This is a genomic window from Spirosoma areae, from assembly GCF_054781775.1.
Genome location: NZ_BAAGTT010000034.1, coordinates 286,422 through 344,092 on the forward strand (window position 1 = coordinate 286,422; position 57,671 = coordinate 344,092).

A 57,671-nucleotide genomic window follows, 5' to 3' on the forward strand; every position below is an offset into this window, starting at 1 on the left:
GACTGAATATACGCCAGGGCTTCGGTCAGGTTTCCTGGCTGAAGCCTGACATACACGTTGTCTTTCTCAAAAGGAGCGGGCATCTGCAATACCAGCGGCTCGATTTTGTGCTGAAGCGAATAGGTGTGAAAATCCCCGACAACACCCACCACGCGGGCTTCGGCCGTATGCTTCTCGTTGTCAATGTAGTATTTCACCCGCTTGCCAACCGGCTCGGGGCCGAGTTGCCTGGCTAAGGTTTCGTTGATTAAAACAGCACCCAGCAAATCACTTTTGAATGATTCTGAGAAGTTGCGGCCACTCAGCAGGTTGATTTCCATTGTCCGCAGGTAATCGGAATCGACGGAGAACTTCTGAACAGACTGCGTGCTCGACGACAAGGCACCGTTTTGCTCGAAGAACATCCCGTTGCCACCAATATTATTGTTGCCAATGGGATTACTGGCCGCCGACACACCGGCAATCAATGGACTTCGCATCAGGGCTTCCTTGAGCGCATCAACGTGCTGGCGCACGCTATCGCTGTCGATGTGGAAGGTGAGCACCTGGTCTTTATTAAAGCCTAAATCCTTGTGCATCACAAAGCCCATCTGCCGGTACACAACGCCGGAGCAGGCAATCAGCGCGACCGTTGCAACAAACTGAAACACCACCAGCGACTGCCGGAACAAACGGTTGCCCGACTGATTGCCGACCTGCCCCCGCAGGGCCATCACAGGCCGGAAGCCCGACAGCATCAATGCAGGATACAGGCCGCTCAACGCACCAATCGACAGCGAGAATGCTGTGACGACCAGCAAAACAGTCGGCCAACTCCCTATCGAGAGCAACTTATCGGCCATCTGGTTGAAATAAGGCAATGCCAGACTGACCAGCCCCACGCTCACCAAACCCGCCAGTAGGGTCATGAGCATCGACTCGGTCAGGAACTGCCCCATGAGTTGCCACCGAAGCGAACCGATGGCCTTCCGAACGCCTACTTCACGGGTTCGTTTGAGGGTGCGGGCCGTGTATAAATTCACGTAGTTGATGCAGGCAATCAAGAGTATCAGAGCGGCTACCACCGAAAAAATGGATACGGTACGGGCATTGCCGTTGGGGCTGATTTCGTAGTCTACCTGCGAGTGCAAATGAATCGACGTAATGGGCTGGAGTTCCATTCGGTAAGCCACGTCACCCATCTCTTTCTTTACATATTTCTGGTAGAAACCCGGCAGTTTGGCTTCGAGCGCCTTGTAGCTACTTCCTTCCGTAAGCAGCAGGTACGTGTAGAGGTCAAAATCCTGCCAGCCACCAGTATAGCCGGATGGCAGCGACCGCAGTGCCCGGAACTGTAAATGCGAGTTGGCCGGTACATCGTTAATGACACCCGTAACGGTGTTGGGAAAATGATTGCTGAACTCAACAACCTGCCCAACGGCTTTTTGGGCATCGCCAAACAAGTTTTCAGCAACACTTTTCGTCAGAACAATACTTTGAGGCTTACTCAGGGCCGTGCCTGAATCCCCGTACAGCAGCGGGAACGTAAACACGTCGAAGACCGTCGGGTCGGTGAAGAAGATGTTGCTTACTTCTATTTTTTTGTCTTTGTACGTAAGCTCCCCACCCCCTTCTGTGCTGATTCGAACGGCTTTTTCAACGTCGGGATAATCGTTTTTCAGAGCTGGCCCATACGGAGCCGAGGTGGGCGCAAGTTTCAGGTTTCCGCCCGGCCACTGTGCATAATGAACGACCCGAACAATGCGGTCAGCGTTGGTATGAAAACGGTCGTAGCTCAACTCATCGGCTACATACAGCGCCATGAGCCACACGGCTGCCATACCAATGCCCAGACCAGCCACATTGAGACCACTGAAAAGTTTGTTTTTCCAGAATGTCCGAAGCGTAATTTTCAGGTAGTTGCGTAGCATACTCAGCGTAGGTTTGAAACGAGATGGAAGCATGAGTAACCAGCAAACCGTTTTGGCCGCTGCTAATCACTTGTTCATTCTTGTGCCAAATGTCGTACCAAATACGATACAAGCTGACTATCAGCCACTTATTTAACCTGATTATGGTAGTATGTCCGTAAATGGACGCCCACCGTACAGTTGTGGACATGTTTCTATGGGTGTACCTCCAGCCGATACCCGACGCCATGCACCGCCACAAGTTTCACGGTTGGGTCGGGCTGGAGGAGTTTACGAAGGCGCGACACGAACACGTCGACGCTGCGCCCAACAATAATGCCTTCGTCTTCCCAAACGGATTTGAGGATAAAATCGCGCTCTAAGAGTTGGTTGGGATGACGCAGGAAAAGGTGCAGCAACTTGGCTTCCCGGTAAGTGAGCGGGTAGGTATTTCCTCCGATGTTGACCGATTGATTTGCCGGGCGAAACGACACGTTTCCTACATAAAGCAATGGCTCCGACTCGCTGGCTGGAGTTTCCAGGCTTTTTGTCCATTTTTCCTCATGCCCCGCCCCGTGGGCCATGCTCTGTGCCAAAGTGCCAGCCGTCTCCCGCCAGACAACATAGGCCCCGCCCAGCAGCACAAAACCAATTGCCCACGGCCACCATAGCAGGGCCGATTGACGGGTAGCCGCGGTCGCAGCAAAGGTAAGCTGAAGGGTGTAACAGCCTTGCTTCTGGTTGCGCCCTCCACACGGAACGTCATAATCTCCCGTCACATCCCGGAAATTATACCCCAATTGCAATTCGCCGGTCGTGCAGTCCAGCACGGCAACATCGTAGCTGTCGTTAATCTCGTGAACGGCCAGCGATTGCTGTAGCAACGCTGGCAACCTGCCGTAGTCGAACGGATGCTCCAGGCGAACAACAAACGTTGTGGCGTTGAGTTGGCTAACCGGAGCAATGCGGGTCGTGGAATCCCCATTTTCGATTAACAGATGATGCGCTGTTCGGCGCAGCGCCAAATTAACTTTTTGCCCAAACCGACGATTATCAGCCGGGCGCGCAGCGGGGGCTAACCAGATAAACTGCGTAAACAGCAGACCGGCGACCAGCAGCGCAGCGATAACGGCTAATTTCCTCATGATTTCAGGACCTGTCAACACCCATCGTTCTTCCTGAGAAACGAAAATAAATTAAAATCAAAAAAGTAGTCTTTCAATTTAATGTTTCGCCTGGCTTTTTCATCGCTTTTGCGGGTGGGTTCAATAATCAGATAATCACCCGATTTGGCGATGGCCAGCACAGAGGCTACGTTAACCGTAAGCAATGACCGGGTGGAATCCGATGCACCATTAGTAATGGTTTTTCCGTTTCGGCGCAGATAAATCCGGAACGGAATTGTCTCCATTTCACTCGTTTCCGGATTTCCGGTAACAACCGTTAACAGGCCCTGGCTGATAATGGAAAAATCGGCGTAGTTAACTGGTTTATTGTCGAGCAGCAAGGGGTTGCTGTAGAAAATTGTTTTACGATTTTGTGCCGTTTGCGAACCTGTATTCGTCTGCGCGACGAATGTAGCAAACATGCTTTGAGCAACTGCATCACCGACTGACAGAATCAGGGTTGCCAGAAGGACCATTCGGGGGGTCAATATTGTCAGTTTCATACGTGCATGAAGGTAGCCTGTTTATGGATAATTCGACCAATTACTGTACCAGAATTTCGTTGTGCGGCATGGCATATTGGTTGCTCACGGTCAGCAGCACAATGTGGTCGCCTTTCCTGCATTTTGCCAATACGTTCTGCACGTCAATTTGCTTCACATCGTCTCTGGAAAACATGAGCAGTGCCTGGGTGTTTTTGTCCCGGATGGCAATCCTGAACGGCAGTTTATCAACGATTTTACTCTCCGTCGGCGACAGGTTGACCGTGCAAACGGTTAGCTTGCCGGTGGCCGTTGACGGAAGAATGCACCTGCCTTTCGTCGTGTATTCATCCACAACCATTTTGTTGTCTAAAAATGCGGCCGTGCAACTGCTGAATGAGGACTGGCTGAAGCAAATCGTTGAGACAAGGCTGCACAACAGTGCGAACGTGAATTTAGCTGCGGTTTTCATAGTTCCTGTTTTAGTACTGTGAACGATAGGCCAAAAGTATGGGCGCATCTGGCATGAGTTGGAAAACCGCTGTAAAACATTGTAAAGGAATTGTAAAAGTAGGTAGCGGAGCGCGCGGATCATGGCACACGGTTTTACTCCCTGCTCCGCGCTCCCTGCGCCACGCTATTCAGAACGAAGGGATTTCACCGGATTCTTCAGCGCGGCCCTGATACTCTGGAAGCTTACCGTCAGCAGGGCAATACTCACCGCCAATAGTCCCGCCAGAACGAACACCCACCAGCCAATATCAATTTTGTAAGCAAAGTCGTTCAGCCACTGGTTCATGGCCCACCACGCCAGGGGCGAGGCAAGAACGATAGCGACCAGAACCAGGTTGAGAAAGTCTTTCGAGAGCAAGGTCACAATGCCCGCAACCGACGCCCCCAGCACTTTGCGGATGCCAATTTCTTTGGTCCGCTGCACAACAACAAACGAGACTAAGCCATACAAACCAAGACAGCAAATCAGCATGGCGATGCCCGTGAAGGTATAGACCAGCCGGAACACGACGCGTTCGGTTTCGTAGAACTTCGCCAACTGGTCATCTAAATACGCGTACTCAAAGACTTCGTCAGGGTATAATTTCTCCCAGGTTTGCCGGATTCGCTGAAGCGTTTGCCCTGGGTTCCGGCCTGATATCCGAATGCCCGCCTGGGCAAAAAGCAAGGCATAACTGGCAATGAAACAGGGTTTAATTTCTTCATGAAGCGAACGCATGTGAAAATCCTTTACTACGCCCACAATGGGTAATGGAACAGCAGAGAGGTAGTATTGAAATTTCCGTCCCAGAATATGCTGGGGATCACGAACGTTTATTTTCTTCAAAAACGCTTCGTTAACCAGATATTCACGAATGGTGTCGCTCGAAACGATATTACGTCCGGCAACGAGTTGCAAACTATATGTTTTTAGAAAATCGGCGTCAGCTATCCGGCTGGTAATCGTATACGCTTCCCACTCAACCTTCCCATCCAGTTTGAACGAACCTCCGTTTAAAAGCTGAGCCGAAGGTGGGCGATCACTGACACTGACGGATTTGATTTCAGGATACTGCAGCAACTCATTTCGAAACGTTTTCCGAACGGCCATCTGCTTGTTGGGTAAGGTTACCAGCACGATATTGTCTTTGGTGAAGCCCAGATCAGCATGTTGCATGTATCGCACCTGCGTAGCCACAACCAACGCCCCGATAATTAACGCCTGACAAATCACAAATTGCACGATAATCAGGGCTTTCCGCAACGAATAATTTCCGCCTGAACGCAGCGGCAGCGTGCCTGTCAGGGCCGCCCACGGGCTGAAACCCGACAAGACCGCAGCCGGATACCCACCCGCCAGCACAACGACCAGGCCCAAAAGCAGCAATACAAAGCCGAGCGTCGGCACGTTCAGCCGTAGCGACAGGTGGCTATTGAGCCATTGATTAACGAGCGGCAAGGTCACGATTGTTAGCAGCAAAGCAAGCCCGGCTGCGGCCAGGACGATGAGGGTCGTTTCAAGCAAAAACTGCCGAATTAATTGCCCCCGCGTGCTACCGAGCGTTTTGCGAATGCCCACTTCCCGGCGCCGGCGTAATGCCTGTGCCGTAGCCAGATTAACGAAATTGATGCAGGCCGTCAGCACCAGAAACAGCCCCACGAACCCCAGCGCCCAAAGCAGCGACGGCCGAATGACCCCACCAACCATTCGTTTGACATCGAAGTGTACATTGGCAAGTGGCTGAAAATGAAATTGGTAAAAACGGGCATCCGGCCCAAAATGCTTCGTTAGCAAAGCAGGCATGGCCGCTTCCAGACTGGCTGCCGACTGCGGATTTTTAAGGGTTGCGTAGACACGGTCGGTTGTATTCATATTTCCCCAGTCGTCCGGGTTGTTATCTGGCTTCAGGTTGGCTAACGTTGCCATCGAGATAAACAGATTGATGTCGGTATCAGACGTGTTGGGTGGGTCAGCCAGGATACCCGTCACGAGGGCATCGAGCCGGTGATTCAGGTTCAGTTGCTGGCCCATCGGGTCGACGTCGCCAAAATATTTCCTCGCCCACGATTCGGTAAGCACAACGCTGTTCGGTTCGTGAAGGGCCATTTTTGGATTGCCCCGAAGCCATTGATAATCCAGAATGTCGAACAGTTCCGGCTCAACGAGCGCTGTGCTTTTGTGTTCCAAAAAACGGGTCGCTGTCGATTGGCCGGGGCGGTGAAGGCTAACGGTCAACTCCCGGTTCATTTTCAGAAAGGCCGCCTGTTCCACCTGAGGGTAATCGGTACGCAGCGCCTTCGCCATTGGGAGCGGAGCTTCCGGCATGTATTCGACCGAGCCATCATCGAACCGTAAATCCGTTACGACGCGAACGATCCGGTCGAACTTAGCGTGGTGTCGGTCGGTGCTGAGATGATAGTTGATGAACAGGAAAATGAGCAGCCCACCCGCCATGCCGATGGTCAGCCCCGTTATGTTCAGCAACGTGTAGGCGCGTTGCGAACGCAGGGTTCGGAGGGCGATTTTGAGGTATGGTCGAAGCATATTTTTGTTAAATTTGTTAAAAACCATGGACTATGTACTTTCCTGCCGCTACGGAACCATCCTTGTTTAACGAAGACTTTGGCGTCTGGGCACCCATTGAACATCAGCGGGTTATCTCGTTGCTGACAATGGGTTTAGGTGTTCTGTATCACCGCGAAAAATCCATTCCATTAGAACCTCTGCCCGAAACGATGCTCGACGAGGGCAAGGCCAGCCAGGTGCCGGATGTGTCGTTGCGGGATAACCAGGCGGCTCAAACCCCGGTCATTATTGAAGTATGCCATACGAATGGGTTGAAAGGTGACCTTCGTAAAGTGATTCAACTAATTGAGGAGGATGTTTACGGCATTCTTGAGGGTTTCGTCTACGATTACCGAACCGGCAAGTGGCTTCGGTATCGGTTTGGCGATGGTGGCCTACCAACCGAATCGTCATTTTCCGAAGTCCTGCACTTAGACTTGAATCAGTTTTTGTGAGTAGCGTGGGGCAGGGAGCGGGGTTTTACGCCCTGCCCCGCGCACCCTGCCCCACGCTACTCGCTCCGTAAACTTGTTACCGGATTCGCCAGTGCCGCCCGGATGGCCTGCGTACTCACCACCAAGCCCGTTAGCAAAGCCAGCACCACCGCCACCAGCACAAACGGCGACCACGACGGGTCCGTCCGATAGGCGAAGTGCGTCAGCCAGTCGCGCAGCAGGTAATAAGCTAACGGCCAGGCAATTGCGTTGGCAATGAGCAAAATCACGACAAATTCCTGCATGAACAGGCTAACAATACCCACCGTCGATGCGCCCAGCACTTTGCGGATGCCGATTTCTTTAGTTCGTCGGGTCACGTTCAACGAAACCAGCCCCAAAACGCCCAATAAAACAATCACTAAGGCCAGCGTAGTGGCCAGCCGCGAGGCCTTTTGCAGTTGCCGTTCGGTCTGGTAAAGTTTCTGGAGGGTGTCGTCCATGAACGAATACTCAAAGGGCGAATCGGGAAAGAGTCGCGCCCATTCGCGCCCAATGGCTTCTACAGTTTGGGGCAGATTGCCCCGGCTGGATGGCCCGGAAGCAAGTTTGAACGAGAAATACCGATAAATGGTGTTCGCCCGAACGGGCAGCATAATGATTGGATGGATGGTTTCGCGCAGAGAGCCAAAGTGAAAATCGGTCAGCACACCACCCACCCGATACACTCGGTTGCTGCCCTGAAACCGAACAAGCTGCGCCAGTGCCATCGCTGGATTGGGCCAGCCCAGCGCCCGCACCGCCGATTCGTTCAGGACAACCCGCGTGGAATCGTAACCGCCCCCATTGGCGTGGAAAAACTGCCCTTCCTGCAAACGCAGTCCGTAGGTTTGGGCAAAGCGTTCGTCGGTTGTCATGACCGTAACTACAGCCGCGCCGGTGCTGTCGCGTCCCTGCCGAAACAGCCGCCCACTACCACTGCTTTTGCCGTCGGGAATTTCAAACGAAAAACTCACCTCGCTCACGCCCGGAACGCGTGCCAGTTGACTCCTCACGCCTTCCATGCGCTGCACCCCATCGCGCGACCAGTCGCGGGGCACCGATGCCACCGACAGCACGGCCTCTTTCTGATAGCCTAAATCTTTGCTGAAAAAATACGACACCTGCCGACCGATGACCATGGCCCCAACAAACACGCAGATGGCTACCGTAAACTGAAACACAATCAAGGCCCGGCGCAGGCCAATGCCTTTCCGCACCGACGCCGTCAGTTTTCCCTTCAGCGATTCAACCGAAGGCAGACCCGACAGAACGAAGGCGGGATAACTTCCTGCCAGCACACCAATGAACAACACCAGACCCGCCAGGCCAGCAAACGCTACGGGTGCCCAATTGACCAACGACGGGATGGAGCGGCCTAAGATACTGGCAAACACCGGTCGGAAGAGTTCGTGGCACCCCAGGGCCAGCAGGGTAGCTGCAATTGTGAGCAACAGAGCCTCGGCCAGAAACTGCCCAATGAGTTGTTTCTTCACTCCGCCCAACACTTTGCGAACCCCAATCTCCCGCAGGCGCGTTGCCGACATACCGATGGTGATATTGACGAAGTTGACCACGGCCATCAGCAGAATAAACAGGGCAATGAGACTCAGCGTAAGCACCATTTTTCCGACCAAGCCATTCTGCGCGTTCAGGTAATAGGTATCCAGCGGGCTCAGGTACGTCTGCAAATTCCCCCGGAACGCCGGGGGGGCGTAGGTAGCCAGCACCTGGGCAATGGGGCTGGTAAGTTGGCTCGGCGTTACGCCCGGTTGTAGTTCCAGATAAGTCGGAATGTACTGGTTTTGCCAGGAGCGCATCCCGGCCTCCGGCGCAAAATAACCAACGTTCCGCATCGGAATAAACACCTCATCGGCAACCGGAAGCAGGTTGGTAACACTGTTTTTGGGGAGATTCTGCAACACCCCCGTCACGGTGAATACCTGTTTGCCACTGATTGGGGTGTGTATCGTTAGCTGCTGGCGAAGCACGTTGGTTTTGCCGAAGTATTTCTGAGCTACCGCTTCCGTAATGACAATCGAATTAGGGGCAAGAAGGGCCGTTTTCGGGTCACCGAACGTCAGCGGAAAACCAACCATCGACAGCAGGGTAGAATCGCCAATCTGAATCGACTCCCGAAACCGGTTTTGCCCATTCGATACGTTAGCCGACACGCCATAGAACCGGTAATAATTAGCCACTAAGGTCGGGTACAACTGCTTAAGGGTCGGACCGATGGGCGCCAGCGTTGTGATGTCGAGCCCCATGTTCTGCTCTTTCCAGCGGCTCTGCACTACGAACTGCTGGCGGACATTTCGAAGGGTTTGGTTAACGGCCAGTTCACCCTGAATGTAGTTGCCGATGAGCAGCAGAAATGTCATCCCGACCGTCAGGCCAAGCAGGGTTACGAGCGCATAGAACCGACGCCGGGCGAGGTTGCGAAGCGCGATTTTCAGATAGTTCCGAAACATGTTATACGTACCTTATTGTGTGGCAACAAGGTACGTATAAAGCTCTTTCTCAGCCTGTTAAAAAACGTTAAGCTATGTTGCAGCGAGCGCGGGGCAAGGCGTAAAAGTGCGCCCCTGCGCCATGCTCCTGACTCCCTGCTCTGCCCTATTCGCTTCGTAAACTTTTCACCGGGTTCATCAGGGCCGTTTTCACACTCTGGAAACTCACCGTTAGCAGCGCAATAGCCACGGCGGCCACCCCGGCCACTATGAATGCCCACCAGGGTACGGCAATGTGGTAGGCAAAATCCTGTAGCCAACGGCTCATGACATACCAGGCAATTGGAGTAGCAATCACAATGGCCACAACAACCAGTTTCAGGAAGTCCTTGGCCAGCAGCCCGCTCAGGCTTAGAACGCTGGCGCCCAATACTTTGCGAATACCAATTTCTTTCGTCCGTTGCTTGGCCATGAAGGTAGCCAACGCGAACAGGCCCAAACAGGCAATGAAGATAGCTAAGCCAGCAAAGAGCGTACAGACACGACCAAACTGCTGCTCGGCTTTATACTGCTCGTTGAAAAATGAATCCAGGAAAAAATAATCGAATGGATTACCAGGGAAAAACTGAGCGTATTTAGCCTTGATGCCTGCCAACTGATTATCCAGTTCTGCATCTGAGCGAAGTTGCAGCGAGAAGAAGTTGGCATTGTCGGGCTGGAGTCGAATTAGCATTGGCCAGTGACCTTTCTGCAAACCCTGCTGGTGGTAATCTTTCACCACACCCGCCACCGTCAGGGTGTCCCAGGTTCGGATTCGCTTGCCAATGGCTTCGGCAGGGCTGTCGAAGCCGAGCAGTTTGGCCGCCGTTTCGTTCAGCAATACACCCTTTCGGTCTTCGCCGAACGAGCGGGAGAAATTCCGGCCAGCCACTAACTTGATTCCGTAGGCGTCCACAAACTCGTAATCGTAGGCCGTGAAATAAAAACTATTGCTGGGCGCGTCGGGACGGTCCATCCGCCGGGCATTGTTGGTCCAGAGGATTTCGATACCCGGAACATAGGCCGACGCGGTCGCTTTCTCGACCAGGTTGGCGCGGACCAGTTCCTGCTTGAAAGCGTTTGCTTTGGCTTCGTAGGTCGAATCGCGAACGCCGGCACCGCGCACGATCAGCTTCTGGGCAATGCTAAAGCCTAAATCCTGCGCCTGCATGTAGCGCAACTGCCGGTAAACCGTTACCGTACCGATAATCAGAATTACCGACGCAGCGAACTGAAACACGATCAGACTTTGCCGTAGCGAAAGTCCACCCGCCACACTGGCCACCTTTCCCTTCAGCACGGCGATTGGCTGGAACCCTGATAACAAAAACGCGGGATACAAGCCCGACAACAGCGTACCGGCGGAGAAAACAGCGATGGCCGGTAACCACAGGTCGGGCTGGAACCATTGCCGTAAGGAGAGCGGACGGCCCGTCAGTTCGTTGAAGTAGGGCGCACTAATCAGGACGATAAACAGCGCCAACACCGCAGCTACCAAATTCAGCAGAAACGATTCCAGCAGAAACTGCCGGATCAACTGCGTCCGTTCGGCACCAACAACCTTTCGGACGCCAACTTCTTTGGCGCGATCCATAGCGCGGGCCGTGGCCAGATTGATGTAGTTGATCCAGGCAATCAGCAGAATGAACAGCGCGATAATGGACAACACAGTTACCGCCTTACCGTTGCCGTTGGGTTCGGCTTCCTGGTTTAGCTGCGAGGTGAGGTGAATATCGCGCAGGGGCTGGAGCAGAAGTTCATCCCGATTTCCGGAGACTTTGAACCGATTCGGGTTATATTTTTTAACTAAGTCGATGATTTTAGCCTGAAACTGAGCCACATTGGTGCCCGGTCGCAGTTTGACATACGTGAAAAAATCATACCAGCCCCAACTGGTTTGGGCGTCGGGTTCGGTCCGGTATGAGAACAGCAGGTCGAGGTCGAGGTGGGCGTTCTTTGCATAATCGGCAAATACGCCCCTCACCAGATACGGCTCACGGCCCAGCTTAAGGGTTTTGCCGAGTGGGTTTTGGGTACCGAAATATTTGTGGGCGATTGTCTCCGACAGCACCACGGTGTTCTTGTCCGTCAGTGCCGTTCTGGGATCGCCACTCAGGAAATCGAGCTTGAAGACGCTAAAAACAGAATTGTCGGCGAAGTAGAAATTGTCCTCGCGGAAGTGGACATTGTTATACGTGACCACATCGCTGTTGGCATCGTAGAGCCGGGCCGTTTCAACCACTTCGGGAAAATCTTTTTTCAGCGTGGGTGCAATGGCCGGATACGACGTGGCCGACCGAAACGCCAGCTTGCCGTTCTGATAACTGTCCAACTCGATTCGATAGATATTTTCGGCATCGGGGTGGAAATTGTCGTAACTACGCTCGAAGGTGACATACTGCAAGATGAGCAGACAAGCCGCGATGCCCACCGCTAAGCCAAGCGTATTGATGAAAAAGAACGGCTTGTTGCGGACCAGATTCCGCAGAGCGATTTTGAGGTAGTTCCGTAGCATACTTGTAGGGTTGTTAGATTGTGGGTGGAGCGGGGAGCGGGGTTTTTACGCCCTACACCCCGCTCCCCGGTTCCACGCTATTCACTTCGCAAACTCTTGACCGGATTCATCAACGCAGCCTTCACACTCTGGAAACTCACCGTTAGCAGGGCAATGCCAATGGCCAGCCCACCCGCCCCGGCGAACATCCACCAGGCAATGTCAATCCGGTAGGCGAAATCCTGCAGCCATTGGTTCATGGCATACCAGGCCAGGGGAGTTGCCAGGGCAATCGCGATTAAAACGAGTTTCAAAAAATCGATAGACAACAGGGCCACGATGCTGGCTACACTCGCGCCCAGCACTTTGCGAACCCCAATTTCTTTGGTGCGTCGCGAGGTGATAAACAACGACATACCAAACAAACCCAGACACGCCAGCGCCAAGGCCAATACACTGAAATACAGCAGAATCTGCCGAATTTGCTCCTGCTGTTTGTAGAGTTTGCTGAAGTGCTCATCCTGGAAGAAATAAGCCATCGGAAAATCCGGGTTCTGGCGTTTCCAAACGCCCTGCACTACGTTGACCGCTTCGCGAATCTGCCCGCCTTTGACTTTTACAAACGCGTAGTGGTACGACGAGGTAGTATCCAGATTGAGAACTAAGGCATCAATCCGGGTCGTTAGTGCGGCAAAATGAAAGTCTTTGACAACGCCGACAATCCGCCCCGACGAATCGCCCGCATTTCTGAACCGGGCGGTCAACGGGTTTTTCAGGTTGAATTTTTTAACAGCGGCTTCATTGACAATGTAACTTGTACCAGCGTCTGATTGCCCCACCTGAAAAGCACGTCCTTCCATAACCGGAATATCCATCAAGGCCAGAAAATCCGGGTCGATGCTCATCGTTTTGGCAAAATTCCGGGGTGTTTCATAAGGCATATCCGGGGTCAGAAAAACCTGCGAACCGGGTTCTGAGCCGATGGGACCAGAAGCTCCTGCCACCTTGAGGATTTCGGAATGCCCCAGCAAATCGTTTTTGAACCGGTCGAATTTTTGATGACTCGGCTCCTGAAACCGCATCACCATCACCTGCTCTCTGTTGAACCCCAGGTTGGCCTCCTGCATGAATTGCATCTGTTGCCGCACAATGAACACGCCACTCAGCAGGGCAATCGTAATCACGAATTGAAAGACAACTAAGGCCCCACGTAGCCGCCGGTGGCCGGGTGATGCCGTAAATGTTCGTTTGACAACATCAGTTGGCCTGAACCGAGTCAGGATGAACGCCGGATATAACCCGGCGGCTATCCCGACCAGCGTGAGCAGTAAAGCGTAGCCGAACAACAGCCCGGCGTTTAGCTGACCGGCAAATTGAATGCTTGTCTGAGCAATCTGGTTGAAATACGGTATCAGCAGGCTCATCAGGCCGACACTGACGATGCCGGCGATAAAGCTAATGAGAATGGCCTCGCTCACGTATTGCCCGATAAGTTGGCCCGATTTGGCCCCCAGAATTTTATTCATCCCTACCTCTTTCACCCGTTCCGACGAACGGGCCGTTGACAGGTTGACGAAGTTGACAATGGCCAGCAGTAAAATAAAAACCGCCAGTAAACCAACGACCCAAAGCTGCGTAGTCGATACGGCGGTTATAATATCCCAGTTTAGCACGGTCGTGTGTACGTCGTGCAGGGGTTGCAGCCGGTGCCGGTAGTTCGCCAAAAACGCAATCTGGTGGCTGCGCGAATTTCGCTGGACGATCTGGTACAACTGCCGCTCGATGGCTGGAACAGACTGCGGGTCATTCACCAGCAGATAGGTAAACGCGACGGTGTGCTCCCAGACGTAGCCCAGCGTTGGGTCGTGATGCGTAGGGCGCAGAAAGTCAAAATTCAGATGGGTATTGTCCGGTACGTCGACCACGGCTGTTACGACCAGCGGTTGGCCGTGGTTAATTCGGAGTAATTGATTGAGGGCCGGTTTGGTACCGAAGTATTTTTCGGCGGTTCGCTGGCTTAGCACAATCGCATCCGGGCGCAGCAGGGCCGTTTTCGTATTGCCCTCAACCGCCCGAAAATCAAACAGTTGAAAGAAGGTCGAATCGGCAACGAGTAGATTGTCCTCATAAAAGCGGGTATCAGGATTGCGCTCAATCAGGGCTGAGGTGCCAAACATGCGGTATGGAAAGAAGAGCCGCGTCATCTGGCTCACCTGCGGAATCTCCTGCCGGGCGTGAAAACCCAGGGCCGACGAGGTACCCGAGTACCGGTTGCCGCTACCATCTTCCACATGGTTGATCCGGTAAATACGGTCGGCATTGGTGAAGAACCGGTCGTAGCTCAACTCGTTTTGCAGGTAAAGCGCCACCAACCCAAAGCAGGTGATGCCCAAAACCAAACCCGTTACTTCAATGGTTGCGTAGACCCGGCGTTTTTTCAAACTTCGCCAGGCAATCTTAACATAATTCCGAATCATAATTTTTTAGTTAGGGGATTGAGCGGACCGCACGGGGCAAGAAAAAACCGTGCTCTTCGCGCCCGGTTCCACGCTATTCACTTCGCAAACTCTTGACTGGATTCATCAACGCAGCCTTCACACTCTGGAAACTCACCGTCAGCAGGGCAATGCCAATGGCCAGCCCACCCGCCCCGGCGAACATCCACCAGGCCATGTCAATCCGGTAGGCGAAATCCTGCAGCCACCGATTCATGATCCACCACGCTACGGGCGACGCCAGGACGATAGCGGCCACGACTAATTTGAGAAAATCTTTCGACAGCAGGCCGACGATGCTGGCTACACTCGCGCCCAGCACTTTGCGAACCCCAATTTCTTTGGTGCGCTGCTCAGCCGTGAACGTAGCCAGCCCGAACAGACCTAAGCAGGCAACGAAAATGGTCAGACCGGCGAAAAAGCCCAGAATCTGACCGGTTTTCTGCTCTGCCTTATAGGTATCCGCAAACCGGTCATCTAAAAACGAGTAGGTAAAGGGCGCATCGGCGGCAAGCTGATTCCATTTCGTTCTTAGCGTGGCAATTAACCCGGCGATGTCTTTGGTTGTTGCTTTCACAATCACAGTGCCGTTCGTATGGCCCAGCGTCATGACCAATGGGGAAATCCGCTCGTGCAGCGATTTGAAATGAAAATCCTTTACCACACCGATGACCCGGTAGGTTGTCTTATTGCCTCCATTATCCGAGTTGGTAATGGTATGGCCCAGGGCATTATTGCTCCAGCCTAAGGTTTTGGCGGCTGTTTCGTTCAGAATCACCCCGGATGAGTCGGTGCCATAGGCCTTAGAAAAATTTCGGCCAGCCGCCAGTTGCATGCCCAGGACCGGCAGGTAATTATAATCGACATCGTAGCGGAGGGTCTTAACGAGCTGGGTAGAATTCGCTTCGGGATAAACAAAGAAATTGTTGTTATTGGAAGGGCCAGCGGGCAAATAACCCGATGTGCTGACATTCACGACCCGAGTGTCCTGCATGATCTGGTTACGGAATACGTCTTCTTTTTTATCCAGCAGCCACGTTTGCGGTAACACCAGCACCTGGTCTTTGTTGTATCCTAACTTCTTATTCTGAATGTAGTTCAGTTGCCGATACACCACAGTAGTGCCCACCGTCAGCGTGATTGAAATAAAAAACTGAACAACGACCAGACCACTCCGCAGACTAATACGGTTGCTCCCACCCGTAAATTTAATGCCTTTCAGCACGGTCACTGGTTTGAACGAAGACAGGAAAAAAGCGGGATAACTCCCTGCCAGAATACCCACCGTCAGGCCAAGCCCCAACAGGCCCGGCAATAGCCAGGGAGTAGTCCTAAAATCCATAACCAATTCTTTCCCTGCCAGGTCGTTGAAGAGGGGCAGCGCCAGATACACCAGCCCAATTGCCAGCAGCAGCGCAATGGCCGTAAGTAAGAGCGATTCGATCAGGAATTGATTGGTCAGGCTTTGCCGCACCGAACCCAGCACTTTCCGAATGCCCACTTCTTTGGCTCGCTTAGAGGCTCCGGCAGTCGACAGGTTCATGAAATTGATGCAGGCGATCACTAACATAAACAGCGCGATGGCCCCGAACATGTAGACGTACTGAACATCGCCGTTCGTACCCAGATCATGGGCGAATGTAGAGTGCAGGTGAATATCCGTCAGGGGTTGCAGAAACAGGCCAATATCGTTGCCTTTTTTACGGAATTGGGCCAGGCTCATGCCCATGCCCTGCTGCAATTGCGGAGCCATGTATTTTTCAACCACCTGCGGCAGTTTAGCCTCTAATTGTTTATAATCATATCCTTTGGGCAGCACGACATACGTAAAGAATTCGGAACTCATCCAGGAAGGCGATTTAGCATCCGGGAAACTGGCCATCGAGACAAAGAGATCGAACTGAAAATGCGAGTTGGGCGGTACCTGATCAATCACGCCGGTAATTTTATAAACCGCATTCCCGTTTTTACTGGTTAGCACCTTCCCCACCGGGTCTTCATTGCCGAAATACTTCCGGGCCATCATCTGCGTAATAACAGCCGTATTCGGCTGAATCAAAGCCGTTTTTGGATCGCCTTGAAGAAACGGCAGCGTGAACACCTGGAAGAAATTGGAGTCAGCATAAACAATGGACGCATCGTTAAAGGTTTTGTTCCCATACGTAATGAGGGGCGAGCCACCCATACGCAGCCGGGTGGCTTCCTGCACTTCGGCATAGTCTGCTTTAAGGGTTTGGGCGGTGGGAGGCATCACGTGCGCTTCGTTCATTTTGCCCCCTGCCGATGACCCCCGAAAGACGACGCGCACAATGCGGTCGGCCTTTTCGTTGTAGCGATCATAACTCAGTTCATCCAGCACATACAGGCTAATAATTAGGCATGTGGCCAGCCCAAGTGCCAGCCCAACGATGTTGATGGCCGAGAAGGCTTTGTTGCGGACCAGGTTCCGCCAGGCGATTTTGAGGTAGTTGCGTAGCATAGAGGTAATGGGTTAGGCAGGGTGCAGTACGCCCTGCGCTACACTCCCGGCTCCCTGCTACCCTGTCCAAATGCCGTACCAGAAGATTATATTCTTATTAATCAGCACGTTAGCTTCAATAAATATAAAAAAATGTCCGCAAACGGACGCATGACGTACATTTGCGGACAGCCTTATTGGGTCTGTCTTGTCGTGGAGCCGGGTTCTCAAACCCGACGCAATTGCTGACGCGAAAGGTCGGGTTTGAGAACCCGACTCCACGACAAGGGCGCACAGTTTCCCCTGCTCCGCGCTCCCTGCTCCACGCCACCAGTGTTTACTATCAATTGGGAATCATCCCGTGCGGGTCGATCACGAATTTCTTGGCCGCCCCCTTATCGAAATCCTGGTAGCCTTTGGGGGCTTTGGCCAGGCTGATCACTTCGACATTGACGGCTTTGGCAATCTGAATTTTGTCGTACAGAATAGCATTCATCAGTTGCCGATGGTATTTCATGACCGGGCATTGACCGGTATAAAAGGCGTGCGATTTTGCCCAGCCTAAGCCAATACGGATGTTTAGGTTTCCTACTTTGGCGGCCTCCGTCGAAGCGCCCGGATCGCCCGTTACGTACAGGCCCGGAATGCCAATGGCTCCGCCCGCACGGGTTACGGTCATGGCCGCATTCAGCACGGTAGCCGGCTGTTCGGTACCCGCATCGGCACCGTGGCCACGGGCTTCAAAGCCAACGCAGTCGACGGCCGAGTCGACTTCGGGGGTGCCAATGATTTCGGCGATTTGATCGGCTAAAGGCATTTCTTTGCGTAAGTCAACAACCTCACAGCCAAAGCTTTTGGCTTGCTCCAGCCGCTCTGGAATCATATCGCCCACGATAACGACGGCGGCTCCGAGCAAATGACACGAAGCGGCACAGGCCAGCCCCACCGGCCCGGCACCCGCTACATACACAATTGAACCCGGCCCCACACCTGCTGAAACGGCCCCGTGATAGCCCGTCGGGAAAATATCCGAGAGCAGTGTCAGGTCGCGGATTTTGGCCATTGCCTGGTCTTTATCGGGGAACCTGAGCAAATTGAAATCGGCATAAGGCACCATCACGTATTCGGCCTGCCCGCCAACCCAGCCGCCCATATCGACGTAGCCATAGGCCGCGCCCGGCCTCGCCGGATTAACATTCAGGCAGATACCCGTTTGACCGGCTTTGCAGTTCCGGCAGCGTCCGCAGGCAATATTGAAAGGAACCGACACCAGATCGCCTTCTTTAATAAACTCAACATCGCGCCCGGCTTCAATGACCAGGCCCGTTATTTCGTGACCCAGCACCAAACCTGCCGGAGCGGTTGTCCGCCCCCGAACCATGTGCTGATCGCTGCCGCAGATGTTGGTTGAAACGATTTGCAGAATGACGCCGTGATGACACTGGCGATCACCAATTGCCAGCTTCGGGTAGTCGATAGTCTGGACTTCGACCACACCGGGTTCTATGTAAGCGACACCATGATTTTGGCACATATCGAAGAGGTTTAGAGGTTATCAGCAGAAGGCAGGAAGCTGCTTAATTTACTTTCGATGCATTTAGGCTTAATGCCCCGTGGACTACGGACACCGACCGTTAGCGGAGGGCATCGACGCCCGCCTGCGCCACCGTGTGGTCATTGTCAACGCTGCTACCCGACACGCCGATAGCACCGATAATTTCTCCCTCACGATTCTTAATTGGAATGCCGCCCGGAAACGTAATTAACCCGCCATTGGAATGTTCGATGTTGTAGAGTGGCCCACCGGGTTGCGACAGTTTGCCAATTTCGCCGGTTGGCATATCGAAATAGCGGGCGGTTCGGGCTTTCTTCTGCGAAATATCGAGCGAGCCGAGCCAGGCGCCGTCCATCCGAACAAAGGCGGTGAGGTTTGCGCCTGCATCGACGACGGCAATGTTCATCAATGTACCAATTTCTTTGGCTTTTGCTTTGGCTGCCTGAACGGCAGTTTCGGCTTGTTCTAAGGTTATACCCATGATACAGACGGTTTAGTTTAAGATGGATTGAGTGAATTCATGCAGGAACATCTGCCGCAAAGCTATGCGTTTGCGTGAAGATACTGAAAGGGATAACACCAACCTCATACCGACAGCAGAGCATAGGGCATGGGGCCTAAAGCCCGGAGCGTGGCGCAGGGCTACTAAACCCTGCGCCACGCTCCGGGCTATTCACTCCGTAAACTTTTCACCGGGTTCATCAGGGCCGCTTTCACACTCTGAAAACTCACCGTCAGCAGGGCAATGCCGATGGCCAGCCCACCCGCCCCGGCAAACATCCACCACTCGATGTCGATTTTGTAGGCGAAGTCCTGCAACCACTTACTCATGGCCCACCAGGCCAGGGGCGAGGCCAGCACAATGGCAATCAGCACTAATTTCAAAAAGTCTTTGGAGAGCAGGGCCACCAGGCTGCTCACCGAGGCCCCCAGCACTTTGCGAACCCCAATTTCTTTGGTGCGCTGCTCGGCCGTGAAGGTGGCCAGCCCGAACAGACCCAGACAGGCAATCAGTATAGCCAGAGCCGCGAAGACCAGCACCACCTGAGCCGTTCGTTGCTCGGAGCGATAGAGTGTGTTAAGGTGTTCGTCGAGGAAGGTGTATTCAAACGCCGAATCAGGCAGGTCTTTTCGAAAGGTGGCTTCCAACTGCCGCATGGTTTCGGGCAGGTTGGCCGTCCGGATTTTCACCAGCAGATACGGTTGCCATTCCGAATTGTTGTTGTGAAAACCATAGGCTCCAATTGGCGTATGCAGCGACTGAAAATGAAAATCCTTTACCACGCCGACAATCACCGCCCGGTCCCAGCCGAAGAGGTTATGCGCCTTTTTACCGATCGCTTTTTCGGGCGTATAGCCTAAGTAATCAACGGCTGTTTTGTTCAGCACAACCTGCACCGTGGTATCTTTTGGGTCTTTCACCGCTGGCAGGGACGTACCGGCCAGCAAGGTCAATCCCAGTGTCTGGATAACCTGCTTATCAACACGGTTGGTAGAGATCACCATTCCCGCCGTCGGATTGGCAGCGTTCCGGCTATCGGGTTTCGAGAGGGTTCGTCCACTCCCTCCACTGCCGGGAAACGCCTGAACCTGGCTAACCTGCTCCACGCTGCTCAACGCCCGGTAGTCGTTCATCAACCCGTCGATTTGGGTTGACTTGCGGGCGCCAGAGGTTGTAACGGCCACGACCTGCGTTGGTTCGTAGCCCAGTTTCCGGCTCTGAATGAACTGTAGCTGCTGGTAAAAAATAAACGTGCTGACGATCAGCACGACCGACGCGGTAAACTGAATCACAACCAGCGAGCGTCGGAACAAACCCGCTCCCGAATCGGTTCGGAAGGCCGTATTCAGCAGATTTTTTGGGGAAAAAGACGAGAGGTAAAACGCGGGGTACGAACCGGCAATGAGTGTGATCAGCAGGCCGATGGTCAGGAAACCGGCAGCCACCTGGGGCGTGAGGATGGCGGCAAAAACCAATTGTTTTTCTGTCAACTGATTGATAAACGGTAAACCCAGCGCCACCAGTCCTATCGAAAGCAACAGGGCAATGCCTACCATCAAACCGGTCTCGATATAAAACCGATTAACCAGCTGGCGCATGGTGGCACCAACCGTTTTGATGACGCCCACCTCCCGGAAGCGCATCTGCGCGCGGGCCGTGGCGAGGTTCATGTAGTTAATGCCCGCGATCAAAAGCACGACAATTGCCAGCACGAACAGAATCTGCACCTGCTGAAAATCGCCAATGCGGGTGGTATTCGAGTTAGTCATCCCCGCTGAATGCAGGTGAATGTCGGTGAGGGGTTGTAGCCAGAGTGAAAACCATTGCCCGGCTTTTGGTATATTCTTGTCGACTACGCGCGCCATCTGGTTTTCAATACGACCGGTTTGGGCCTGCGGAGCCAGCAGCAGATAGGTTTCAAAACTGGCGTTGTCCCAGGTTGGTTTCCGGGCCCACCGAACGCTGCTGAACGACCCGATCAGGTCAGCGTCCAGTGTCGACGTGCCCGGAAAAGTTTCATAAACTCCCGTTACCTCCAGCGTATCGCTGTTGTCTACCAGAAGCACCTTCCCGATGGGATTTTCAGGCCCAAAATAGCGGGTCGCTGTCTCCTGACTCAACACTACTTTACCAGGCGCTGCCAGAGCTGACGCCGGATTTCCCCGAAGCAGCCGAATATCGAATAGGTCGAACAGGTTTTTATCGGCCCAATAGAACCGCTTCTCGGCAAATTTCGCATCGCCGGACTTAATAAAAGCGGTTTGACCGTAATTATGGCGAAGGAGACGCATGGCCTGTTCTACGCCAGGAATATCGGCTTTCAGAGCCGGGCCGACTGCGTTGGGTGAGTTGGCCCACTTCATGCTCTTCCCGTCAAACGTTGCGGTCAGGCCGACGCGATAAATCCGGTCAGCTTTGCTGTGGTATTGATCGAACTGGAGTTCGTCGTTGACATAAACCATCAGCAGCAAAGCCACAGCTAAACCCGTTGCCAGCCCGAGCAGATTGAGGAACGTGAACAGGCGGTTTTTAATCATTCCCCGCCAGGCGATTTTGAGATAGTTTTGTAGCATGATTTTAAGGTTTGGGGGTAACGCGCGGGGCACGGAGCAGGGCTACTAAACCGTGCTCCGCGCGCCCGGCTCCGGGCTATTCGCTCCGTAAACTTTTCACCGGATTCATCAGGGCGGCTTTCACACTCTGAAAACTCACCGTCAGTAAGGCAATCAACAGGACCAGCGCAAACGGCGCCATGAACAGCCACCAGTGAATGTCGGCCCGGAAGGCATAGCCCTGAAGCCATTGATGAACGGCATACCAGGCTACTGGTGTCGCTATGACAAAGGCGATTAGAATCAACATTGCAAATTCGCGGTATAGCATCTGCACAATCTCGCCGACCGACGCGCCCAACGCTTTCCGAATCCCAATTTCTTTCGTCCGTTGGGCCGTTGTAAACGACGCCAGGCCAAAAAGCCCTAAACAGGCAACCAGAATGGCCAGCCCCGTAAATAAACCGAACACCTGACCAAACCGCTGGTCGGCGCGGTACTGGTCGTTGAATCGTTCATCCAGAAACGAATACTCAAATGGATTACCGGGGAAGAAATGATTCCACTCGCTCCGCACCGTTTCGATGGCCCCATCGAGTTGGGCAGAGGCCAGCTTAATCGAGAAATAGCCCCGAACATCGGGAATCAGACGAAGGATAAGCGGCTCGTAGGCATCCCGCAGCGACTGCTGGTGGTAGTTGTCGGTAACACCCACGATTGAATAGGTTTCACCCCAGAACTCAATCTGCTTACCAATGGCCTGTTCCGGCCGATCGAAGCCTAACTGCTTAATGGCCATCTTATTGAATACAACAGCCTTGGGGTCGGTGCCAAACTCCTTCGCGAAATTGCGCCCGGCCAGTAATTTCAGGTCAAATGTTTTCAGAAAATCGTAGTCGACCCCAATAATGCGGTATTGTTTGCTTTTACTTTCATCGGTGCCCTTCAGCCGAATGCCGCCCGCGTTCCAGTCAGATGCCTGACCCGGCACAACCGTAGATGCGGCAATCGAACGAATGCCCGGCTGGCGCAGCAGCTCATCCTTGAAAGCCGCCATCTGACGCATAAATGTTGAGTCGGTTTTGATGATCGGCGGATTGATGACCAGCGTCTGCTCGATGTTGATACCCAGGCTCTGCGCCCGCATGAACTGAATCTGATGGAACACCGCCAGCGTACCAACCAGCAGAAACAGCGAAGCGGCAAACTGGAACACCACCAGCGACTTACGCAGGGTAATACCCTGCCGCGACGTGCTTACTTTGCCTTTCAGGACGGCCACCGGTTTAAACCCCGACAGAACGAAGGCGGGATACAGTCCCGAAAAGAAAGCGCCAACAATGAATAGCCCCGCCAGCGGCAACCAGAACAAACGACTGTTCAGTAACGAGAACGTTACTTGCTGACCCGACAACTGATTGAAGGTTGGCAACGTACTAACAACTAAGAGCAGAGCCAGGACTACGGCCAGCCCGTTGAGCAGTACGGATTCGGTCATGAACTGCCCGATGAGCTGCCCCCGCATCGAGCCGACGGCTTTTCGCACGCCTACTTCCTTAGCCCGGTTAATGGCCCGTGCGGTGGCAAGGTTGATGTAGTTGACCCAGGCAATCACGACAATAAAAAAAGCAATACCCAGCAGAAGATAGACCGTACTGCCATCGCCGTTAGGCTCGGCTTCCTCCATGAAATGCGAATACAGGTGAATGTCCTTCAGGGGTTGAAGCGTATAGACGGCATCGGCATCGAATTTTTTCAGTTCAGCGCCGATTGTTTTCTGGATATAAGGCAAAAACTTGGCTTCGAGGGCTTTCGGATTGGCCGGTTCGCCGTTGCGATCGGAACGGAGCAACAGGTAGGACAGCGCGCCATCCCACATCCAGGCATTATCGGGGTTATTGTCGGCCCCCATCTCCTTGATGAATGTCACATGCGGAATCAGCAGATCGGCATGTAGGTGCGTGTTGGCGGGCATATCCTGGTAAACGCCCGTTACTTTAACCGCCTTGTCCTGATTGATCCGGATGGTTTTACCCATTGGGTTTTGGCTCCCAAACAGCCGATGGGCCACCGATTCGGATAGGACAACCGTATTCGGTTCGGCCAGTACCGTCTTCGGATCGCCCGCCACCAATGGATAGGAAAAAACGGTGAAGAACGATTCACTGGCCGTAAATACCCGCTCAACCTTCACACTTTTTTCGCCGTAATCGGCAATGAGCGCCCGGCGTTTGAGCACTTTTACGTAGTCCTCTACTTCGCCAAACGCAGCTTTAAACGAATTGCCTGCCGCCTGTGCGCCCCCCGCCCATTGGGTGCTGAGTTTGCCTTTATCGTATCGGTCCTGCTTAACGCGGTAGATGCGGTCGCTTTTTGTGTGGAAGTTGTCGTAACTCAACTCAAAGGCAACATATTGCAGGATGAGCACACAGGCGGCAATGCCAATGGCCAAACCCAGAATATTTATGGCTGCGAACGCTTTGTTGCGAATGATAGTCCGCCAGGCAATTTTAAGATAGTTCGTGAGCATGATTGTCGGGGTTGAAGGTAGCACGCGGGGCAGGGAGCGCGGAGCAGGAGTAAACGGTGCGCCAGGCTCCCGGCTCTGCGCTATTCACTTCGTAAGGACTTGACTGGATTCATCAGGGCCGCTTTCACACTCTGAAAACTCACCGTCAGTAAGGCAATGCCGATGGCCAGCCCACCCGCCCCGGCAAACATCCACCACTCGATGTCGATTTTGTAGGCGAAGTCCTGCAACCACTTACTCATGGCCCACCAGGACAGGGGCGAGGCCAGGACAATGGCAATCAGCACTAATTTCAAAAAGTCTTTGGAGAGCAGGGCCACCAGGCTGCTCACCGAGGCCCCCAGCACTTTGCGAACCCCAATTTCTTTGGTGCGCTGCTCAGCCATGAACGTAGCCAGCCCGAACAAGCCGAGGCAGGCAATCAGTACCGCCAGCAGCGCGAACGTGAGCGCAATGGTGCCGATACGCTGCTCTGCCCGGTACATGTTATCAAAACTCTCGTCCATGAACTGGTAGCTAAAGGGTTGGCCCGGAGCCAGTTGCTTCCATGTTGCTTCGATTTGCTTTATCAGTGCGGGCATGTCTGTACTGCTCAGCCGAAACGACGCAGCGCCTGAATTGGCACTCAGCACGAAGGACAATGCGCCGATGTTTCGCCGGAGCGACTCGAAATGAAAGTTTTTGACAACACCCACCACCGTGTACGCTTTCATGGTTTTGGTTTGCGAATCGGTGAACTGAGCGATTCGCTTGCCAACGATGGTTGCGCCCCCAAACAGTTTGGCGGCTGTTTCATTGAGAATAATGCCCGACGAATCGGAACCGAATTCACGGGAGAAATTCCGGCCCTCGACGATCTGCATTCCGAGCGTATTTACGTAGTCATGGTCGACACCCCAGGCCTGCATATTCACGGCTTTTTTCTGGTCAATATCGCCCTCCGGGAAGAACGGACTGTCACTTCGGTTGGAGGGCGTGGGCAGATAGCCCGACACGCTTCCGCTCACCACGCCCGGCAATCGAAGCACCTCCTGCTTAAAGGTTTCGGCCTGTTTATCAAGAGCATACACATCATTGACGGTTACTACCTGCTCACGATTGAAGCCCAGGCTTTTGGTTTGGATGTAGGTAATTTGTCGATAGACGACAATGGTGCCGACAATCAGCACCACCGACATCATAAACTGAAACACGACCAAGCCGCTCCGCAGACCAGCACTTCGGAAACTGACATTGATCGTGCCTTTCAGCACGGTGATGGGCCGGAAGGACGAGAGGAACAAGGCCGGATAACTCCCCGCCAGTAAACCAACCACAAGCGGCAACCCTACCAGTAAGGGCAGCCTATACGGCGACACTAATTGGCGTATGCTCAACTCTTTGGCGGCAATGACATTAAAACCGGGCAACGCTATCGCCACGATCACCAGCGCCAGCAGCATGGCCAGCACCGCTGTCAGTATCGACTCGGTCATGAACTGCCCGATGAGCTGCCCCCGCTCCGACCCAAGTACTTTCCGCACGCCCACTTCCCGCGCCCGATTGGCCGAGCGGGCGGTGGCTAAATTCATGAAGTTAATGCAGGCAATCAAGAGAATAAACAAGGCTACCGCCGAGAAAATATACACGTACTGAATGTCGCCGTTGGGTGCCATCTCGACCTGCTGTTTAGAGTGCAGATGAATGTCGGTGAGGGGAATCAGCCAGTATTCCATCCGGTTGCCTGCCTTCCGAAACTGGTCCATCGTGATGCCAATCATCTGCATTGCCTGTGGTCCCACGTATTTCGCAATCACGTCATCGAAGTTTTTGGCAAAAACGGCGGGATCACCCGGAGCGCCGGACCGGTCTGGTTTCAGCACAATGTATGTATGGTGGTTGTTGCTGAGCCACTGCCCCCACTGGTAATCGTCGTTGAGCATGGTCAGGAAAAAATTGCTGTGGAAATGCGCGTTTTTGGGCATGTCGCGCATCACCCCCGACACGGTGTAGGTTTTATTATTATCGAACACCATCGTCTTCCCCATTGGGTTCTGACTGCCAAAGTGCCGTTTAGCCGCCGACTCGCTGATAACGACTGTGTTCGGCTCGGCCAGCGCTCGTTTGGGGTCGCCCGCCACTAAGGGCAGCGTAAATACATCGAATAGGGTCGAGTCGGCAAAGGTGATGTTGTCTTCGCGGAGGTTGGTGGGGTCTCCGGTTTTCCTGACGAGCCACGTACCCCGCTGGTGGAGTCGAACAAACTGCTCGACCTGCGGATAGTCTTTTTTGAGCGTTGGGCCAATGGGGTCGGGCGAAACGGCGAAGTGCATGTCGTTGCCACCGAACTTAATGTCAGCCTGCACGCGATAGATTCGATCAGCTTTCTCGTTGTAGCGGTCGTAGCTCAGTTCGTCCAGCACATACAGCAGGATGAGCATACAGCAGGCCAGCCCAACGGCCAGCCCGACGATGTTGATGAACGTAAGCCCGCGTTGTTTGCGAAGTGTGCGCCAGGCGATTTTGAGGTAGTTGGTCAGCATACGTTTTGAGATTTTTCGAGACGCTGTGCGTTATGTCTCATTTTTCGGGTGGTTGCTAAACCGAACGGTTTTGTTAAGGATGCACCGGAGACGCAGGAGGTTGCATCTTCGTATGAATCAATTGATTACGGGCTTTCCGTCCGAAATAGCTTTTAGCATCGCTTCCACATTTGCTTTATTGAGCGGGTTGGGGGCTTGCGGCAAGGCGGCCTGCAAATAGGGAAGCGCGTCTTTTGGTTTCCCAATAGCCACCAGGGCCCGGCTCATACCCATATTTGTGGTAAACTGATTCGGGTTTTTGTTGTAGTTGACTTTAAAAACGGCGAAAGCCTCCTGATTCCGTTTTTGGGCGAGCAAACTGCGGCCATACTGATGCAACTCGTTGAGGTTACCCATGGGCATGGCTTCGGCCATTAACGCAGTGGCTTCGTCAGGCTTTTTAAGGGCGGTCAGGATGGCGGCTTTCGTGCTGAGGGTTTGAAAATTTTTCTGCCCAACATACCGGGCATTGATGGCCTGATCGGCCCAAATCAGGCCTTGGTTTACGTCATGGCTGGTTTCTAAACAGTAGGTGGCTGCCTGCACTAATGACTGCCATGTGAAGCCCGGTTTGGCCAGTAATTCGCGCCGGAACGACGCCATCTGCTGACCAACTACATCCACGCTAATGACGAACGGAATCCGGCGTTTCTCCCACGTTAGGGCTACTGCCGCTGAACTATCCGTCTGATTAATAAAGGAATATGTCAGCAACTCTTCAACTCTGTCGAGCGTTTGATTTTTTACCGTCACGCGAAGCACATCCATCGCCGGGTCGTAGTAGAAGCTACCCCAGGAAACCACTATTTTCGAGAAGATAACGGTCGTTTCCTGTTCGCCAAGGTTCATGAACAGGCCATAGGTTCCGGCGGCTAACGGCCGCCCCTCGACGCGTACATTATCGGAAAAGGTAATCGTGGTGGTTTCATTGGCCCCGGCTCGCCAGGGAGCCGGTTGCCCCGGCCCGAAACCCAGGTCCTGAAAGCCATAATGCGCGATGGGCGTTCCCCAGATTTTCCCTTCGCGCCCTTTCACGCCGGGTCGGTCGTAGTGAATCGTGACAGTCGTCAGGCCAATCTGTTCGGAGACCGACGCTTTTTTGTTACCACCAATGGGGGCGGTCGTCAGTTGGGCCTCACAGACAAGCGTGCTGATAAACAGCATAAGAGCAAGAATAGAAATACGCATAGGGCATAGGGTTTTGGACGCGGAGCCGGGCGCACGGTTTCTCCCTGCCCCGCGCTCCCCGCTCCATGCTATTCAGAACGCAAACTCTTCACCGGGTTCATCAGCGCGGCCCGGATCGCCTGAAAAACGACCGCCCCCAACGCAATACCCACCGCCAGTAGCCCCGCTATGGCGAAGTACCACCACTGTATCTGGATGTGATAGGCAAAGTAGTTCAGCAGTCGCTGGCCAAGTAACCACCCCACGGGCACGGCAATACCGATGGCCAGGCCAACCAATTTCAGGAAGTCGGCCGAGAGCAGGGATGTGATGCTGGCCACCGAGGCCCCCAGTACTTTGCGAACCCCAATTTCTTTCGTGCGCTGTTTGGCCACGAGGGTAATCAACCCAAAAATACCCGCACAAGCCGTCAGAAGGGCAACAAGGGTGACGAAGCTAATCATCCGCCAGATGTTATCGAGCGACCGGTACGCCCGCGCTATGTCGTCGGACAGGTAGGTATACGTGAGTGCCCGACGGGCGGGTATTTGGTTAAATTCCCGCTCCAGCCCGGCAATCAGAACCGGAGCTTTGGCGGGATCCGTGATCCTGACCATCAGATATCGACTCAGACTTTCGCGGCCATTATATGCCTGTAACATCGGCTCTACCCGGTCGGTCAGGTCGCGGTAATGGTAATCTTTTGTCACCCCAATGACAGTATACACCGACGAGCTGTTCAGTTGACGAAGTTTTCGGCCCACAGCCGTTTTCCAGCCAAACGCCCGCATCGCCGACTCGTTGATAAGTACGGCGTTGCTGACCGAATCGCCGAGGGTGGCGTCGGAGAAGTTGCGTCCTTCCAGCATTGGAATTTTCAGCGTTTCGGTGTAGTTGACCGCTCCGCCCATGTGCCGCAGGTGTACCTGCTGGTTTTGGTTACCGTCGGGATAGTACTGGTTGAAGTTGTTCTGGTAGGCAACCGGGGTATAATACGTACTGGTGAACGAGACGACACTGGGATTCTGCCGAAGCCGGTCAAAAATGGCTCTTCCGCGCGACAAAGCCCGTTTTTCATCCCGGTAGGCGAGGTCGGTTTTGAACACCAGCACATTGGCTTTGTCATAGCCCAGAGGAGCCTCTTTCATGTACTGAAGTTGCTCACGCATACCAATGGTGCCCAGAATTAACACAATGGCCAGTGCAAACTGCAGCACAATCAGGCCGTTCTGCCGGAACCGCCCCTGCTTCGGGCTGGCCGAAAGTTTGCCTTTCACGGCCTCGGTCGTTTTCAGCCCCAGCAAATACAGAGCAGGATACGTTCCGGCAACCAGCGCCACCGTTAGCGCAATACCCAGCACGGTCAGAATAGTGGGGTAATCCGTAGCCAGGTCAAGACTCAACTGCATGCTCCCGCTTCGCAGTTGGTTGACATTTGGAATTAAATACAACAAAGCGAACAACACCGACAAGGCCAGCGAGATGACCACCACTACCCCCGATTCCGTCCAGAACTGTCCCAGTACTAACCGGCGCGTGGCACCCACCACCTGCCGCATGGCCACTTCTTTAGCACGGGGCAGAGCAGAGGCTGTGTTTAAGTTGATAAGATTAACGCTGATGATAAACAGCAGGAACAGGGCGATGGTGATGGAACCGTAAATCAGGCCCGAAAACGACGGATTTTCGGTATAAATGAAGTTTTTAAAGGGAGCCAGCCGCAGGATTGAGTTTTTAGCATGAGCCTTGTAATGCGCTTTCACCAACCGGGGCAGTTTGGCCTCCAAGCGGGCAGGGTCAGCCGGTGCGCCGGACCGTCCTTTTCTGAGCAGAATGAACGTTGACGCGAAGGTGTTCGACCAGTCGGCGTTGTCCCGAAATTCCGGATTGTCGAGCAGGTTGGCGGCTGGCATCAGCACCTCGAACTGCTGCGATGAATTAGCCGGCAGCTTCTCCAGCACACCTGTAACGGCATATTGCAGCGTGTCGCTCACCGTCACGTACTTACCCACAGGATTGGTTTCGCCAAACAGATTCTGTGCTACCGGTTCGCTGAGCACCACCGACCGTTTATTGATTAAGGCTGTCGCTGGATTGCCGTATTTGAACGGAAATGTAAACACCCGAAAATACGTCGAATCGACAAAGCTGGTTGGCTCCTGAATACTCTTGCCGCCGTATTCAATCCAGGGGTAGTTCCAGCTTTGGGTGTGCGTACCGGCTTCAATTTCGGGATAATCCCTCAGCATCTGGTCGAGTAGCGGATAAACCGTCTGGTTATACGGTTCGCCCCCAGTTTGGGTTCTGACGTGATAAATCCGGTCGAGGTTGGCGTGGGACGTATCCCAGGTCAGGCATTTCTGAGCAAATAACACAAGCACTACCACACAGGCCAGCCCAACAGATAGCCCCAGCACATTGATGCTGGTAAGCAGCCCGTTGCGCCACAGGGTTCGGAGGGCGATTTTGAGGTAGTTGCGGAACATGAGAAGTGGTTTGATTTTTGTAGTTTTGGTACAACAAAACGACGAGTACAGACTCAGATGACGAACTACCCCGACCTTCAACCGCTAAAGTTTATGGTGCATGATGATGGCACCAATGCACCCATCATGCACCAACATATTATTGCCCGGTTAACAGCGAAATTGTACCCTTTCTATGAAGCGGGCACCATCGCTTACGAACCACTCCCCGAGATGATGGTGGGCGAATATAACAGCCCGGTACCCGACATTATTCTTTATGATTACACCACCGAACAGGCGCAGGTTATTATTGAAGTAGCACACATAAAAGGCTATAAATCAGACTTAAAAAAGGTAGTCAATCTCATTGACGAAGAGTTGTATGGCATTCGCGAAGATTTTGTTTACAACTACAAAACCAACCAATGGCTACGCTACCGGAAAGGCGATGGCGGACAAGCCACTGAATCATCCTTCTCCGATGTATTAAATCTCGACCTCGGGCAGTTTGTCGTTTAAACCGCTCCGGGCGGCCCGTTTGTCTAAACGTGAAAATTCTCCGTTACCACTTTGCCATCGAACAGGTTCACGATGCGATGAGCGAAACCGGCATCGTAGGGCGAGTGCGTCACCATGATGATGGTCGTGCCTTCGTCGTTCAGTTCACCCAGTAGCTTCATCACTTCCTCGCCGTTTTTCGAGTCGAGGTTACCGGTCGGTTCATCGGCCAGAATTAGCTTGGGTTTTGCTACCACCGCCCGTGCAATGGCTGTCCGTTGCTGCTGACCGCCCGACAGTTGCTGCGGGAAGTGATTGCGCCGGTGCATGATCGCCATCCGCTCCAGGGATTCTTCCACCCGTTTCTTACGCTCATCGGCGGGTGTTTTCAGGTAAAGCAGGGGCAATTCAACGTTTTCATAAACTGTCAGTTCATCGATCAGGTTAAAACTCTGAAACACGAACCCGATGGAGCCTTTCCGCAGTTGCGCCCGCTGGCGTTCGGTCATTCTGGCCACTTCGGTGCCATAGAAGTTGTACTGGCCGTCGCTGGGATTATCGAGCAGCCCGAGGATGTTGAGCAGCGTGGATTTTCCACAGCCGGACGGCCCCATGATGGCAACGAATTCGCCATCTTTCACGTCCATGTTAATGCCGTTAAGGGCGGTTGTCTCAACTTCTTCGGTGGCGAAGAGTTTCTGAAGGTCAATCGTTTGTATCATCGTTGTCTGAGTCCGAGGGCTACACCCCCGGTTGTTGATTAAACCCTTTCAGGGTTGATTGATAAATTGATAAACGCTATGAATCTTTGTGTGCCTGTTTATTAGTCAGTTTGCAACGCTTTTACGGGATTAGCCGTAGCAATTCGATAAACCTGGGAGCTGATTATAAGCAACGCCAGCAACAGCATCATCATCAGTGTACCGACGAAGGCCCAGGCTGTAATGGGAATGTGATAGGGGTACTCGCTTTCCAGCAGGCCTTTCAGGGCGAAAAAAGCCAGTGGCAAAAAGATAGCCCCCGCTATGGTGATCAGCATCAGAAACTCCCGGTTCAGCAGGTTAGCGATGCTATAGGCCGATGCTCCCAGCACTTTTCGGATGCCAATTTCCTTCGTCTTTTTGGCAATATTGAGCGAGACAAGTGCGAACAGGCCCATTGCTGAAATCAGCAGTGTTAGAAAGGCAACGTAGGTGAAAACGTCCTTAACCCGGCGTGTAGCATCGTAGCTGCTGGCATACACATCGGTTTGCTGGCCTATCTCGAAGGGCGTATCGGGCATGGCGCGTTGCCAGACCGGCTTGAGTTGAGCCGATAACAGCGCCATATCGTCCGTATTTACTTTTAGGGTCAACACCCGGTTGTCGGCAGGCAGGTTTAACCGGAGAACACAGGGCGCGATTTTAACGAAGAAGAAATGGTAATTGAAATCGTCGACCACGCCCACGATATGGCAGATTTTGTCTTTTAGCCGCACCTGCTTGCCCACCGCCGATGTCCAGCCCATTGCTTTTACTAAGGCTTGATTGACAATGATCGAATTATCGGCTTCGGCTGTTGAATTTGGTAAAAAATTACGCCCCTGTGCCAGTCGAAGACCTACTGTTTGCACATAATCGGAAGTAACGCGTAACACTTCAGCCGTCGATTTGGTAGCATCGAATTCCAGTGTGGTTACATTATCTCCCGTTTGACCAAGCTGATCCTGCGAACCGGCCACTTGCAAAACACCCGGCAAGCGGGTAGCCGCATCGCGCAATTGCTCAAAACTCTGCCCCCCGTCGGTTCGCAGCACCATCAGTTTCGACGGCTCATAGCCAACATCCATGTACCGGAGAAACTGCGCGTTTTGCGTCGTCAGGATGGCGGCAGCCACCGTAAACATGGCTATACCAAACTGCACGACCAGCAGCGTCCGTACCAGACCATTGGTGCCTTTCAGGCGTTGTTGACCTTTCAGAATGGTTACTGGGTTAAAGCCACTGACGTACAGGGATGGATAGAGACCGGACACCAGGCTGATGCCCAGTATCAAAACAAGCAGAAACAGCACCAACTGCCAGTTGTCGAGCAGACTAAAGCGGAGTTGTGGGAAGTCGATAAGCAGGCGGAACGTAGGCAGGAAGAGTGTTCCGGCTAACAGCAGCCCCAGCCCTAACGCGATACTACCAACGAGCAGATTTTCGCCGATGAATTGCCGAATAAGTTGTTTACGGGTACTGCCAAGCACTTTCCTGACGCCAATCTCCTTAAACCGCCTGACCGACGTTGCTATGGTGTAATTCATGAAATTGAAGCACGCCATAAACAGTACCAGAGCGGCCAGAATGCCAAGCACAATCATACCGACGGGCGACGTGCCACCGGCAAAGGCATGCCGGGTTTGGTATCCATTTTGCGAAATGTCGAGCAAATTATCCACGTAAAACGCCTTCACCGGCGACTGGCTGTTTACCTCGTTGTGGCGTTTTACATACTTAGTAAGGGCTGCAGTTACTTTTGCTATATCGGCCGGTTTCCCGACCTGGATAAACGTAGCCTGCACCGACCGGGTCCAGTCGTTGTCGCGCCAGCCCAGCGTTTTGCCAACGCTATAATTCACCAGGATGTCGAAGCTAAAACTGGCCGTGTTCGGGAAGGGAGCCGCTACCGCCTTCACGGTAAAACTGTGTCTCGTTTTACCGTCAAACAAAATGGTGAGCGGTTGACCAACAGCGGGCTTCCCGCCGAAATATTTGCGGGCTGTTGCGTCCGAGAGAACAATACCGTTGGGGTCACTAAGCGGATTGGCACTGCCAGCTTGCAGCGGGAAACTGAATAGCTCGAAAAAGTTGGGGTCGGCAAAGCGGACGTATTCGTGAAACACGTTGCTACCCTGTTTCACCACGGCACTGTTGTCCTGGAATCGTACAAACTGCTTTACCTCAGCCACATCGGTTTGCAGAGCCTGGCCAATGGCATCGGGTGAGGTAATCCACCGCTCCGGCTGTCCGTTTGTAGTGCGTATGTGGTTGACAATGAACGTAGTTGGCGCGTTGGCATGGAAAGCATCCTGGCTAAACTGGTGCTGAATGAGCAGATAAACGACAACACTACAGGCGATGCCTATGGCTATGCCCAGGATGTTAAAGCCTGCAAAAAGCTTCTGCTTCAACAGGTTCCGCAGCGCGATTTTAAGGTAGTTGCCAATCATGCGAGGTCAGTAGTTAACGTCAGAATTCCAATACTTCGTTATCGCCAAAATTCTCATAACTACTCGTAATGACCTGTTCGCCGGGCTGTAAACCTTCCAGCACCTCGTAGAACTCCGGGTTTTTGCGGCCTAAGGTAATCTGACGTTTCACGGCCCGTTTGCCCGACTTATCGACTACGTATACCCAGTTGCCACCCGTGTCGGAGAAGAAGCCGCCAACGGGCAGCAGCGTCGCTTTAGCGGCTTTGCCCAACTCCAACTGAATCGGCGACGACTGCCCGCGTTTGATGCCTTCGGGGGCGCCTTTGGGAAAAATCATGTCGACCTCAAACCGGCCGGCCCGTACTTCCGGATACACGCGTTTGATTTCCAGCTCGTGCATTTTTCCACTGAACTCAAATGACCCTTTCAACCCTGGAAACACCCGGCTAATGTAGTGCTCATCGACGCCAACGCGCATTTTGAAGCCGTTCAGGTCGTCAATCTGGCCAATGTTCTGCCCCCGGTTGATGTTCGAGCCAACCTCCACGTCGATACTCGACAGTTGGCCTGATACGGGCGCTTTCACCACTAAATTATCGAGCGTTTGTTGCCAAAGCGCCACATTCCGTTGTGTACGTTGCAGCGTGCCCTCAAGTTGCTGAATCTGGAGCTTCGAGTTGTCTTCCTGATACTTCTGCGACTCGACTTCAATTTTGCGCTGCTCAATCAGTTTGTTGTAATCGAGTTTAGCTTTCAGATAATCCTGCTCCGAAATAACCTTGTCTTTAAACAGTTTCTCCTGCCGCTCATAGGTATCCTTAGCCTGCTCAGTTTGGTAGTCCAAATCCGATAAGTTTTTGCGGAGTGTGTACCGCTCCACACGCAGGCGCTGGCGGGTATTCTGGAGGTCGTTGACGAGCCGGTTGGCTTCTGTTTCTGATTGTAGAAAGCTCAGTTTGAGGTTCTGATTTTCGAGCTTGAGCAGCACGTCGCCCTGCTTCACCGTGTTGCCGCCTTCAACGAGTTTCTGGGTTACGTAACCCCCTTCGATGGCATCGAGCCGAATGGTCTTCAGGGGCTGCACCACGCCCGTTACGGCAATGAAATCCTCGAACGGGCCCGTCGATACATCGGAGACGGTTATTTTATCTTTCTCAACGTTGAGCTTCGACCGTCGGTCGGCAAAGAAAAATGTGTAAGCTACTAAACTCACAATCACGGCACCGCCCCCGATGAGGGCCATGCGCTGGGGTGTCCAAAATCGTTTAGGTAAGACGCGATCCATTAGTTTAATGAACGAAAGAGTGAAACCGGGCCGCCGGAGCGGAGTGAATGAGTGAAAACAGCCTGCTGTTATGGTAAGCGTTTCGTCTGAACCCATTCGCTATGGTGCTTTATGCCAATAGTCATGCCAGTTGGGAATAAGTCTTGATAGTCAATAAATTAGCTTCAAAATAGGGAGGTTAATATGTCCGCTTTCGGACGAAACGTGTCCGCTTTTGGCGTTGCTTCATGCTGGCGCGCCGATGCACTCGTTCACTCCGGTTCGGCGCTCCGATGCACTCGTTCGCTCTTTATCTCCGCCAGCACATACGGCAGGAGTGTTTTAGCGCGTGTTGCCGGATTCAGAAAATCGTAGGTTAACTGACTGACGTGGAAATAGGGAAACACAGCCAGCCGCCGAACCTGAAAGCCCCGCTGGGTCAGAGAGTCCGCCAACTCGGCTGTCGTGAACACCTGCTTCGGAGCCTTCTGTACTTGGACCCGGAGGGCCGAATCGCTGCGGGCGTAGAGTGTGGGGGCGTTGGCATACAATTCATATGTCCAGAAACTGCCTCCCCCCACCCCCGTGCCGGGTTCATACAACACGGTTGGACGTTGGGCCAGGTTGGGTTGCCCGTTCACATATTGAGCCGTTGCCATGCCGGCCTGATACTGCAAAAAAGTCGGGTACAGGAACAGATTTAAGCTGCCCATCAGCACCAGCATCATTCCCACCATCCGGCCCATCAGCGAGCGTACACTCAGTTGCCGGAAAAGCGTAAATGTGGCAAACGTAATGACCACAACCCAGCCGATTCCCGCACCAATTCGATCGGGCTGAACAAGCAGCAACAGCCCGATAACGAGCACAATTACCAGAATGCCAATGATGGTTTGCGCTACGGCCCATCGGCGCAGGTTAGCAGGTTTCAGACGAACCAAAAACTGCGCTGTCAGAATAGCATAAAAGGGAAAGACGATATTCAGATAGTGTGGCAATTGAAACCCCGACAGCGAGAATAGTAAAAAAGTGGACAGTCCAGCGCCGAGAGAAACATATTCTGGCAGGAACTCCCGTCGTCGGGGTAAATTAATCAAGGCTTTATAAACCGCCATATACAACGGCAGCGACCAGGGCAAAAACGCCCATAGTAAGGTATGAACAAAAAAAAGTTTGTCGCCTTCGCCTTTAATTGGCCCCGTGTTAAAAAACCGCCCGAACTGGCTGTCCCAAAAGAAAAACCGCACACCCGACACGCCGGTTTTACCAAAAATAACTTTTTCGGGGTGCACATCGAACTGTTGATAGAGACAATAGATTTCGGGCAGCGTGAACGCAAACGATAAGGCAACGGCCACGTACCAGCGCAGTTTTAGCAGCTCACGCCAGTGGCCGGTCAGGAGCCAGTGCAGCCCCAGCCCCGCACCAATGGGAATCAGTACAAAGCAACCTTTGGTCATCAGGGCGCATCCTGTCAGAAACGAGCCCGCCATCAGGTGTAGGTTGTTTGCAGAAACGCCATATCTTCGGAAGATGGCGTTTCTGCCACCCAAAAACACGCGATAGAAATGATAAACGGCCCCAATAATAAGCGGCATCAGGTAGGGTTCGGCCCGGACATCACTGTTCGACAAAACGCCATGAAAAGCCGTTAGGAGCACCAAAACAGCCACCTGGGCAACTAGTTTCGAGTATGTCAGCCGGGCAAACTGATACGTATAAACGACACTGCCCAGAAAAAACAGGAGTGCGGGAAACTTGTAGGCAAACGTGTTGATACCAAAAATTCGATAACTAACGGCCACTACCCAGAATGGAAAATGGGGCTTATCGAGCCAGTCGGTGCCAACGGCGTAAAAATTTACGAAGTCGCCGGTTTGGGCCATTTGTTTGGCAATGCAGGCATAGAGCGCCCCGTCGAGTTCCATCACCGGCGGAAACAGGCCGGTGGCATTTAAAAACACGCCAATAGCGGTTAGTGCATAAAACCAGCGGTCGTCAATTTCTGACCACTCATGACCGTCCCTGACCATTTATGACAATTTACGTGTCAAAGTACGGAAGAAAACCTTAATTCGTTGTTGAATCAGTACCTGTGTGCAACAAATAGCCCAGCCTCTTATCTTTACCCTATGCAGGATGCCAAACTCTTACTCGTCGACGATGACCCCGATGTGCTGCTGGCTGCCCGATTGCTGCTAAAACGACACGTCAGCGCGGTAGATATTGAAAAAAATCCCGAAAAACTGCCGTTCCTGCTCAATACCAATCGCTATGATGCCATTGTGCTGGACATGAATTTCCAGCGGGACGTGAGTAGTGGCCGGGAAGGCTTTGCCTGGCTCGACCGCATCCTGGACATTGACCCGAACGCACGCGTAGTCTTGTTTACTGCTTACGGCGATGTTGAAATGGCTGTTCGGGCCATTAAAGCGGGCGCGGTTGATTTTGTGCTGAAACCCTGGCAGAACGATAAGTTTTTAGACACCATTCGGGGGGCTGTTGAAGGCGGAAAGCAACGGGCCGCCAGTGTAGAAGGCGGGTCGGAAAAGGCCGGGAAAGAGTCAGCAGGCAAGAAACTACCCAAACAAACCAGCATCATTGGCTCAGCGATGCGCTCTGTGCTGGATACGGTTGAGCAGGTAGCTCCTACGGATGCTAACGTCTTGATTCTGGGCGAAAACGGAACGGGTAAAGACCTGATTGCCCGGGCCATTCACGACCAATCGCTCCGGCACGACAAGCCGTTCGTCACGGTGGATGTTGGCGCCCTGACCGAGAGCCTGTTTGAGAGTGAGCTTTTCGGACATGTCAAAGGTGCCTTTACAGATGCCCGCGATGACCGCGCCGGGCGGTTTGAAGAAGCGAATGGCGGCACGATTTTCCTGGACGAAATTGGTAACCTAAGCCCGGCTCAGCAAGCCCGGCTGCTGACGGTTCTGCAACAGCGTCAGGTTACGCGGGTCGGCTCAAACAAGGCCCGCCCACTTGATGTACGACTTATTTGCGCGACCAACGCCGACCTCAACGAACGCGTAGCCGAACGGCACTTCCGCCAGGATTTACTGTATCGCATCAATACCATCGAACTCCACCTGCCCCCTCTGCGGGAACGTCCGGGTGATATTGGCCCATTGGCTGAGTTTTTTTTGAAAAAATACACCAAACAGTACAACCGGTCGGTTGCGGGCCTAAGCCCGGCGTTACTGGCCGAGATGAAGCAATACCGCTGGCCTGGTAATGTTCGGGAGTTGCAGCATGCCGTTGAGCGGGCTATAATTCTGGCTCGGCCCGAACTCATGCAGGGTACGCTGCTGGAGCCAGCAAATTTCGTCTTCAAGAATGGAGCATCTTCCACATCAGCGATTAGTGAAACGCTGCAATTAGAAGATATGGAGCGGCAATTGATTCAGCAGGCCATGCAGAAGCACCGGGGCAGCATCACCGACGTAGCCCGCGAACTGGGCCTGTCGCGGCAGGCATTGTACAGAAGGCTGGAGAAGTTTGGCTTATAAGTAACTGCGTTAGTCGCTAATTCATGCTTATCGAAGGCGTTCCCGCAGGATAGTAAGAATTTCCTGCTGGGTTTGCTCCACTTTCTCAAACTTTTGATTGACCTGCAAAAAACCTTCTCTCATTTCTTCCCGTAATTCATCAAGTTGATTTTGCTGCTGGTCGAACCGCTGGTCAACCTGAACAAACCGATGATCGACCTGGTCGAATCGCTGGTCAACCTGAACAAACCGATGATCGACCTGGTCAAATCGCTGGTCGACCTGAACAAACCGATGATCGACCTGGTCAAATCGCTGGTCGACCTGAACAAACCGATGATCGACCTGGTCAAATCGCTGGTCGACCTGGTCAAATCGTTGGTCAACCTGAACAAACCGATGATCGACCTGAACAAACCGATGATCGACCTGGTCAAATCGTTGGTCAACCTGAACAAACCGATGATCGACCTGGTCAAATCGTTGGTCAACCTGAACAAACCGATGACGCATCTCAATGGTTAAATCAGCAACTCCTCGGGCTGCGATTTTGGCATTCGCATCGGCGCGGATAGCTACTTCCAAAATCTGCCCGTTTGATTCAATCAAGCGGTCGGTTTTTTGAGCTACATCGGCTAATACGGGTTCAATCTGATCAAGTAGTTTATCAGGTGTCATATGGGCAGCAAATTTCGGTAAATATATGTGGTATTCTTGAAAAGTTACAAACTCTCCACCCAGATTACGATAAAATTCCCGGACGCTATATAACTTGCCCCAACTCCCCGGCAATGGCTTCCTGCGACAGCCGAACTACTTCGTCGGGCGGGCGTCCGGCGGGTTCGATGCCCGGCAGTACGGTCCACGACATTCGGGAAAACGAGGTCAGTGGAAACAAGCCTTTTGGATTAAATTTTCCCGTTCCGCGGATGGCAATTGGCACCACAAGCGCATTTGGTGCCCGCTTCAACAGTGTAGCCACGCCCCCCGTTACAAAAGGCTTCATTTGCCCCGAAGCCGAGCGCGACCGGGTGCCTTCGGGAAAAATCACTGCCGACAGGTTCTGCTGCTGAATAAGTTTACCCAATCGCGCAATTTCGACAATGGCTTGTTTGGGATCGTTGCGGTCGATGAGGGCGGCTCCACTTTTCCGCAGGTTATAGGAAACCCCCGGTATGCCGTGCGCCAGTTCAACTTTAGATACAAATGTGGGGGTGTGTGGGCGCAAAAACCAGATAATGGGCGAAATGTCGAACATGCTCTGGTGATTGGCTACAAAAATAATGGGCCGGTCGATGGGTAACTTTGTGTGTTGCTGAAAGCCAATGCGGCTGCCGGTCAGGTACCAGCCGTAGGCAATAGCGGCATTCATCCAATCGACGGTTACTTTGTGGGCCGGTCGGCCAAACAGGTTAAAGGCAATAGCCTGGGCAACATGAAACAGGCACAATACCAACCCGAAATAGAGCAGATACAGGCTGCTCAACACATAATCCAATAGTTTCTTCATACATGCCAGCCGGCCGTCAGTGGGGTTACCATTTTGGCTCAAAATTAACAATCAGTCGCTTTTAATCGGGAAGAAAATAGAAACGGGCTAAATGTATCACTAATTTTAACCGAACTTTACCCACTCGTTCGGGTTAATTGGTTAGTTTCCTCGTTAATTACTCCTATGACTTTATCTGGCACACGTTTGGATGTTATGCGATTCGTCGGCGAAAAAGTCGACGGTTCCATCGATGAATTTCTCAAACCGATTGAGACGTACTGGCAACCGGCTGACCTGTTGCCTGATACGACGAAGGAGTCCTTTTTAGAGGAGGTCAAACTGCTTCGCGAGAGCACGCGTGAGTTGTCATACGACTACGTGGCCGTGCTCGTGGGCGATACGATAACCGAAGAAGCCCTGCCTACCTACGAGTCGTGGCTGATGGATATGGAAGGCGTTGAACAGCGATCCCCCACGAGCTGGACCCGCTGGATTCGGAGCTGGACCGCCGAGGAAAACCGACATGGCGATTTGCTCAACAAATTTCTGTACCTGTCGGGGCGGGTAAACATGCGGGCCATGGAAGTATCGACGCAGTATTTAATTGCCGACGGCTTCGACATTGGCACGGGCCGCGACCCCTACCGGAATTTCGTCTACACGTCGTTCCAGGAACTGGCCACCAACGTGTCGCACCGCCGAACGGCCACGCTGGCCAAGCAGGCGGGCTGTAATCAGCTATCGAAAATTTGCGGAGTAATCGCGTCCGACGAGATGCGCCACGCTAAAGCCTATAAATCATTTGTGAGTCAGATTTTTGAGGTCGACCCATCGGAGATGATGCTGGCGTTCGAGGATATGATGCGGAAGAAAATTGTGATGCCCGCCCACTTCCTGCGCGAAACCGGGGTTAAACTCGGCGAAACGTTCAGCCACTTTTCAGATGCCGCCCAACGGTTAGGCGTCTATACGACCCAGGATTACATCGACATTGCCGAGTCGTTGCTGATTGACTGGAATATTGGGGCCGTCAACGACCTTAACGATGCCGGTCAGCGTGCCCGCGATTACCTGATGGCCCTGCCCGCCCGGCTGCGCCGGGTGGCAGAGCGAACGAAGATTCCGGCCCTTGAGTATCCGTTTAGCTGGATTGCCGCGTAGTATGAACCGGTTCGCTCTCGGCATCGGCTGGCGCATTGTCGGCATCGTCATTCTGACCAGTGCGATAACCTACTTCTTTCTTCAGGACGGAAACGGCCTGCTGCTGTTTCCGCTTCTCGTTCTTCATCTTATTGTATCGGCGAATCTTTACCGCTATGTTACCAGCCTGAACCGCAAACTGACCCGGTTTCTGGAGTCGATTCGGTATTCTGATTTTGCTGTGGCTTTCCGGGCCGACAGCAACCTCGGCCCATCGTTCTATAATCTGAACGACCAGTTCAACGAAGTGCTGGATGCGTTCCGGCAGGCGCGGGCCGAAAAAGAAGCCAACCTGCATTACGTGAACACAATTGTTCAGCACGTTAATGTTGGCCTGCTGACCTTCGATGCCGCCGGGCAGGTCGAGTTGGTGAACCAAACAGCCCTGCGCTTACTGGGAATTTACCGGCTCCGCACCATCAAAGACCTTAACGCGTCGCATCCCGAACTGAGCGAGTTATTGCGGTCATCAACAACATCGCCCACCCCGGTATCGTACCAGACCGGAGCCGATGGGGAATTGTCAGTACGCTGCACGGCAGTTCGGTTGCGGGGGCGGTTGGTAACGGTGGTGTCCATGCAGAACATCCGCCCGGAATTGCAGCAGCGCGAACTCGAAGCCTGGCAAAACCTGACAAAGGTGCTGCGGCACGAAATCATGAATTCCATTACGCCTATTGTGTCATTGGCGGGCACCATGCGCGACATTGTCGAAACCGATTTGGTGCCGCTGACCGTGTTCGAAGGTGGCACTGACCTGGCCAGGCCCTCCTTCGTTAGCGAATCGGTAAACGACCTGCGCGATGCGCTAACGACGATTGAGCAGCGCGGGGCGGGCATTATGCAGTTTGTGGACGCCTACCGCCATTTCACGACGATTCCCCAACCGATTTTTACCGATGTGCCGGTGGAGCCGCTGGTACGAAATGTACTGCAATTGGTGCAGGCCGACGCGCATAAATTCCAGATTAGCAGTATCGTATCGTCGCCGAACCTGGCCATCCGGGCTGACGCGGCCCAGGTTGAAATGGTGCTGCTGAATTTAATCAAAAATGCGGTAGAAAGTGTTGGCAAATCGACTACGCCCATCATTCGGATTGAAGCCGAGCCGGTAGGGTCCCGCGTGGTTATCCGCGTTGTTGACAACGGGCCGGGGATTGAACCCGAAGCCCTGGAGCAGATTTTTATTCCGTTTTATACGACCAAGAAAACCGGCTCCGGCATTGGGCTGAGTTTGTCGCGCCAGATTATGCAGCTCCACAGTGGCCAGCTCACCGCCGAATCGACGCCGGGCGCGGGCAGCACCTTTAGCCTCACGTTCTGAAAATTTGCTTATACTTACAGCAAAACAGCATCAACATGATTAATGCACTCTTAGTGAACGAACTGCCAGCGGTTACCCGAATTCTGCGGGAGAACGGCGTGAAGCGGGCGTATGCGTTTGGCTCCGTTTGTACCGAGTATTTTACTGAAGCAAGCGATATTGATTTACTAATTGCGTTCGATGACACACTAGACCCGATACAATACGGCGAAAATTACTTTGCTATTGCCAATGCCCTTGAGTCGCTGCTAAAACGGCCGGTCGATTTGGTGACGGAACGATCTTTACAAAACCCGCACTTCATTGCCGTGCTTAACCAAACCAAAACGACTATTTATGAGTGAGGAAGTCCGCAAGTGGCTGGATGATATAGTCGGTGCTATTCAGAACATAGACATTCACCTCGCAGGCAAACGCGATTTTGTGGCCTATCAGGCCAATATAACTGTTCGACGGGCCGTTGAACGTGAATTGGAAATTATAGGAGAAGCGACGAATCGGATTTTGAAACTAAATAGCGCCATTGCAATTTCTAACGCCCGCCGTATTGTCGATTTGCGGAATCGTGTTATACATGCGTATGATGCCGTCGATGATGCGATTGTCTGGAGTGTTGTTATCAAGAGTCTTCCCGCGCTGAAACAGGAAATTGATCATATGCTTTCGGAAGGTACCAATTAGCGTTTGAGTAGATTTTCAGTCCGTTTAAGCCGTTCCACAGTGGCCAGCTCACCGCCGAATCGACGCCGGGCGCGGGCAGTACCTTTAGCCTCACGTTCTGAAAATTTGCTTATACTTACAGAAACTTTAAACGCCGGAGTGCAATGGAAGCGGTAACGGAACAGTCGGCATACGAACAGGAACGAGGAAAACCTATGCCCAGTAAAGTACATGCTTACGTTCAGAGCAATATTATTTTTGAACTCAAATCCCGTTACAGAGACCGATTTACATTTATGTCGGAACTCAGCCTTGATTTAGACGGCTGGTGGTCGGTTCCTGATCTGGTCGTTTACCCAAAAATGGAGATTGACGTTCGGCAGGACGAAATTCGGGTAACAACGCCCCCACTTTGCGCCATTGAAATTATATCGCCCATGCAGAGCCTTCAGGAACTGATTGATAAATCGAAAGCCTATTTTGAACACGGCGTTCAATCCTGCTGGTTGGTGCTGCCCGGCCTGCGGTCCATCTACGTATTCAGTTCGTTCGATGAATTCAAGACATTCACGCATACGGATACGCTGGTAGATGACTTACTGAAAATTAGTATTCCGCTGGCAGAGGTGTTTGCGTAGATCAGCCTAAACGGTGCAGCTATTATGGGCTTCCTTCCAGGAAGCCTGTCTGTTTTTAAGAAGCTGTTTATCTGAAAAAATTACAGACAAATAAATGTTTCCTTCTTTGTAGCTTATTCCATCTGGAGTGCCCTTACCCTCCTTTTATAAGTATTTTCTAATTTTTTACAAAAAAAGTCTTAAATAATAGGTTAGATTTTCCGGGAAACGGTATCATTCTATAAAGCCCCGTAGAATGATGAGCAGAGGTTTACCTTCGGAAGCAGCGCAGCAACTTTGGCAGGATTACCGGGCAGGCGACATGTACGCCCTCGCTACACTCATGCAGAGTTATTACGCCGACCTCTTTCACTGGGGGATGCGCCTGCACGCCGACCGGGAGTTTGTGAAAGACTGCATTCAGGAAATGTTTGTCAATCTCTGGAAGATTCAGGAGTCCATCGCTTCGGTTGAGAATGTCCGGTCGTATCTGCTCGTGGTGCTTAAAAGCCGTATTCTGCGCGAACGGGCGAAAAAACAGACTACCTACCAGTTTACCCTTCCCGATGATTATTCGTTTTCCGTTGAATTCTCAGCAGACATTCATTTGATTGAGGAAGAGCACGAAGTTTACCAAATCCGAAAGCTGGAGCAAGTGCTCAATCACCTGCCCGAACGCCAGAAAGAGCTTATTTACCTGCGCTTTTACCAGAATCTGAGTTTCGAGCAAATAGCCGATGTGATGCATCTGGGCCGCCAATCGGTGTATAATCTGCTCCAGAAATCCCTGACTAATCTGCGTAAAAACTGGGTCGTGGGCATCCTGCTGCTCCTGTTTTCACTAACGGCAACGCTCAACGGTATCGACGCCTAACCAGAACACCACAACCTACAGCCATGAAAAAGTACGGCTCCTATACGGTAGACGATTTTATCCAGGACGAAGATTTTCGGGACTGGGTGCAGGGCCACAGTGACCGCGAATCATTCTGGCTATCGTTTCCCGAACAATATCCCCAACAACAGGAAGCGTTCCGACAAGCCGAGCAATTCATCCGGGCGGTCGCGGTGGTTCCCGAGCGAATCAGCGAAACCGACATCCGAAAAGAAACTGAGCAGTTCATTCAAAAAGCCAGGTCGTATAGACCCCACCGTTCTTCTTTTGCAGAGACGTTTCGGCAGGAAAACCGCTTCGTATGGGGCAGTCGGTGGGCAATGGCTGCGGCTATGCTGGTGGCTGTGGTCAGTCTGGGCTGGTACATAACTCGTCGTAGCCCAACTCAACAGGCGGGTAGATTGCCCGATGTGCTCATCAAACAGCCGGACATAGCTGCGAATCAGTTGGTTGAAACGAGTAACGACACGCAGCAACCCCTTCGTATTGTACTCACCGACAGTTCGGAAGTGCTGCTGAGTCCCAAAAGTCGGTTGCGGTATCCGGCTCAATTTGCGGGAAAATCACGCAAAGTGTACCTGACGGGCGAGGCAAGTTTTTCGGTGAAGCGACGAAATCAGCCATTTATGGTCTACTCGGGCGAAATGGTCACCAAAGTGCTCGGCACCCGGTTTGTGGTTCGGGCCTTCGACGTCGACCGGAAAATTACCGTGCAGGTGCTATCAGGAAAAGTGTCGGTCTACAAGGCCAGGTCCGAACGGGCGCCTGCCAACAAAGAAGTCAATGGGTTGATTCTGTACGCGAACCAGGCCGCTTTCTTTGAAAAAAGTGACGGCAATCTGATGAAAACGCTGGTGGCCAACCCGGCTTTAGTGGAGAGAGCCAGTAAAAACGCGCAGTTTGTGTATGACGAAGTGGCCCTGCCGGTGATTTTGCGCGAATTAGAAAAGAGCTACGGGATTCCAATTCAGTTTGACGAACAGAGTTTTAGCGGCTGTAAAATCACGGCTTCGTTGCCGAACGAGTCGCTGTACGAAAAATTAGATATACTCTGCAAAGCGGCTTCGGCCACTTACGAAATTACGGACGGCCAATTAGTAATTAGCCGGAAAGGGTACCGATAAACTTCCTAAATCAAAACCTATAAACCTTACCAAACATGAAAAAATACCTTTACAGACAACGGTGGCTAACGCTTATGCGCTTTTCACTGACGCAGGGTTTACTGATGGTCTGGTTAATGAGTGTGTCGTATGCCCACCCGACCTACGCCCAGGAGTACCTGAAAAAACGATTAACCTTAAACGTTGATAATCAAGACATAAAGTCCATATTAAGCGCTATTGAAAAAGCGACGGATGTGCAATTCGTGTATAGCACGCAGGTCATTAACCCGAAGCAGAAACTCAGCATTCACGCCAATAATGCAACGCTGGAAGAGGTCCTGAACAAGTATTTCAAGCCTCTGCCGGTTAATTATGAACTGGTTGGGCGAAAATTGGTTTTGTCGGCCAGTCTGCCCTCGACCAACGAAACGGGATTTAGTCAACCTGTCGAACAACTCGAAGAAGTCGCACCCAAGCGAATGGTGTCGGGCAGCGTGACCGACGAAAAAGGCACCGGTTTGCCGGGTGTCAGTGTCATTATCAAAGGGTCGCAGCGGGGCACGACGACCAATGCGAAAGGTGCTTTTCAGTTAGATATTCCCGATGCCGGAACAACCGTACTGGTGTTCAGTTTTGTGGGCTACGAAGGCCGGGAAATCTCGGTCGGCAATCAGTCGGTGGTAACCATCGCGCTCACACCCGAAAGCAAATCGCTGGGCGAGGTGGTCGTAACGGCCCTCGGCATAAAAAAGCAAGCCAAAAGCATCGGTTATGCCACCTCGACGGTTACATCCGACCAGATAACCGTGAACCGCACCGCCAATTTCATGAACGCCCTGCAAGGCAAAATTCCCGGTGTTAACATCACATCGCTGGGGTCAGGACCCGCCGGAACCAGCAAAATCCGCATCCGGGGGCAGTCGTCTTTTGGCGGTAATAACTCGCCCCTGATTGTGGTCAATGGCGTACCCATCGACAATACGAACTACGCAGCCAGAGGAGACGTCTCCGAAAAAGGCAGTAACCGCACTTCCGATGGGGGCGATGGTCTGAGCAGCATCAACCCCGACAACATCGAGACCATGACTGTGCTCAAAGGGGCGGCTGCTTCGGCCCTTTACGGCTCCCGCGCCAAAGACGGGGTCATCATGATTACGACCAAAACCAGGGGCGTCGGCACGGGCATTGGGCTGGAATACAATTCTAATTTCACGACCGACACGCCCTTAGATTATACGGATTACCAGTACGAATATGGTCAGGGCGAAAATGGTATGCGCCCGACGGCCCCGTTTCCGACATCGGGGCAGTGGAGTTTCGGGGAGAAGTTTCAGCCCGGCATGACGCAGATATTATTCGATGGGGTCGAGGTGCCGTATGAACCGCAGCGCAATCAAATTACTCAATACTACCGAACCGGACAGACCTGGACGAACACCCTGACGCTGTCGTCGGGAAACGAATTTGGGGGGTTTAGCCTGTCGGTCTCCAACTTAGACAATAAGACCATCCTGCCCGGTTCGGGCTATAACCGCAAAACCATTAATCTGGGGTTTACCCAAACGCTGGCCAAAAAGCTGACTGTATCGGGCAATATCAACTACTCCAACGAAACCCGGACGAACCCGCCCAACATTGCCGAGCAGGATTACAGCCCCGTTGTTTTGTTCAACATGGCGAACTCGCTGCCGCTGAGTTTGCTGGAAAAATACGCGACCGATGCCAACGGCAACGAAGTAGTCTGGTCGCGGTTTACGAACCGGACGAACCCGTATTTTGCCCTGCAACGCTTCGACAACATCCGCAACGACCGCGTGTTTGGTAACCTGACAGCCCGGTATAATTTTACGGACTGGCTGTTTTTGCAGGCGCGGGTTGGTCAGGATTATTACGCCCGCGAACAGGATTATAACCTGCCTACTGGCAGCCAGCGACAGGCGGCTGCACCCGCCGGGTTCGTGAACGGGCAGTATGTGCAGGACGCCCGGAATGTGCGCGAACTTAACACCGATTTTCTCATCGGAGCCAACCGCACCTTCGGCGTTTTTGGCGTGAACGTGAACGCGGGCGGCAACCAGATGTACCGCAAAATCAGCCGCCACAACGTCTTCGTGCAGAACTTTTATACCCGTGGCCTCTATACCATCGGCAACGGGCAACAGCGCGACGCTACCTACGAAATCTCGGAGCGGCAGGTGAACTCATTGTATGGATCGGCGGAGGTGTCGTATAAAGATTTTCTGTTCGTCAACGGAACCGTCCGCAACGACTGGTTTTCGACGTTGTCGCCCGCCAACCGCAGTATTTTGTATCCGTCGGCAACGGTCAGCTTTGTGTTTTCGCAGGCCCTCGCCAGCGCCTTGCCGAACTGGATAACCTTTGGCAAAATCAGGGCCGCTTATGCTGAAGTCGGCAGCGATACCGACGTGTCGCCCTACGCTAATAACCTGTTCTATGGCATTAATGCCCAGCAGTTTCCCTCGCCGAGTGGGACCTCCCAACCGTTGGCCAGCATTAGCGGCTCAACCGTTCCGAACGCCAACCTGCGGCCCATGCGCGTCTCCGAAAAAGAAGTCGGACTGGAGTTGAAACTGTTCAATAGCCGCGTTGGACTCGACCTGACCTACTACGACAAACTATCGTCTGACCAGATTCTGCGGGCGCAGACTTCCGATGCGGGTGGCTACCTCACGCAGCTAATTAACGTGGGGCAAAGCCAGAATCGGGGCCTGGAAATGTTGCTGACCCTCTCTCCGGTAAAACGGGTAGACTTTAACTGGGATGTCAATATTAATGCGGCCTACAACGTAACGAAGGTGCTTGATTTAGGCTCAAGCGTAAGCGATAACATGATTACCGTGGGCACGGGCGATTTCACCGGCGAACTCCGGCAGGTAGTGGGCCTGCCCATGGGGCAGTTGTTTGGCTTCGGCTATCTGCGCGATGCCCAGGGCCGACAGATTTTCGACGCGGGCAACGGTCGCCCCCTGCGAACAGCCACCCAGCTAAGTTTCGGTAGTGCGCTGCCCTTATGGGTCGGTGGGTTCACGAACAGTTTCAGCTACAAAGGGCTGAATCTGTCGTTCCTGATTGATTTCAAGCTGGGGAACAAAATGATTTCCGGGACCAACCACAACGCCTGGCGGCATGGTCTGCACAAAGCAACGCTGGTTGGACGGGCCGAAAACTTCGTCATTGGCGATGGGGTGAATGCGAATGGCGAGGTCAATAAAACCAAGTCGGGCGTGCAGGCCTATTATGAAACCGTTCGCTCACAGAACATTGCCGAAGAGTTCGTGTACAACGCCGGACTCTGGCAATTGCGGCAGGTAACGGTCGGCTACGATTTCACTAAATTTTTGCCAGCCTCCAGCAAGTTCATCAAAGGCGTCCGGCTGAATGCGGTGGCGAATAACGTAGCGGTCATCAAGAAATGGGTGCCGAATATCCACCCTGAGCAATTCGGCTTCCCATCCGATAATTTAATCGGTTTGGAAGCAACCGGTTTACCCATAACCCGCAGTATTGGATTTAACTTAAATGTCAGGTTCTAAGACAGTTTCATGTTTCATGTTCCAAATTCCATTGAACCTGAAACCATAAACTAACAAATATGAAAACGCTCCATAAATACATACCTGCCTGGGTCTTGACCTTCTTTTTTCTGGCTTCCTGCGATAAGGGTTTTGACCAGATGAACGTGAACCCCATTGCGCTCACGGCGGTGGAACCGGCCTTCCAGCTCAATACCGCTATTGTGGCCAGCGCACCAGGCTATGGCAATCTGAGCTACGAAACAACCATCGTAAAGCAAATGATTACGCCCTTCAGTGGGCAGGGGTCGGCGGCTAATTTCAACCAGGACAACCGGGCTGTTGCCGCCGGAAACTGGAATACCTATTACCAGTCGGTGATAAAAGAACTGACTGATGTACTTACGAAAACAAAGGATGACCCGAACCGCTCGAATCTATACAACATGGCCCGAATCTGGCGGGCGTATTCGTTCATGACGCTGACCGATACCTACGGCGATATTCCCTATACGCAGGCGGGCAAGAGTTATCTGGAAGGCATTATCACCCCGGTTTATGATACACAGGAATCGATTTATACCGACATTCTGAATGAATTAGATGGCGCTTCGGCGGCATTGGATGCCAAGAAAACCAAAGTGTCCAGCGATGTACTCTACGATGGCGACGTGCCCAAGTGGAAGAAATTAGGGTACTCGCTGTTGCTGCGGGCGGCCATGCGGCTTTCCAAAGTGAACCCAACCAAAGCCGCCGAATACGTGGGCAAGGCCGTAGCGGGCGGGGTCATGCAATCGAACGACGACAATGCCATCATCCGGCACAACGCCAGTTTCACCAATCCGGTAGGCTCTCAACTGAACGGCGGGCAATCGGCGTTTTTCTACTTAGCTGAAGATTTTGTCTCGTTTCTGAGCAAAAACAACGACCCTCGTTTGGCGTCCATTGCCGTTCGGTATGTAGGGGCAACGAGTGGCGCTCAGCAGGTGGAGTCGCGGGCCAACCGCACGCCCAGCGTTCAGATTGGTGCGCCATTAGGCTACGACAATACCACCATCAGCAGCGCCGTAACGGCCAGTAAATTAGCCAGTTTGTGGGATTACAGTCAGCTTGACAAAACAAGAATGGCTGCCCTGCTGGCCCCCAGCTTTTTAGTTACTTACGCCCAAACGCAGCTTCTGCTGGCCGAGGCTGTTTTTCGGAAATGGACAACGGGCGATGCCGCTGCCCTGTACAGCAACGGCATCCGGTCGCACATGCGGCAGTTGTCGGCTTATGGCGCAACAACGGCCATTCCCGATGCGGCCATCACGACCTACGTAACAGCTAACCCACTAACGCCGGGTAAAGAACTGGAGCAAATCAACACGCAGTACTGGGTCGCTTCGTTCCTGATTGGCCCTGAAGCCTGGGCCAACTTCCGCCGAAGTGGCTTCCCGGTATTGACCCCCAATCCGTTCCCTGGCAGCGACTTAAAAACCGAGCCGTTTATCCGGCGGCTGACTTATACCGATGCCGAACTCAATGTCAACAAAACCAACGTGCAGCAGGCTATCAGCCGACAGGGTCCGAATTTGTTGGACACCCGTGTTTGGTGGGATAAGAAGTAAAGCCACTATGTTCCCACCTTTTATTCGTACATGAAAAATCTGAAGCAACGACTGAAACAGGGCGAAACGCTCAACGGGTGCTGGCTGAATCTGGGCAGTTCGCTCACCGCCGAAATTGTGGGTCAGGCGGGTTTCGACTGGGTACTCATCGACCTCGAACACGGAGCGGGAACGGAGAAAGATGTCTTGTTTCAGCTACAGGCTCTTGAGCATACGGCTGTGGGCGCTATTGTGCGGGTCGAGAGCAGCGAACCGCAGCGCATTAGCCGGGTGCTCGACATGGGCGCGGAAGGCATCATGTGCCCGAAAATCAATAACCCGGCGGAGGCACAAAAAGTGGTCAATGGACTGCATTATCCGCCACACGGGAGCCGGGGTGTTGCCAAAATGGTGCGGGCAACCGGTTTCGCGCAGAATTTTGCTCAATACTACGAACAGGCCAGAGATACCATTCTGGGCGTGCTGCAAATTGAAACCGTTGAGGTGCTGAACCATTTAGATGAAGTGGCGGCCATTGAGGGCGTTGATGTGCTGTTTATCGGTCCCGCCGACCTGTCGATGGAGTTGGGTATTTTCGGGCAGTTCGACCATCCCCGGTTCAAAGAAGCTTTACAAAAAACGGTCGATGCGGCTCAGAAAGTAGGCAAATCGACCGGCATTCTTTTTTTCAACCCCGACGATTACCAGCGTTATCATGACCTCGGCATCCGGCTGATTGCCTGCGGTGCCGATGCCACTTTTGTTGCTGACGGTGCGCGGAATCTGGCCAAAAAGATGGATGGTTTTCGGGCAGCGTATAAATAGTTTGAGTAGGCTGGAACGCTGATCCATATGATTCTTATGATTAACTATGAATCAGAATCTTACCTAATCATAAGAATCATATAGATCAGCGTTCTATCATTTCCATAGTCCAACCATTCCTTAATTTTCCCCGAATGACCGATCCTCTTTTTATTTTAGCCGTTGGTGTACTGATTGTCGTGGGTGGTATTATCGGGCTGAAACTGCACCCGTTTCTGGCCCTGTTGCTTGGAGCGTTTGTTGTGGCGCTGATGACACCCGCTTCGGCCATCGAACAATACGCTATTGCAAAGGGCACTGCACCAGCCGCAGCCCTCGCATTAACCAAAAAAGGCATCGGCGAGCGGATTGCCGTTGAATTTGGCAACACCTGCGGCAAAATCGGCATTCTGATCGCGATGGCCGCCATCATTGGCAAATGTATGCTCGAAAGCGGGGCTGCCGAACGAATCATCCGGTCGATGCTGAAACTTACAGGCATCGGGAAAGCACCCATTGCTTTCTTAGTTAGTAGTTTCTTCATCGGCATTCCCGTGTTTTTCGATACGGTTATCTTCCTGATGATGCCCTTAGCCAAAGCCATGACCATGCGGATTGGCAAAAATTACCTGTTGCTGGTGCTCTGCATTATGGCCGGGGCCGCCATGGCCAATTCGTTGGTGCCCCCTGCTCCCGGCCCTTTGTTTCTGATTGGTGAAATGAAAATTCCCATCGGGATGATGATGATTGGCGGTACTATCGTGGGTCTTTTCACCATTACATCCGGTTATTTTTTCGCGCTATGGGCCAATCGAAAATGGCCGATTCCGTTACGCGATTCGTTGGATGCGCGACTGGAAGATATCAAACTGATTGCGGCCAAAGAGGATGCCAACCTCCCCCCACTGGGCGTGTCGCTGCTGCCGATTCTGATTCCACTGGTCTTCATCTGCGCTGATACCGCCATAGGTGCGATGGCAACACCCGGCGCAGCCGCCACGCAATCCGCTTTTCAGAAAGGACTATTCGATTTAATCCATTTTTTTGGAGAGAAGAACATTGCGGTTGTTATGGGTGGTGTTGCGGCCCTGTTGATTCTTGTCAACCAGAAGAAGAGCGGGAAAGAGGGGCTGGCTCCTTTTGTGCAGGCGGCTCTGATGAGTGCGGGAGGCATTATTCTCATCACGGCTGCGGGCGGAGCATTCGGGGGCATGTTGCAGCAAACCGGCATCAGTTCGCGCATTGCCGACATGACCAAAGGTTACCAGATGGCCCTGATTCCGCTGGCCTTTCTGATTGCCGCCGTTGTTCGCACGGCGCAGGGTTCGGCTACGGTGGCACTCATTACGGCTTCGGGAATTCTGTCGGGGATGGCGACTAATGCCCAACTGGAATTTCACCCGGTGTATCTGGGCTTAGCCATCGGCTGCGGCTCTAAATTAGTGCCCTGGATGAACGACGCCGGTTTCTGGATTGTGTGCAAGCTGAGTAACTTAACCGAACAGGAAGCCCTGAAAACAATTTCGCCCCTGCTGGTGGTGATGGGCCTGACGGGGCTGGTCGTTATTCTGATTGGCGCGCAGTTGTTTCCGTTGATATAACGCCCCACCCCAAAGAGGCTTCTTTAGCTATGGAAAAAGTAGGATTTATTGGCTTAGGTATCATGGGCAAACCAATGGCCCTGAATTTACTGAAAGCGGGCTATTCGGTATCCGTTTTGAGCCAAAGTAAGGCTGCCGGCGAGTTGGTTGAAGCGGGTGCTAAGACCTTGCCGACAAGCGCAGTATTGGCCCCTGAGTGCGACATAATTATTACGATGCTGCCCGATTCACCCGATGTTGAGCAGGTCATATCCGGGCCGGATGGCGTACTGGCGGGCATTCGACCGGGCGCGCTGTTCATCGATATGTCGACTATTGCGCCTGCTTCTGCCAAAAGCATTTACGCGGCCATGCAGGAGAAAGGCGTGGAGAGTTTAGATGCTCCGGTGTCGGGTGGGCAGGTGGGCGCGGAGTCGGCTTCATTGTCGATTATGGTGGGCGGAAGTGCGACTTCGTTTGCGCGGGCGTTGCCACTGTTTCAGGCAATGGGCAAAAATATTGTTCACATTGGCGAACCGGGCGCGGGCCAAACCACCAAAGCGTGCAATCAGATGATTGTCGGGATGACTATTCAGGCGGTTGCCGAAGCCTTTACCTTAGCCAAAAAAGCCGGGGTTGATCTCGAAAAAATGCGCGAGGTACTGCTCGGCGGATTTGCCCAGAGCCGCATTCTCGATTTGCACGGCAAACGGATGATCGACCGGAATTTTGTGCCGGGTTTCAAGATTAAACTGCATAAGAAAGACATGGGCATTGCCTTGCAGACCGCACGGGAGTTTTCGGTTACGCTCAGCGGAACGGCCCAGGTTGACACCCAGATGGAAGCGGCTGTGAATCAGGGAAATGGTGATTTAGATCACAGTTCCTTACTGTTATTGCTGGAGAAATAAGTAAAAAAAAGACCCTTACCAACATGAAACGCAAACAGTTTATTCAGGTCATTTCGGCAGGTTCTGCGGGAGCCGCCTTCGGAACCGGGCCGTTGCAGGCAAAAGCTGAAATTAAGGCCGCCGTTCCCAAAAAAGTGCTCATGAAAGTCGGTTGCCAGTCGGGCGGCACAACCAAAGAAAATCTTGAATTCAAGGCCCGGCATGGCGTGTATAATTTAGACGGTGGCGCGCCGAAAACCATCCCCGGTAAAGGCTGGGATTTGGACGACTCGATGAAGAAACGGGACGATTGCGAAAAGTATGGCATCACGCTGGATGCGTATCATTTTCCGCTGGCATCGTCGGGCATCGACAAGGCCGAATACCCGAACATCATGCTCGGCAAAAGCCCGGAGCGCGACCGGGAAATCGAAATTCTCCAGCAAATGATTCAGGTCGCCGGAAAAACCGGCATTAAAGTCCTCAATTACAACACGACCATTCTGCCCGTTTTGCGTACTGGCAAAACGACCGATCCCAAACGCGGCAATGCCGATTACAGCACCTGGAATTATGAGGAAGCCCTAAAGCAAAATCTGCCCAAAACAATAGCGGGCGACGTGTCGATTGAGCAGATGTTTGAGCGCATCACCTACCTCCTCGACCGCATACTGCCCGTTGCCAAAGAATACAAAGTGAAATTGGCCAACCACATTGCCGACCCACCAACGCCGGTTGGGTATCGCGGCATCACGCGCTGGAACAGCCCGGATGTGTTCAAGGGAATTCAGCGATTCGCCAAACTCTACGACAGCGAGTATCACGGCTTCAACTTCTGCATTGGTTCGATAGCCGAAGGGCTGAAAGACCCGAAAACGGAAATCATGCCGATTATCAAATGGGTCGGTGAGCGAAACCAGATTTTCAACGTTCATCTGCGTAACATCAAAGGCGGCTGGAACAATTTTCAGGAAGTATATCCCGATAACGGCGATATGAATTTTCTGCACGTTGTCCGGGCCCTGCGCGACGTTGGCTTTAACGGGATGGTTATGCCCGACCATGTGCCGCACCATGCCGACCCGGCCAGCGGTTTGCAGGCCTTTTCGTTTTGCTACGGCTACATCAAAGGACTGCTCCAGACCGTGACGGATGAAGCGTCATAGAATATTTACAAACCCCCAACCCCCTGAAGGAGGCTTTGTCCCAGAGTGAGCAAAGCCTCCTTCAGGGGGTTGGGGGTATTTTTAAACTAATTATGCACCACAAAATCGGCCCCTGCATTCAGGAAATTCACATTACGCCCATTGCCATCGTTGACCCTCCGCTGTTGAATGCCGCAGGGTTACACGCCCCCTATGCCCTCCGCACTATTGTTGAATTAGTGACGGACGACGGTATTTCGGGCATTAGCGAGATTCCTGGCAACAGCGACATAGACGCGGCCCTGGAGGAATCCAAAACCCTGCTCATTGGCAAAGATGTCTTTCAACTGAATGACATCCGGCGGGTGCTGGTCAACCAATTCGGGACCGACACAGCAGCCGAACGGGGCGAAACCCCCTGGGACCAGCGGAAATTGGTGCATATTTTCAGCGCCATCGAAGTGGCCTGCATGGACATCATCGGCAAAGTTACGGGGCGACCCGTCGTTGATTTGCTGGGCGGCAAAATGCGCGAAAGCGTGCCGTTTTCGGCCTATCTGTTTTATAAATACGAAGGTGCGGGCGGCAAACTGGCGTTCGGCACGGACCCCACTGCGTCGGGATGGGCCGCTGCCCGGCAGAAGTCTGCCCTGAATCCGGCGGAGATTGTGGCGCAGGCAAAAGCCATGTGCGCCGAGTTTGGCTTTCAGTCCATTAAGCTGAAAGGGGGCGTATTTGACCCGCAGCAGGAAGTCGATGCCATGTTCGCGCTGCACGAAGCGTTTGGCCCCAATGTGCCCCTGCGTATTGACCCAAACGCGCTTTGGAAAGTTGAAACGGCCATCAAACACGGCAAGCAATTAGAACCCATTCTTGAATACTTAGAAGACCCGGTCCGGGGTCAGGAAAACATGGCGATGGTGCGAAAAGCGGTGAAAACGCCACTCGCCACCAACATGTGTACAACCTCGTTCGAGGATATCCCCCGCAGCATTACGCTGGGTGCGGAGGACATTATCCTGAGCGACCACCATTTCTGGGGTGGCCTGCGGGCTTCCATGACGCTCGTGGGCATCTGCGAAACCTTCGGGCGGGGGTTGTCCATGCACTCCAACAGCCATTTGGGTATCTCGCTGGCGGCAATGGTTCACCTCGGCGCGGCCTTACCGAAACTTCCCTACGCGCTCGATACGCATTATCCCTGGCAGTCGGACGAAGTTATTACCGCCGGTCGGTTCACTTTTGAAGACGGAGCCGTTGCCGTGCCGCAGGAACCCGGACTCGGCGTCGAACTCGACCGGGATGCCTTAGCAAAACTGCATCAGAATTATCTGGCTTGTGGCTTAAAAAAGCGGGATGATGAAACCGAAATGCAGAAAGTCCAACCTGGCTGGCGGTTTCAATCCGTTCGGTGGTGATGGGGGTAATAGTATCCATAAACGTGGGAGAGTTGGATTCGTTGACGTATATTCGTACTTGTTAACCAAGTCAGGATACCGTTATGATCGCCACTATCGAGACCCTACCTACCGAATCCAATACCGTTTTGCCAACTCATTTTCAGACGGTTGACGAATTTGAAGCGTGGGAACGTCAGCCTCCGTTTAAAGGCAGCTATGAATTTGTGGCCGGTCACATCATTCCCAAACCCGCCATGAAACAAGACGAAGCAGATATTGCTGATTTTCTAATTCGGCAGTTTATACAAACGCCCCAGTTCGCTCAGAAACACACTTTATTGCCCGAATTGGATGCCTATATTGATGCAACTCGTCGGCGCAGGCCGGACTTAACCTACCTCACCGACCTACAAAGACAAGCCATACGCCGTGGCGAGCGGGTCAGCACCCTGTTTGCCATCGAAATCCTGTCCGAATCAGAAACTTACAACGACGTACTGGACAAGTTGCAGGACTACTTCGACGGTGGGGCGCAGTTAGTTTGGTACATCGCTCCAAAGCGCCAGAAGATTTTCGTCTACACCTCCCCCGACGACTCAAAAACCTACAAAGGACAGGCTGTCATTTCGGCGGCTCCCGTCGTGCCGGAGTTGCAATTTATGGTGG

The 57,671-nt window shown here is 52.9% G+C and carries 40 protein-coding genes (2 of these 40 cut by a window edge); 18 read left to right on the forward strand and 22 right to left on the reverse strand.

The annotated features are described in order from the left end of the window. From ACYVI1_RS20465 to ACYVI1_RS20485, 5 genes are all read right to left on the reverse strand, one after another. Nucleotides 1-1,910, reverse strand: partial view of an ABC transporter permease gene (locus tag ACYVI1_RS20465; protein ID WP_460912640.1) — the 5' portion only. It extends 472 nt beyond the left edge of the window; 1,910 of the gene's 2,382 nt are visible here — the first part of the coding sequence; the start codon lies at nucleotides 1,908-1,910; its stop codon lies off the left edge, out of view. Nucleotides 1,911-2,104: 194 nt separating this feature from the next. Then, nucleotides 2,105-3,034 (reverse strand): winged helix-turn-helix domain-containing protein, encoded by a 930-nt coding sequence (locus tag ACYVI1_RS20470; protein WP_460912641.1) that lies wholly within the window; start codon nucleotides 3,032-3,034, stop codon nucleotides 2,105-2,107. 14 nt (nucleotides 3,035-3,048) lie between these two features. Continuing rightward, complete coding sequence (locus tag ACYVI1_RS20475) at nucleotides 3,049-3,558, reverse strand: hypothetical protein (protein WP_460912642.1); 510 nt, start codon at nucleotides 3,556-3,558, stop codon at nucleotides 3,049-3,051. 40 nt (nucleotides 3,559-3,598) lie between these two features. After that, nucleotides 3,599-4,009, reverse strand: coding sequence for a hypothetical protein (locus tag ACYVI1_RS20480; RefSeq protein WP_460912643.1), 411 nt, complete (start codon nucleotides 4,007-4,009; stop codon nucleotides 3,599-3,601). A 165-nt stretch (nucleotides 4,010-4,174) separates the two neighbouring features. Beyond that, nucleotides 4,175-6,574: an FtsX-like permease family protein gene (locus ACYVI1_RS20485; RefSeq protein ID WP_460912645.1), complete on the reverse strand. Its 2,400-nt coding sequence runs from the start codon at nucleotides 6,572-6,574 to the stop codon at nucleotides 4,175-4,177. Between the two features lie 32 nt (nucleotides 6,575-6,606). Between ACYVI1_RS20485 and ACYVI1_RS20490 the strand changes: the two genes are divergently transcribed. After that, nucleotides 6,607-7,050, forward strand: a complete 444-nt coding sequence (locus tag ACYVI1_RS20490; protein ID WP_460912646.1) for a hypothetical protein — start codon at nucleotides 6,607-6,609, stop codon at nucleotides 7,048-7,050. Nucleotides 7,051-7,106: 56 nt separating this feature from the next. Here ACYVI1_RS20490 and ACYVI1_RS20495 read toward each other — a convergent pair whose 3' ends face one another. From ACYVI1_RS20495 to ACYVI1_RS20545, 11 genes are all read right to left on the reverse strand, one after another. After that, nucleotides 7,107-9,539, reverse strand: a complete 2,433-nt coding sequence (locus ACYVI1_RS20495; RefSeq protein WP_460912647.1) for an ABC transporter permease — start codon at nucleotides 9,537-9,539, stop codon at nucleotides 7,107-7,109. A 145-nt stretch (nucleotides 9,540-9,684) separates the two neighbouring features. Continuing rightward, nucleotides 9,685-12,072, reverse strand: coding sequence for an ABC transporter permease (locus ACYVI1_RS20500; protein ID WP_460912648.1), 2,388 nt, complete (start codon nucleotides 12,070-12,072; stop codon nucleotides 9,685-9,687). Nucleotides 12,073-12,149: 77 nt separating this feature from the next. Beyond that, entirely contained in the window at nucleotides 12,150-14,528 is a 2,379-nt protein-coding gene (locus ACYVI1_RS20505; RefSeq protein WP_460912649.1) for an FtsX-like permease family protein, read from the reverse strand. A gap of 73 nt (nucleotides 14,529-14,601) precedes the next feature. Next, nucleotides 14,602-17,025 (reverse strand): ABC transporter permease, encoded by a 2,424-nt coding sequence (locus ACYVI1_RS20510; protein ID WP_460912650.1) that lies wholly within the window; start codon nucleotides 17,023-17,025, stop codon nucleotides 14,602-14,604. A 322-nt stretch (nucleotides 17,026-17,347) separates the two neighbouring features. Continuing rightward, on the reverse strand, nucleotides 17,348-18,538 hold the full coding sequence (gene fdhA, locus ACYVI1_RS20515) for a formaldehyde dehydrogenase, glutathione-independent (RefSeq protein WP_460912651.1): 1,191 nt from the start codon (nucleotides 18,536-18,538) through the stop codon (nucleotides 17,348-17,350). 100 nt (nucleotides 18,539-18,638) lie between these two features. Next, nucleotides 18,639-19,040, reverse strand: coding sequence for a GlcG/HbpS family heme-binding protein (locus ACYVI1_RS20520; RefSeq protein WP_460912652.1), 402 nt, complete (start codon nucleotides 19,038-19,040; stop codon nucleotides 18,639-18,641). Nucleotides 19,041-19,228: 188 nt separating this feature from the next. Beyond that, nucleotides 19,229-21,634, reverse strand: a complete 2,406-nt coding sequence (locus ACYVI1_RS20525) for an ABC transporter permease (RefSeq protein ID WP_460912653.1) — start codon at nucleotides 21,632-21,634, stop codon at nucleotides 19,229-19,231. A 76-nt stretch (nucleotides 21,635-21,710) separates the two neighbouring features. Beyond that, complete coding sequence (locus ACYVI1_RS20530; protein WP_460912654.1) at nucleotides 21,711-24,143, reverse strand: ABC transporter permease; 2,433 nt, start codon at nucleotides 24,141-24,143, stop codon at nucleotides 21,711-21,713. An 80-nt stretch (nucleotides 24,144-24,223) separates the two neighbouring features. Then, entirely contained in the window at nucleotides 24,224-26,665 is a 2,442-nt protein-coding gene (locus ACYVI1_RS20535) for an ABC transporter permease (RefSeq protein WP_460912655.1), read from the reverse strand. 117 nt (nucleotides 26,666-26,782) lie between these two features. Then, nucleotides 26,783-27,892, reverse strand: a complete 1,110-nt coding sequence (locus ACYVI1_RS20540; protein ID WP_460912656.1) for a DUF2911 domain-containing protein — start codon at nucleotides 27,890-27,892, stop codon at nucleotides 26,783-26,785. A gap of 68 nt (nucleotides 27,893-27,960) precedes the next feature. Further along, nucleotides 27,961-30,357 carry an ABC transporter permease gene (locus ACYVI1_RS20545; protein ID WP_460912657.1) on the reverse strand — a complete coding sequence of 799 codons (2,397 nt, stop codon included), beginning with the start codon at nucleotides 30,355-30,357 and terminating at the stop codon, nucleotides 27,961-27,963. A 57-nt stretch (nucleotides 30,358-30,414) separates the two neighbouring features. Between ACYVI1_RS20545 and ACYVI1_RS20550 the strand changes: the two genes are divergently transcribed. Continuing rightward, nucleotides 30,415-30,858 carry a hypothetical protein gene (locus ACYVI1_RS20550; RefSeq protein ID WP_460912658.1) on the forward strand — a complete coding sequence of 148 codons (444 nt, stop codon included), beginning with the start codon at nucleotides 30,415-30,417 and terminating at the stop codon, nucleotides 30,856-30,858. A 23-nt stretch (nucleotides 30,859-30,881) separates the two neighbouring features. Here the strand turns inward: ACYVI1_RS20550 and ACYVI1_RS20555 are convergent, their stop codons facing one another. The 4 genes from ACYVI1_RS20555 to ACYVI1_RS20570 form a co-directional block, all read right to left on the reverse strand. Next, nucleotides 30,882-31,559 carry an ABC transporter ATP-binding protein gene (locus ACYVI1_RS20555; RefSeq protein ID WP_460912659.1) on the reverse strand — a complete coding sequence of 226 codons (678 nt, stop codon included), beginning with the start codon at nucleotides 31,557-31,559 and terminating at the stop codon, nucleotides 30,882-30,884. A 101-nt stretch (nucleotides 31,560-31,660) separates the two neighbouring features. After that, nucleotides 31,661-34,030: an ABC transporter permease gene (locus ACYVI1_RS20560; RefSeq protein ID WP_460912660.1), complete on the reverse strand. Its 2,370-nt coding sequence runs from the start codon at nucleotides 34,028-34,030 to the stop codon at nucleotides 31,661-31,663. Nucleotides 34,031-34,049: 19 nt separating this feature from the next. Next, on the reverse strand, nucleotides 34,050-35,297 hold the full coding sequence (locus ACYVI1_RS20565) for an efflux RND transporter periplasmic adaptor subunit (RefSeq protein WP_460912661.1): 1,248 nt from the start codon (nucleotides 35,295-35,297) through the stop codon (nucleotides 34,050-34,052). A gap of 251 nt (nucleotides 35,298-35,548) precedes the next feature. Beyond that, entirely contained in the window at nucleotides 35,549-37,309 is a 1,761-nt protein-coding gene (locus ACYVI1_RS20570; protein WP_460912662.1) for an ArnT family glycosyltransferase, read from the reverse strand. 99 nt (nucleotides 37,310-37,408) lie between these two features. On the opposite strand from ACYVI1_RS20570, the gene ACYVI1_RS20575 reads away from it, so the two are divergent. Beyond that, nucleotides 37,409-38,791 carry a sigma-54-dependent transcriptional regulator gene (locus tag ACYVI1_RS20575; RefSeq protein WP_460912663.1) on the forward strand — a complete coding sequence of 461 codons (1,383 nt, stop codon included), beginning with the start codon at nucleotides 37,409-37,411 and terminating at the stop codon, nucleotides 38,789-38,791. Nucleotides 38,792-38,818: 27 nt separating this feature from the next. Here ACYVI1_RS20575 and ACYVI1_RS20580 read toward each other — a convergent pair whose 3' ends face one another. Both ACYVI1_RS20580 and ACYVI1_RS20585 read right to left on the reverse strand, forming a co-directional pair. Next, on the reverse strand, nucleotides 38,819-39,448 hold the full coding sequence (locus tag ACYVI1_RS20580) for a hypothetical protein (protein ID WP_460912664.1): 630 nt from the start codon (nucleotides 39,446-39,448) through the stop codon (nucleotides 38,819-38,821). A gap of 85 nt (nucleotides 39,449-39,533) precedes the next feature. Next, complete coding sequence (locus ACYVI1_RS20585) at nucleotides 39,534-40,280, reverse strand: lysophospholipid acyltransferase family protein (protein WP_460912665.1); 747 nt, start codon at nucleotides 40,278-40,280, stop codon at nucleotides 39,534-39,536. 165 nt (nucleotides 40,281-40,445) lie between these two features. Between ACYVI1_RS20585 and ACYVI1_RS20590 the strand changes: the two genes are divergently transcribed. The 15 genes from ACYVI1_RS20590 to ACYVI1_RS20660 all read left to right on the forward strand — a co-directional run. After that, the gene (locus tag ACYVI1_RS20590; protein WP_460912666.1) at nucleotides 40,446-41,423 is read left to right on the forward strand and encodes an acyl-ACP desaturase; all 978 of its coding nucleotides are present in this window, start codon (nucleotides 40,446-40,448) and stop codon (nucleotides 41,421-41,423) included. 1 nt (nucleotide 41,424) lies between these two features. Next, complete coding sequence (locus ACYVI1_RS20595) at nucleotides 41,425-42,786, forward strand: sensor histidine kinase (protein ID WP_460912667.1); 1,362 nt, start codon at nucleotides 41,425-41,427, stop codon at nucleotides 42,784-42,786. A 35-nt stretch (nucleotides 42,787-42,821) separates the two neighbouring features. After that, a complete protein-coding gene (locus ACYVI1_RS20600; protein WP_460912668.1) occupies nucleotides 42,822-43,130 on the forward strand; it encodes a nucleotidyltransferase family protein in 309 nt (102 codons plus the stop codon). Next, nucleotides 43,123-43,467: a HepT-like ribonuclease domain-containing protein gene (locus ACYVI1_RS20605; protein ID WP_460912669.1), complete on the forward strand. Its 345-nt coding sequence runs from the start codon at nucleotides 43,123-43,125 to the stop codon at nucleotides 43,465-43,467. Before ACYVI1_RS20600 ends, ACYVI1_RS20605 begins: the two co-directional genes overlap by 8 nt. A 143-nt stretch (nucleotides 43,468-43,610) precedes the next feature. Next, nucleotides 43,611-44,084 carry a Uma2 family endonuclease gene (locus ACYVI1_RS20610; protein WP_460912670.1) on the forward strand — a complete coding sequence of 158 codons (474 nt, stop codon included), beginning with the start codon at nucleotides 43,611-43,613 and terminating at the stop codon, nucleotides 44,082-44,084. 235 nt (nucleotides 44,085-44,319) lie between these two features. Continuing rightward, complete coding sequence (locus ACYVI1_RS20615; protein ID WP_460912671.1) at nucleotides 44,320-44,937, forward strand: RNA polymerase sigma factor; 618 nt, start codon at nucleotides 44,320-44,322, stop codon at nucleotides 44,935-44,937. 23 nt (nucleotides 44,938-44,960) lie between these two features. Beyond that, nucleotides 44,961-46,082 carry a FecR family protein gene (locus tag ACYVI1_RS20620; protein WP_460912672.1) on the forward strand — a complete coding sequence of 374 codons (1,122 nt, stop codon included), beginning with the start codon at nucleotides 44,961-44,963 and terminating at the stop codon, nucleotides 46,080-46,082. Nucleotides 46,083-46,117: 35 nt separating this feature from the next. After that, nucleotides 46,118-49,618, forward strand: coding sequence for a SusC/RagA family TonB-linked outer membrane protein (locus ACYVI1_RS20625; RefSeq protein WP_460912673.1), 3,501 nt, complete (start codon nucleotides 46,118-46,120; stop codon nucleotides 49,616-49,618). A 59-nt stretch (nucleotides 49,619-49,677) separates the two neighbouring features. Beyond that, entirely contained in the window at nucleotides 49,678-51,207 is a 1,530-nt protein-coding gene (locus tag ACYVI1_RS20630; protein ID WP_460912674.1) for a SusD/RagB family nutrient-binding outer membrane lipoprotein, read from the forward strand. A gap of 30 nt (nucleotides 51,208-51,237) precedes the next feature. After that, nucleotides 51,238-52,011 (forward strand): HpcH/HpaI aldolase family protein, encoded by a 774-nt coding sequence (locus ACYVI1_RS20635; protein WP_460912675.1) that lies wholly within the window; start codon nucleotides 51,238-51,240, stop codon nucleotides 52,009-52,011. A gap of 134 nt (nucleotides 52,012-52,145) precedes the next feature. Further along, nucleotides 52,146-53,591 carry a GntP family permease gene (locus tag ACYVI1_RS20640; protein WP_460912676.1) on the forward strand — a complete coding sequence of 482 codons (1,446 nt, stop codon included), beginning with the start codon at nucleotides 52,146-52,148 and terminating at the stop codon, nucleotides 53,589-53,591. Then, nucleotides 53,588-54,481 (forward strand): 2-hydroxy-3-oxopropionate reductase, encoded by an 894-nt coding sequence (locus tag ACYVI1_RS20645; protein ID WP_460912687.1) that lies wholly within the window; start codon nucleotides 53,588-53,590, stop codon nucleotides 54,479-54,481. Before ACYVI1_RS20640 ends, ACYVI1_RS20645 begins: the two co-directional genes overlap by 4 nt. A gap of 23 nt (nucleotides 54,482-54,504) precedes the next feature. After that, nucleotides 54,505-55,626, forward strand: a complete 1,122-nt coding sequence (locus tag ACYVI1_RS20650) for a mannonate dehydratase (protein WP_460912678.1) — start codon at nucleotides 54,505-54,507, stop codon at nucleotides 55,624-55,626. 92 nt (nucleotides 55,627-55,718) lie between these two features. Then, a complete protein-coding gene (locus ACYVI1_RS20655) occupies nucleotides 55,719-57,023 on the forward strand; it encodes an enolase C-terminal domain-like protein (RefSeq protein ID WP_460912679.1) in 1,305 nt (434 codons plus the stop codon). Between the two features lie 83 nt (nucleotides 57,024-57,106). Beyond that, on the forward strand, nucleotides 57,107-57,671 hold the 5' portion of the coding sequence (locus ACYVI1_RS20660) for a Uma2 family endonuclease (RefSeq protein ID WP_460912680.1). The gene runs 17 nt beyond the window's last position; only the first 565 of its 582 coding nucleotides appear in the window; it begins with the start codon at nucleotides 57,107-57,109; its stop codon lies beyond the right edge, outside the window.

Bases quoted from the DNA above. Each gene is read 5' to 3' on its own strand.
- ACYVI1_RS20520 (WP_460912652.1), bottom strand. From the start codon at position 19,040: ATGGGTATAACCTTAGAACAAGCCGAAACTGCCGTTCAGGCAGCCAAA.
- fdhA (WP_460912651.1), bottom strand. From the start codon at position 18,538: ATGTGCCAAAATCATGGTGTCGCTTACATAGAACCCGGTGTGGTCGAA.
- ACYVI1_RS20550 (WP_460912658.1), top strand. From the start codon at position 30,415: ATGACGAACTACCCCGACCTTCAACCGCTAAAGTTTATGGTGCATGAT.
- ACYVI1_RS20560 (WP_460912660.1), bottom strand. From the start codon at position 34,030: ATGATTGGCAACTACCTTAAAATCGCGCTGCGGAACCTGTTGAAGCAG.
- ACYVI1_RS20630 (WP_460912674.1), top strand. From the start codon at position 49,678: ATGAAAACGCTCCATAAATACATACCTGCCTGGGTCTTGACCTTCTTT.
- ACYVI1_RS20485 (WP_460912645.1), bottom strand. From the start codon at position 6,574: ATGCTTCGACCATACCTCAAAATCGCCCTCCGAACCCTGCGTTCGCAA.
- ACYVI1_RS20585 (WP_460912665.1), bottom strand. From the start codon at position 40,280: ATGAAGAAACTATTGGATTATGTGTTGAGCAGCCTGTATCTGCTCTAT.
- ACYVI1_RS20570 (WP_460912662.1), bottom strand. From the start codon at position 37,309: ATGGTCAGGGACGGTCATGAGTGGTCAGAAATTGACGACCGCTGGTTT.
- ACYVI1_RS20600 (WP_460912668.1), top strand. From the start codon at position 42,822: ATGATTAATGCACTCTTAGTGAACGAACTGCCAGCGGTTACCCGAATT.
- ACYVI1_RS20490 (WP_460912646.1), top strand. From the start codon at position 6,607: ATGTACTTTCCTGCCGCTACGGAACCATCCTTGTTTAACGAAGACTTT.
- ACYVI1_RS20615 (WP_460912671.1), top strand. From the start codon at position 44,320: ATGATGAGCAGAGGTTTACCTTCGGAAGCAGCGCAGCAACTTTGGCAG.
- ACYVI1_RS20625 (WP_460912673.1), top strand. From the start codon at position 46,118: ATGAAAAAATACCTTTACAGACAACGGTGGCTAACGCTTATGCGCTTT.
- ACYVI1_RS20495 (WP_460912647.1), bottom strand. From the start codon at position 9,539: ATGTTTCGGAACTATCTGAAAATCGCGCTTCGCAACCTCGCCCGGCGT.
- ACYVI1_RS20475 (WP_460912642.1), bottom strand. From the start codon at position 3,558: ATGAAACTGACAATATTGACCCCCCGAATGGTCCTTCTGGCAACCCTG.
- ACYVI1_RS20530 (WP_460912654.1), bottom strand. From the start codon at position 24,143: ATGCTCACGAACTATCTTAAAATTGCCTGGCGGACTATCATTCGCAAC.
- ACYVI1_RS20650 (WP_460912678.1), top strand. From the start codon at position 54,505: ATGAAACGCAAACAGTTTATTCAGGTCATTTCGGCAGGTTCTGCGGGA.
- ACYVI1_RS20610 (WP_460912670.1), top strand. From the start codon at position 43,611: ATGGAAGCGGTAACGGAACAGTCGGCATACGAACAGGAACGAGGAAAA.
- ACYVI1_RS20575 (WP_460912663.1), top strand. From the start codon at position 37,409: ATGCAGGATGCCAAACTCTTACTCGTCGACGATGACCCCGATGTGCTG.
- ACYVI1_RS20605 (WP_460912669.1), top strand. From the start codon at position 43,123: ATGAGTGAGGAAGTCCGCAAGTGGCTGGATGATATAGTCGGTGCTATT.
- ACYVI1_RS20635 (WP_460912675.1), top strand. From the start codon at position 51,238: ATGAAAAATCTGAAGCAACGACTGAAACAGGGCGAAACGCTCAACGGG.
- ACYVI1_RS20620 (WP_460912672.1), top strand. From the start codon at position 44,961: ATGAAAAAGTACGGCTCCTATACGGTAGACGATTTTATCCAGGACGAA.
- ACYVI1_RS20555 (WP_460912659.1), bottom strand. From the start codon at position 31,559: ATGATACAAACGATTGACCTTCAGAAACTCTTCGCCACCGAAGAAGTT.
- ACYVI1_RS20500 (WP_460912648.1), bottom strand. From the start codon at position 12,072: ATGCTACGGAACTACCTCAAAATCGCTCTGCGGAATCTGGTCCGCAAC.
- ACYVI1_RS20590 (WP_460912666.1), top strand. From the start codon at position 40,446: ATGACTTTATCTGGCACACGTTTGGATGTTATGCGATTCGTCGGCGAA.
- ACYVI1_RS20535 (WP_460912655.1), bottom strand. From the start codon at position 26,665: ATGCTGACCAACTACCTCAAAATCGCCTGGCGCACACTTCGCAAACAA.
- ACYVI1_RS20470 (WP_460912641.1), bottom strand. From the start codon at position 3,034: ATGAGGAAATTAGCCGTTATCGCTGCGCTGCTGGTCGCCGGTCTGCTG.
- ACYVI1_RS20540 (WP_460912656.1), bottom strand. From the start codon at position 27,892: ATGCGTATTTCTATTCTTGCTCTTATGCTGTTTATCAGCACGCTTGTC.
- ACYVI1_RS20595 (WP_460912667.1), top strand. From the start codon at position 41,425: ATGAACCGGTTCGCTCTCGGCATCGGCTGGCGCATTGTCGGCATCGTC.
- ACYVI1_RS20580 (WP_460912664.1), bottom strand. From the start codon at position 39,448: ATGACACCTGATAAACTACTTGATCAGATTGAACCCGTATTAGCCGAT.
- ACYVI1_RS20510 (WP_460912650.1), bottom strand. From the start codon at position 17,025: ATGCTACGCAACTACCTCAAAATCGCCTGGCGGAACCTGGTCCGCAAC.
- ACYVI1_RS20480 (WP_460912643.1), bottom strand. From the start codon at position 4,009: ATGAAAACCGCAGCTAAATTCACGTTCGCACTGTTGTGCAGCCTTGTC.
- ACYVI1_RS20655 (WP_460912679.1), top strand. From the start codon at position 55,719: ATGCACCACAAAATCGGCCCCTGCATTCAGGAAATTCACATTACGCCC.
- ACYVI1_RS20505 (WP_460912649.1), bottom strand. From the start codon at position 14,528: ATGATTCGGAATTATGTTAAGATTGCCTGGCGAAGTTTGAAAAAACGC.
- ACYVI1_RS20565 (WP_460912661.1), bottom strand. From the start codon at position 35,297: ATGGATCGCGTCTTACCTAAACGATTTTGGACACCCCAGCGCATGGCC.
- ACYVI1_RS20545 (WP_460912657.1), bottom strand. From the start codon at position 30,357: ATGTTCCGCAACTACCTCAAAATCGCCCTCCGAACCCTGTGGCGCAAC.
- ACYVI1_RS20640 (WP_460912676.1), top strand. From the start codon at position 52,146: ATGACCGATCCTCTTTTTATTTTAGCCGTTGGTGTACTGATTGTCGTG.
- ACYVI1_RS20525 (WP_460912653.1), bottom strand. From the start codon at position 21,634: ATGCTACAAAACTATCTCAAAATCGCCTGGCGGGGAATGATTAAAAAC.